This window comes from Dorea chungnamensis, from assembly GCF_039832125.1.
In the GTDB taxonomy this organism is placed as follows: Bacteria; Bacillota; Clostridia; order Lachnospirales; family Lachnospiraceae; genus JAFBIX01.
In genome coordinates, this window is sequence record NZ_JBDOHT010000011.1 from 1 (window position 1) to 56,895 (window position 56,895).

The 56,895-nt window shown below is 41.9% G+C and carries 59 protein-coding genes, 2 tRNA genes, 1 pseudogene and 1 riboswitch (1 of these 63 only partly in view); of the genes and pseudogenes, 50 read left to right on the plus strand and 12 right to left on the minus strand.

The window, feature by feature from the left end; genetic code table 11:
• Positions 1-106 precede the first annotated feature (106 nt).
• Entirely contained in the window at positions 107-307 is a 201-nt protein-coding gene (gene thiS, locus ABE613_RS10345) for a sulfur carrier protein ThiS (protein WP_347376317.1), read from the minus strand.
• A gap of 176 nt (positions 308-483) precedes the next feature.
• Positions 484-590, minus strand: a riboswitch (TPP riboswitch).
• Positions 591-731: 141 nt separating this feature from the next.
• Here thiS and ABE613_RS10350 point away from each other — a divergent pair.
• The 3 genes from ABE613_RS10350 to ABE613_RS10360 all read left to right on the plus strand — a co-directional run bounded on the left by ABE613_RS10350 (position 732) and on the right by ABE613_RS10360 (position 4,310).
• Positions 732-1,619: a substrate-binding domain-containing protein gene (locus ABE613_RS10350; RefSeq protein ID WP_235232709.1), complete on the plus strand. Its 888-nt coding sequence runs from the start codon at positions 732-734 to the stop codon at positions 1,617-1,619.
• A 67-nt stretch (positions 1,620-1,686) separates the two neighbouring features.
• Complete coding sequence (locus ABE613_RS10355) at positions 1,687-3,396, plus strand: Na/Pi cotransporter family protein (RefSeq protein WP_235232708.1); 1,710 nt, start codon at positions 1,687-1,689, stop codon at positions 3,394-3,396.
• Entirely contained in the window at positions 3,396-4,310 is a 915-nt protein-coding gene (locus ABE613_RS10360; RefSeq protein WP_347376318.1) for a magnesium transporter CorA family protein, read from the plus strand. The genes ABE613_RS10355 and ABE613_RS10360 overlap by 1 nt, the downstream gene beginning before the upstream one ends.
• A 577-nt stretch (positions 4,311-4,887) precedes the next feature.
• Here ABE613_RS10360 and carB read toward each other — a convergent pair.
• On the minus strand, positions 4,888-8,106 hold the full coding sequence (gene carB, locus ABE613_RS10365) for a carbamoyl-phosphate synthase large subunit (RefSeq protein ID WP_347376319.1): 3,219 nt from the start codon (positions 8,104-8,106) through the stop codon (positions 4,888-4,890).
• A gap of 155 nt (positions 8,107-8,261) precedes the next feature.
• Here carB and ABE613_RS10370 point away from each other — a divergent pair, with 155 nt between their 5' ends.
• A complete protein-coding gene (locus tag ABE613_RS10370) occupies positions 8,262-9,443 on the plus strand; it encodes an MFS transporter (protein WP_347376320.1) in 1,182 nt (393 codons plus the stop codon).
• A gap of 75 nt (positions 9,444-9,518) precedes the next feature.
• Positions 9,519-10,079 (plus strand): chorismate mutase, encoded by a 561-nt coding sequence (locus ABE613_RS10375; protein WP_235232704.1) that lies wholly within the window; start codon positions 9,519-9,521, stop codon positions 10,077-10,079.
• 271 nt (positions 10,080-10,350) lie between these two features.
• On the opposite strand, the gene ABE613_RS10380 is transcribed toward ABE613_RS10375, so the two are convergent.
• A complete protein-coding gene (locus tag ABE613_RS10380) occupies positions 10,351-11,010 on the minus strand; it encodes a YoaK family protein (protein ID WP_235232703.1) in 660 nt (219 codons plus the stop codon).
• 228 nt (positions 11,011-11,238) lie between these two features.
• Between ABE613_RS10380 and ABE613_RS10385 the strand changes: the two genes are divergently transcribed.
• Genes ABE613_RS10385 through ABE613_RS10395 form a run of 3 tightly spaced genes read left to right on the plus strand, consistent with a single transcriptional unit; the run spans position 11,239 to position 13,322 of the window.
• Entirely contained in the window at positions 11,239-12,342 is a 1,104-nt protein-coding gene (locus tag ABE613_RS10385) for a DUF362 domain-containing protein (RefSeq protein WP_347376321.1), read from the plus strand.
• Positions 12,343-12,369: 27 nt separating this feature from the next.
• On the plus strand, positions 12,370-13,008 hold the full coding sequence (locus tag ABE613_RS10390; RefSeq protein WP_235232701.1) for an endonuclease III domain-containing protein: 639 nt from the start codon (positions 12,370-12,372) through the stop codon (positions 13,006-13,008).
• Between the two features lie 29 nt (positions 13,009-13,037).
• Positions 13,038-13,322: a hypothetical protein gene (locus ABE613_RS10395; protein ID WP_235232700.1), complete on the plus strand. Its 285-nt coding sequence runs from the start codon at positions 13,038-13,040 to the stop codon at positions 13,320-13,322.
• 52 nt (positions 13,323-13,374) lie between these two features.
• Here the strand turns inward: ABE613_RS10395 and ABE613_RS10400 are convergent, their stop codons facing one another.
• Positions 13,375-13,620 (minus strand): hypothetical protein, encoded by a 246-nt coding sequence (locus tag ABE613_RS10400; protein ID WP_235232776.1) that lies wholly within the window; start codon positions 13,618-13,620, stop codon positions 13,375-13,377.
• 93 nt (positions 13,621-13,713) lie between these two features.
• Here ABE613_RS10400 and recQ point away from each other — a divergent pair, with 93 nt between their 5' ends.
• From recQ to ABE613_RS10420, 4 genes are all read left to right on the plus strand, one after another.
• Positions 13,714-15,573 (plus strand): DNA helicase RecQ, encoded by a 1,860-nt coding sequence (recQ, locus tag ABE613_RS10405; protein WP_347376322.1) that lies wholly within the window; start codon positions 13,714-13,716, stop codon positions 15,571-15,573.
• 74 nt (positions 15,574-15,647) lie between these two features.
• Entirely contained in the window at positions 15,648-16,394 is a 747-nt protein-coding gene (locus tag ABE613_RS10410) for an HD domain-containing protein (protein ID WP_347376375.1), read from the plus strand.
• A 69-nt stretch (positions 16,395-16,463) separates the two neighbouring features.
• Positions 16,464-18,896, plus strand: a complete 2,433-nt coding sequence (locus ABE613_RS10415) for a cation-translocating P-type ATPase (protein WP_347376323.1) — start codon at positions 16,464-16,466, stop codon at positions 18,894-18,896.
• 34 nt (positions 18,897-18,930) lie between these two features.
• Positions 18,931-19,443, plus strand: a complete 513-nt coding sequence (locus ABE613_RS10420) for an O-acetyl-ADP-ribose deacetylase (RefSeq protein WP_347376324.1) — start codon at positions 18,931-18,933, stop codon at positions 19,441-19,443.
• 15 nt (positions 19,444-19,458) lie between these two features.
• On the opposite strand, the gene yfcE is transcribed toward ABE613_RS10420, so the two are convergent.
• Positions 19,459-19,989, minus strand: a complete 531-nt coding sequence (yfcE, locus tag ABE613_RS10425) for a phosphodiesterase (protein ID WP_235232696.1) — start codon at positions 19,987-19,989, stop codon at positions 19,459-19,461.
• Between the two features lie 114 nt (positions 19,990-20,103).
• Between yfcE and ABE613_RS10430 the strand changes: the two genes are divergently transcribed.
• The 4 genes from ABE613_RS10430 (at position 20,104) to ABE613_RS10445 (ending at position 23,141) form a co-directional block, all read left to right on the plus strand.
• Positions 20,104-21,705: a potassium/proton antiporter gene (locus ABE613_RS10430; RefSeq protein WP_347376325.1), complete on the plus strand. Its 1,602-nt coding sequence runs from the start codon at positions 20,104-20,106 to the stop codon at positions 21,703-21,705.
• A 13-nt stretch (positions 21,706-21,718) separates the two neighbouring features.
• On the plus strand, positions 21,719-22,240 hold the full coding sequence (locus tag ABE613_RS10435; protein WP_235232694.1) for a GNAT family N-acetyltransferase: 522 nt from the start codon (positions 21,719-21,721) through the stop codon (positions 22,238-22,240).
• Between the two features lie 68 nt (positions 22,241-22,308).
• Positions 22,309-22,470 carry a hypothetical protein gene (locus ABE613_RS10440; protein ID WP_235232693.1) on the plus strand — a complete coding sequence of 54 codons (162 nt, stop codon included), beginning with the start codon at positions 22,309-22,311 and terminating at the stop codon, positions 22,468-22,470.
• Between the two features lie 14 nt (positions 22,471-22,484).
• Positions 22,485-23,141, plus strand: a complete 657-nt coding sequence (locus tag ABE613_RS10445) for an HAD family hydrolase (RefSeq protein WP_347376326.1) — start codon at positions 22,485-22,487, stop codon at positions 23,139-23,141.
• A gap of 114 nt (positions 23,142-23,255) precedes the next feature.
• On the opposite strand, the gene ABE613_RS10450 is transcribed toward ABE613_RS10445, so the two are convergent.
• On the minus strand, positions 23,256-24,116 hold the full coding sequence (locus tag ABE613_RS10450) for a class I SAM-dependent methyltransferase (RefSeq protein ID WP_347376327.1): 861 nt from the start codon (positions 24,114-24,116) through the stop codon (positions 23,256-23,258).
• 424 nt (positions 24,117-24,540) lie between these two features.
• On the opposite strand from ABE613_RS10450, the gene ABE613_RS10455 reads away from it, so the two are divergent.
• The 10 genes from ABE613_RS10455 to pepI all read left to right on the plus strand — a co-directional run bounded on the left by ABE613_RS10455 (position 24,541) and on the right by pepI (position 33,064).
• A complete protein-coding gene (locus ABE613_RS10455; protein ID WP_347376328.1) occupies positions 24,541-25,014 on the plus strand; it encodes an RNA polymerase sigma factor in 474 nt (157 codons plus the stop codon).
• A 7-nt stretch (positions 25,015-25,021) separates the two neighbouring features.
• Positions 25,022-25,705, plus strand: a complete 684-nt coding sequence (locus ABE613_RS10460) for a zf-HC2 domain-containing protein (protein WP_347376329.1) — start codon at positions 25,022-25,024, stop codon at positions 25,703-25,705.
• 186 nt (positions 25,706-25,891) lie between these two features.
• On the plus strand, positions 25,892-26,827 hold the full coding sequence (locus tag ABE613_RS10465) for a substrate-binding domain-containing protein (protein ID WP_235232686.1): 936 nt from the start codon (positions 25,892-25,894) through the stop codon (positions 26,825-26,827).
• 1 nt (position 26,828) lies between these two features.
• Positions 26,829-27,722 (plus strand): phosphate ABC transporter permease subunit PstC, encoded by an 894-nt coding sequence (pstC, locus tag ABE613_RS10470; protein ID WP_235232685.1) that lies wholly within the window; start codon positions 26,829-26,831, stop codon positions 27,720-27,722.
• Complete coding sequence (gene pstA / locus ABE613_RS10475) at positions 27,715-28,578, plus strand: phosphate ABC transporter permease PstA (RefSeq protein WP_347376330.1); 864 nt, start codon at positions 27,715-27,717, stop codon at positions 28,576-28,578. The genes pstC and pstA overlap by 8 nt, the downstream gene beginning before the upstream one ends.
• 12 nt (positions 28,579-28,590) lie before the next feature.
• On the plus strand, positions 28,591-29,340 hold the full coding sequence (gene pstB / locus ABE613_RS10480; protein WP_235232683.1) for a phosphate ABC transporter ATP-binding protein PstB: 750 nt from the start codon (positions 28,591-28,593) through the stop codon (positions 29,338-29,340).
• Positions 29,341-29,343: 3 nt separating this feature from the next.
• Positions 29,344-29,997, plus strand: a complete 654-nt coding sequence (gene phoU, locus ABE613_RS10485; protein WP_235232682.1) for a phosphate signaling complex protein PhoU — start codon at positions 29,344-29,346, stop codon at positions 29,995-29,997.
• A gap of 20 nt (positions 29,998-30,017) precedes the next feature.
• On the plus strand, positions 30,018-30,692 hold the full coding sequence (locus tag ABE613_RS10490) for a response regulator (RefSeq protein ID WP_235232681.1): 675 nt from the start codon (positions 30,018-30,020) through the stop codon (positions 30,690-30,692).
• Between the two features lie 59 nt (positions 30,693-30,751).
• A complete protein-coding gene (locus ABE613_RS10495) occupies positions 30,752-32,077 on the plus strand; it encodes a sensor histidine kinase (protein WP_347376331.1) in 1,326 nt (441 codons plus the stop codon).
• 102 nt (positions 32,078-32,179) lie between these two features.
• Positions 32,180-33,064: a proline iminopeptidase gene (pepI, locus tag ABE613_RS10500; protein ID WP_347376332.1), complete on the plus strand. Its 885-nt coding sequence runs from the start codon at positions 32,180-32,182 to the stop codon at positions 33,062-33,064.
• Positions 33,065-33,226: 162 nt separating this feature from the next.
• Here pepI and ABE613_RS10505 read toward each other — a convergent pair whose 3' ends face one another.
• Together ABE613_RS10505 and ABE613_RS10510 are read right to left on the minus strand one after the other, a co-directional pair.
• Positions 33,227-33,967, minus strand: a complete 741-nt coding sequence (locus ABE613_RS10505) for a response regulator (protein ID WP_347376333.1) — start codon at positions 33,965-33,967, stop codon at positions 33,227-33,229.
• Entirely contained in the window at positions 33,964-35,028 is a 1,065-nt protein-coding gene (locus ABE613_RS10510) for a sensor histidine kinase (RefSeq protein WP_347376334.1), read from the minus strand. Before ABE613_RS10510 ends, ABE613_RS10505 begins: the two co-directional genes overlap by 4 nt.
• 133 nt (positions 35,029-35,161) lie before the next feature.
• Between ABE613_RS10510 and ABE613_RS10515 the strand changes: the two genes are divergently transcribed.
• Positions 35,162-35,935 carry a polysaccharide deacetylase family protein gene (locus tag ABE613_RS10515; protein ID WP_347376335.1) on the plus strand — a complete coding sequence of 258 codons (774 nt, stop codon included), beginning with the start codon at positions 35,162-35,164 and terminating at the stop codon, positions 35,933-35,935.
• On the opposite strand, the gene pduL is transcribed toward ABE613_RS10515, so the two are convergent.
• Entirely contained in the window at positions 35,922-36,566 is a 645-nt protein-coding gene (gene pduL, locus ABE613_RS10520; RefSeq protein ID WP_347376336.1) for a phosphate propanoyltransferase, read from the minus strand. The two genes, ABE613_RS10515 and pduL, sit on opposite strands and share 14 nt — an antisense overlap.
• A gap of 171 nt (positions 36,567-36,737) precedes the next feature.
• Between pduL and ABE613_RS10525 the strand changes: the two genes are divergently transcribed.
• The 8 genes from ABE613_RS10525 (at position 36,738) to ABE613_RS10560 (ending at position 42,789) form a co-directional block, all read left to right on the plus strand.
• A complete protein-coding gene (locus ABE613_RS10525; protein ID WP_347376337.1) occupies positions 36,738-36,947 on the plus strand; it encodes a hypothetical protein in 210 nt (69 codons plus the stop codon).
• A 182-nt stretch (positions 36,948-37,129) separates the two neighbouring features.
• A complete protein-coding gene (locus tag ABE613_RS10530) occupies positions 37,130-38,461 on the plus strand; it encodes a glutamine synthetase family protein (protein WP_347376338.1) in 1,332 nt (443 codons plus the stop codon).
• Between the two features lie 61 nt (positions 38,462-38,522).
• Positions 38,523-39,071: an ANTAR domain-containing response regulator gene (locus ABE613_RS10535; RefSeq protein WP_235232673.1), complete on the plus strand. Its 549-nt coding sequence runs from the start codon at positions 38,523-38,525 to the stop codon at positions 39,069-39,071.
• Between the two features lie 16 nt (positions 39,072-39,087).
• Positions 39,088-39,933 (plus strand): diaminopimelate epimerase, encoded by an 846-nt coding sequence (dapF, locus tag ABE613_RS10540; protein ID WP_235232672.1) that lies wholly within the window; start codon positions 39,088-39,090, stop codon positions 39,931-39,933.
• A 43-nt stretch (positions 39,934-39,976) separates the two neighbouring features.
• Complete coding sequence (locus ABE613_RS10545; protein ID WP_347376339.1) at positions 39,977-41,191, plus strand: LL-diaminopimelate aminotransferase; 1,215 nt, start codon at positions 39,977-39,979, stop codon at positions 41,189-41,191.
• A 246-nt stretch (positions 41,192-41,437) separates the two neighbouring features.
• Positions 41,438-41,508, plus strand: a tRNA-Gln gene (locus ABE613_RS10550).
• Positions 41,509-41,560: 52 nt separating this feature from the next.
• Positions 41,561-41,634, plus strand: a tRNA-Pro gene (locus tag ABE613_RS10555).
• Between the two features lie 285 nt (positions 41,635-41,919).
• A complete protein-coding gene (locus ABE613_RS10560; protein ID WP_347376340.1) occupies positions 41,920-42,789 on the plus strand; it encodes a magnesium transporter CorA family protein in 870 nt (289 codons plus the stop codon).
• A 142-nt stretch (positions 42,790-42,931) separates the two neighbouring features.
• On the opposite strand, the gene ABE613_RS10565 is transcribed toward ABE613_RS10560, so the two are convergent.
• Entirely contained in the window at positions 42,932-43,465 is a 534-nt protein-coding gene (locus ABE613_RS10565; RefSeq protein WP_235232669.1) for an HdeD family acid-resistance protein, read from the minus strand.
• Between the two features lie 72 nt (positions 43,466-43,537).
• Complete coding sequence (locus ABE613_RS10570; protein WP_347376341.1) at positions 43,538-43,978, minus strand: Hsp20/alpha crystallin family protein; 441 nt, start codon at positions 43,976-43,978, stop codon at positions 43,538-43,540.
• A gap of 267 nt (positions 43,979-44,245) precedes the next feature.
• On the opposite strand from ABE613_RS10570, the gene ABE613_RS10575 reads away from it, so the two are divergent.
• The 7 genes and pseudogenes from ABE613_RS10575 to ABE613_RS15195 form a co-directional block, all read left to right on the plus strand.
• Positions 44,246-44,650, plus strand: a complete 405-nt coding sequence (locus ABE613_RS10575) for a DUF4118 domain-containing protein (protein ID WP_235232667.1) — start codon at positions 44,246-44,248, stop codon at positions 44,648-44,650.
• On the plus strand, positions 44,614-45,738 hold the full coding sequence (locus ABE613_RS10580; protein WP_347376342.1) for a sensor histidine kinase: 1,125 nt from the start codon (positions 44,614-44,616) through the stop codon (positions 45,736-45,738). Before ABE613_RS10575 ends, ABE613_RS10580 begins: the two co-directional genes overlap by 37 nt.
• A complete protein-coding gene (locus ABE613_RS10585) occupies positions 45,725-46,480 on the plus strand; it encodes a response regulator transcription factor (RefSeq protein WP_347376343.1) in 756 nt (251 codons plus the stop codon). Before ABE613_RS10580 ends, ABE613_RS10585 begins: the two co-directional genes overlap by 14 nt.
• Entirely contained in the window at positions 46,464-47,381 is a 918-nt protein-coding gene (locus tag ABE613_RS10590) for a DMT family transporter (RefSeq protein WP_347376344.1), read from the plus strand. The genes ABE613_RS10585 and ABE613_RS10590 overlap by 17 nt, the downstream gene beginning before the upstream one ends.
• Positions 47,382-47,753, plus strand: coding sequence for a sensor histidine kinase (locus ABE613_RS10595; RefSeq protein WP_331473093.1), 372 nt, complete (start codon positions 47,382-47,384; stop codon positions 47,751-47,753).
• Positions 47,746-48,447: a response regulator gene (locus tag ABE613_RS10600; protein WP_347376345.1), complete on the plus strand. Its 702-nt coding sequence runs from the start codon at positions 47,746-47,748 to the stop codon at positions 48,445-48,447. Before ABE613_RS10595 ends, ABE613_RS10600 begins: the two co-directional genes overlap by 8 nt.
• 129 nt (positions 48,448-48,576) lie before the next feature.
• Positions 48,577-48,645, plus strand: a pseudogene (locus tag ABE613_RS15195) (ATPase); the annotation flags it as partial.
• Between the two features lie 314 nt (positions 48,646-48,959).
• Here ABE613_RS15195 and ABE613_RS10605 read toward each other — a convergent pair.
• Positions 48,960-49,283, minus strand: a complete 324-nt coding sequence (locus ABE613_RS10605) for a hypothetical protein (protein WP_347376346.1) — start codon at positions 49,281-49,283, stop codon at positions 48,960-48,962.
• 180 nt (positions 49,284-49,463) lie between these two features.
• On the opposite strand from ABE613_RS10605, the gene ABE613_RS10610 reads away from it, so the two are divergent.
• The 8 genes from ABE613_RS10610 to ABE613_RS10645 form a co-directional block, all read left to right on the plus strand.
• On the plus strand, positions 49,464-49,961 hold the full coding sequence (locus ABE613_RS10610) for a ribonuclease domain-containing protein (protein WP_347376347.1): 498 nt from the start codon (positions 49,464-49,466) through the stop codon (positions 49,959-49,961).
• Positions 49,962-49,965: 4 nt separating this feature from the next.
• Entirely contained in the window at positions 49,966-50,214 is a 249-nt protein-coding gene (locus ABE613_RS10615; RefSeq protein ID WP_347376348.1) for a barstar family protein, read from the plus strand.
• Positions 50,215-50,358: 144 nt separating this feature from the next.
• Positions 50,359-50,919, plus strand: coding sequence for a hypothetical protein (locus tag ABE613_RS10620; RefSeq protein ID WP_347376349.1), 561 nt, complete (start codon positions 50,359-50,361; stop codon positions 50,917-50,919).
• Positions 50,920-50,931: 12 nt separating this feature from the next.
• Positions 50,932-51,453 (plus strand): DUF2764 family protein, encoded by a 522-nt coding sequence (locus ABE613_RS10625; protein WP_347376350.1) that lies wholly within the window; start codon positions 50,932-50,934, stop codon positions 51,451-51,453.
• A gap of 13 nt (positions 51,454-51,466) precedes the next feature.
• On the plus strand, positions 51,467-53,197 hold the full coding sequence (locus ABE613_RS10630; protein WP_347376351.1) for a V-type ATP synthase subunit A: 1,731 nt from the start codon (positions 51,467-51,469) through the stop codon (positions 53,195-53,197).
• An 11-nt stretch (positions 53,198-53,208) separates the two neighbouring features.
• Positions 53,209-54,504 (plus strand): V-type ATP synthase subunit B, encoded by a 1,296-nt coding sequence (locus ABE613_RS10635; RefSeq protein ID WP_235232656.1) that lies wholly within the window; start codon positions 53,209-53,211, stop codon positions 54,502-54,504.
• A gap of 12 nt (positions 54,505-54,516) precedes the next feature.
• Entirely contained in the window at positions 54,517-55,131 is a 615-nt protein-coding gene (locus ABE613_RS10640; RefSeq protein ID WP_235232655.1) for a V-type ATP synthase subunit D, read from the plus strand.
• Positions 55,128-56,895: the 5' portion of a V-type ATP synthase subunit I gene (locus ABE613_RS10645; RefSeq protein ID WP_347376352.1), read on the plus strand. It continues 74 nt past the right edge of the window; 1,768 of the gene's 1,842 nt are visible here — the first part of the coding sequence; the start codon lies at positions 55,128-55,130; the stop codon falls past the right edge of the window. The genes ABE613_RS10640 and ABE613_RS10645 overlap by 4 nt, the downstream gene beginning before the upstream one ends.

Here is a 56,895-nt window from a genome sequence, read left to right on the forward strand (position 1 = left end):
TTATTTTAGTGTGCCGTCAAGGGTGGCGTACACTGCCGAAAACTAACATATCTGCAATTTTCAAGGTTCCAATGGAGCCATTTTTTCAGCTCCAATTTTTCATAGGCTACTTTACACTACCTACAAAACTTACCACTTCCAGTTTGTCTCCATCTTTCAGTGTAACGGCAGCATAATTCTTCTTAGGAAGAATCTCGCCGTTCATCTCTACGGCAATCCGTTCGATCCGATACTGGTTCTGAGCCAGATATTCGGCAACGGTGATAGGCTTTTCCAGTGAAACAGCCTGTCCATTTACTGTGATCATGTGTGTCTCCTTTCCCGGCAGTCATAAGTGATCAGATATAAAAAAGAGTTCACAAAGTAATACACCCGTGGTGGTGCACCCCTTCATGAACTCTCGCTCACTCTCAACTTTACCGTATTCTGTTTTTAAGATAAGGCCTTCTGTATAAAAAAAGAGAGATACCAAAGCATCTCCCGCATTTTTATTCGATACGTTCCTACGTTGGCATTATCCAAATCAGGTATATGGGTCGAAGTTCTCAACTTCCTCTCAGCCTAGTACATAAGCTCCCCGTTTCTGTTTACAGGAATTAGTATAGGAAAATATGAAAAAAAAGTCAACCAATTTTGTAAAAATAATGATTTTACATAGATTTAACAATTCCCCGATTCTGTTTTTACAAAAGAAGAGTACGCTGAATAACGTAAAATAGGAGGAAACAAGCATGAGAGTAAAAAAATTCTTATTAGTTTTACTTGCAGCAAGTATTGTGATCGGCAGCACTGCCTGTCAGGACAGCAGTGAGTCTCAGGATACTGTAAAAGTAGAGGGGCTGGATGAACTGGGAGAGATACAGGTGATCTCCAGAGAAGAAGGTTCCGGTACAAGGAGTACATTTGCGCAGCTTGCAGATTTTCAGGCAGAATCAGAAGATCAGGCGGATCAGACGCGGACGGATGCACAGATTGCCGGTAATGCAGAAGAAGTGATAGATATGGTAAGCGATGATGATGCGGCAATTGGCTATGTATCAGAGGGCTCGATACAGGAAGCAGAAGGGATGAAGCAATTGAAAGTGGAAGGAATTGCGGCAGATGCCGGAGATAAAAAGTATCCTCTGAGCCGTTCCTTTTATCTGACATATGTAGGAGAGCTAAACGAGGTAGAAGAGGATTTCCTGACTTATATCCACGGTGCAGGGCAGGAGATTGTAGGGGAGAATTATGAAACGGTAGCGAAGAGCAGTACGTTTCTGTCGAATAAGGCCGGCGGAACGATTACCATAAATGGATCTACTTCTGTTGCACCACTTATGGAAGAACTGGCAGAAGCCTATATGTTGATTAATCCAAATGCAAAGATTGAGATTGAACAGTCTGATTCTACAGAAGGATTGAATCAGGCGATGTCCGGAAAGTGTGATTTTGGAATGGCCTCCAGAGACTTAAAAGATTATGAGGCAGAATTACTTGATTATGAAATCATTGCCAATGACAATATTGCAGTCATTGTAAATGAACAAAATCCACTGGAAGATATATCATTGGACACATTAAAGAAAATCTATACCGGTGATATCAATGAGTGGAAAGAGTTAAATGAAGCTGGATAGAGTATGAATAATTAGAAAACGTTCCTATAGATTCAAATACAAGTTCATAAGATAGAAGGAGATTAAGATGGATAGTAAAGTACAGATAGTCTTTGGCCTGTTAGGCGGACTGGCAATATTTATTTATGGGATGAATATGATGAGCGAATGCCTCCAGAAAGCGGCAGGAGAGAAGATGAAAAGCATTCTTGCAATGCTTACGAAGAACCCGGTGCTTGGAGTGTTAGCCGGAGCATTGACAACAGCGGTACTTCAGAGCAGTAGTGCGACAACAGTCATGGCAATTGGATTCGTCAGCGCAGGGCTTATGAATCTGCCACAGGCAATCTCAATTATTCTTGGTGCCAATATCGGAACCACAATGACAGCGCAGATCATTGCATTTAAGATCAGCGATTACATATATGTAATTATCTTTCTCGGATTTATTATTTCCTTTATTGCAAAATCAGAAAAAGCAAAAAGCATTGGCCAGACTCTTTTTGCATTTGGTCTGTTATTCCTCGGAATTGAGACCATGGGAGATGTCATGAAACCACTTGCATCCAGTCCGGTATTTACCGATATGATCGGAAAGGTTGCAGATATCCCGATTCTTGGCGTTGCAGTGGGTACTCTGATGACATTAGTCGTGCAGAGTAGCAGTGCCACGATTGCGGTACTTCAGAACTTCGCTTCACAGGCAGGACCAGATGGAGTGACCAGTATCCTTGGCCTTACCGGTGCCATTCCGATTCTTCTTGGCGATAATATTGGTACAACAATTACGGCATTACTTGCCAGTGTAGGCCAGCCAAAAGATGCCAAGAGAACAGCGGTTGCACATTGTATCTTCAATATATCAGGATGTCTTCTGTTCATCTGGTTTATCAATCCATTTGCCAAATTTGTGCAGATGATATCTCCAAAAGGACCAGAAGTGGAAGTAATCTCCCGGCAGATTGCCAATGCACATACGACGTTTAACTGTGTAATGACATTGATCTGGATTCCGCTGATCTGGCTGATGGTCAAGATTGTAATGCGCATTGTACCGGATGGAAAGAAAGAGCTTTATGATCCGGCAGAACCGTTGTATCTGGATGAGAGACTGGTCAGCCAGCCGACAGCAGCATTACAGCTTGTTGCAAAAGAAGTGGTTCACTGCGGCGAAGTGGTCAGAACGATGCTTCAGGATACATCGAAAGCAGTAAAGAAAGAGGAAATGCCGCTTTTGGAAGATGTATTTGAAAAAGCAGCGATTGTAAGCAATCTGAATGGAAGAATTACAGAATACCTGGCAGATTTGTTCTCTGCCGGTGTACTGACAGAAGAACAGGCAACCCAGACGGCAGGAATTATGTATGTCTTAAGCGATATTGACCGTATGGGATCCTTGTGTGAGGATGTAGCAGAAGGCATTAGAGATAAGATAGAAAAGAAATACAAATATTCTAAAGATGCCATGAAAGATCTGGAGAAGATTCTGAATATGATAGAAAGTATGTATTCAGAGGCAATGCAGGCGATGACCACAGGCGATCTGGAGAATGCCAAGAAGATTCTTAAGAAGAAAGAAAAAGTGATTGAACTTGATATCAATATGAGAAAAGGCCATATGACCAGAGTTGGAAAGGGCAAATGTGCGGCCAACCTTACGGCGCCATTTAACCAGATTCTGCACAGCATTGATCGTATGAGTAATAGTTGTATGAATATTGCAGATGCAGCCCTGGGACAGGTAGATCTGAATTATTTCATTAATGTAACAGCAAATGGAGAGGAAATGAAGGCCTGATGATGATATTGGCTCTGGGAGAGACTTTAGAAAGTATCGATGAAAACCAATTAATACAGGAAAACAAACAGGCAGTATTTATCACAGATTCCCGGCATGCGAAAGAAGCCATGTCGCTTGCCGGGATGATATACGAAGGTGATATCAATCTGTCAGAAGTATGTTTTTGTAAGATCGAGACCCAACAGGAATGTCTGGCAGGGTCTCTTTGTATACCCAAATTACTGGATGTTCTGGGCAGCAGATATCGAATCCTCTTCTTCATTAATCAACGCCATATTGTGATCATCGATGATGATGACTTTGCCAGACGGCTGATCGTGAGGATTCGAAGAAGCAAGTCTAAGCAAGGGAATACCAAAGAACGATTTATCTATAATTTCATCACGCAGTTCATGAGCAGAGACCTGGAACTTCTGGGACGCTATGAGCGTCTGATTATGACAATGGAAGAAAAAGTCCTGGAAGGAAAGACCGAAGGGTTCCAGAATGAGATCATACCAATTCGCAAGGAACTCCTGACTTTGCGGGGATATTATGATGAATTGATGGATATGGGAAAGGAATTGGAAGAGAATGAAAATGGATTCTTTGCCAAGAAGCAGCTGCGCTACTTTGGAACCATCGCCGACCGTGCAGACCGACTGATGGGAAGAACGGCGCATCTTCTGGAATATGCACAACAGGTAAGAGATGCCTATCAGTCTCAGGTAGATGCCGAACAGAATAAAAATATGCAGTTTTTAACCGTGGTATCGGCCATCTTCTTCCCACTGACACTGATCACTGGATGGTTTGGAATGAACTTCAAAGACATGCCAGGCCTGGAACATGGATATCCCGGCGTCTGTGTGCTTAGTCTCATCGTAGTCGTATTCTGCATCCTGTTCTTCAAAAGAAAGAAGATGCTGTGAAGAGGGGAAATCTTGGTGGTTGGGGGCCGAATTCGAGGGGATGGGCAGATTGCTTCGATGCTTCGCTCTCATTCAACTCTTGCACCGGGATGTAAACTCTCCAAAGATTCGCGCAAAGGCGCTCTTCTCTGGAGAGCCAACATCGCGGGCAAGGATTTTCATTACGCTCCGCTTAGCCTTCTCAATCTGCCCATCTCCTCGAATTCTCCGCCAACTACCGGCAGGGATTCCCAAGAAGCGTAAGGGGCGGAATCCCTCCCCGGATGAGATGTTCCTGCGATTGAGAATGTCAGGCGCGAGGGGTGGATGGAGGGTTTGTAATCCGTCTGGACAAGCGATAGAAGCCGTTACAGAAAAAAGAGTGATAATTTTGCATGAAGATTTGGTTTCAAACCAAATCTGAAAAGGCTGCTGAGCCTCGAAATCATCAAGATTTCGGGGTGAATCAGCCTGGTTGCAAAATTATCACTCTTTTTTCTGTTAAGGATTCTTAGCGAAGGGCATCGGATTACAAACCCTCCATCCACCCCTCGCGCCGTACACTCTCAATCAAAAAACAATCTCATCCAAGATTCCCCTAGTGGATCTCACTGTGCAGCTTCTGCAGGGATTGCACCTCTCCGTTGCCATGTTCTTTTACATAGCGGATACCTTTTGCGGTGGCTCTTGCGGCGGCAATTGTAGTCATATAAGGAATCTTTGCCTTGATTGCAGCTTTTCTCAGGTAGCTGTCATCATGGATACTGTCCTTGCCGACCGGAGAGTTTACGATCAGGTCAATCTTTCCGTTGGTGATCATATCCAGAATATTCGGACGGCCTTCGTATAATTTCTTTACTTTTTCTGCCTCGATTCCGGCAGCACGAATCAGTTCATAGGTATTGCCGGTGGCAATGATCTTGAAACCGTCATCTGCGAAGCTCTGAGCAATCTCAACAACTTCTGCTTTGTCCTTGCGGTTTACAGAGATCAGAACAGTGCCTTCCAGTGGAAGCTTGGATTGTGCAGCTTCCTGAGCCTTGTAGAATGCTTCCCCATAGTAAGAAGACAGTCCTAATACTTCGCCGGTAGATCTCATCTCTGGTCCTAATACAGGATCTACTTCCTGGAACATATTGAATGGGAAGACCGCCTCTTTCACTCCATAGTATGGAATGTTTTGTTCTTTTAAATTTGCCACAGGTGATGGACGTCCGGTAAGTTCAGATGTAATAATGTCGGTGGCAAGCGGCACCATGCGGATATTGCATACTTTAGATACCAGTGGTACAGTACGGGATGCACGTGGGTTTGCTTCCAGGACGTATACTTTTCCTTTTTCAATTGCATACTGCATGTTCATCAGACCTTTGACATGCATTTCTTCTGCAATCTTTCTGGTATACTCTTTAATAGTCTGTACATTTTCTTCGGAGATGTGTACAGATGGAATGATACATGCGGAATCACCGGAATGTACGCCGGCAAGTTCAATGTGTTCCATGACAGCAGGAACGAAGGCGTGGTTACCGTCACTGATAGCATCTGCTTCGCATTCCAGTGCGTGGTTCAGGAAACGGTCGATCAGGATCGGACGGTCAGGGGTTACGCCGACGGCAGCTTTCATGTAGCCTTCCATGCTTTCAGCGTCATATACGACTTCCATTCCACGTCCGCCGAGAACGTAAGAAGGACGAACCATGACAGGGTATCCGATCTCTTCTGCAATCGCTAGTGCTTCGTCTACGGTTGTTGCCATGCCAGATTCAGGCATCGGAATCTCCAGTTTATCCATCATCTCACGGAACAGGTCACGGTCTTCGGCAAGATCAATGACAGAAGGAGAAGTTCCAAGAATCTTTACACCGTTTTTTTCAAGCTCTGAAGCAAGGTTCAGAGGAGTCTGTCCGCCGAATTGTGCGATGACGCCGACTGGCTGCTCTTTTTTGTAGATGCTTAATACATCTTCTAAGGTTAATGGTTCAAAATACAGCTTATCGGAAGTATCGTAATCTGTAGACACTGTCTCAGGGTTACAGTTTACAATAATCGTCTCAAATCCTAATTTCTTAAGAGCCAGAGATGCATGTACGCAGCAGTAGTCGAATTCGATACCCTGACCGATACGGTTTGGTCCGCCGCCAAGAATCATAATCTTTGGCTTGTCTGTCTTGACAGGATTCTTATCTTCTGCATTGTAAGTAGAGTAGTAGTAAGCACTGTCAGGAGTTCCGCTGACATGGACACCTTCCCATGCCTCTTCTACGCCAAGTTCAATGCGTCGGTTACGTACGTCTTCTTCCGGAATATCCAGAATCTGGCTTAAATATTTGTCAGAGAAACCATTTTTCTTAGCAGAAATGAGCATCTCATCAGAAGGCAGGCTTCCTTTGTGTGCAGCGAGTGCTTCCTCTTCTTCAACGAGTTCTTTCATTTGTTCAATGAAATAAGTCTTTACCTTCGTAATATCGAAGATCTCTTCAACAGTGGCACCTTTACGCAGTGCTTCGTACATAATGAAATGACGGTCACTGGAAGGAGTGATCAGCATCTGTAAGAGTTCTTCCTTACTCTTCTGGTCATAATCTTTGGCATGCCCAAGACCATAACGTCCGGTTTCCAGGCTGCGGATGGCCTTTTGGAAAGCTTCTTTGTAGTTCTTTCCAATACTCATGACTTCACCGACAGCACGCATCTGAGTACCAAGCTTGTCTTCTACACCTTTGAATTTTTCGAATGCCCAGCGGGCGAATTTAATAACAACATAGTCACCGTCTGGTACGTATTTGTCCAGAGTACCGTATTTTCCACAAGGGATATCCTTCAGAGTCAATCCACAAGCCAGCATTGCGGATACCAGAGCAATCGGGAAACCAGTTGCCTTGGAAGCCAATGCAGAAGAACGAGAAGTTCTTGGATTGATCTCGATAACTACGATTCGGTCAGTTACTGGATCATGAGCAAATTGTACATTCGTTCCGCCAATGACCTGTACAGACTCTACGATCTTATACGCCTGTTCCTGCAGCTTTTTCTGACATTCTTCTGAGATGGTAAGCATTGGAGCAGAACAGAAAGAATCTCCGGTATGCACACCCAGTGGGTCAATATTTTCAATAAAGCATACGGTGATCATATTATTGTCAGCATCGCGAACCACTTCCAGTTCAAGTTCTTCCCAGCCAAGGATGGATTCTTCCACCAGAACCTGCCCTACCAGACTGGCTTGAAGACCTCTGGCACAGACTGTTTTTAATTCTTCTTTATTATATACAAGGCCACCGCCTGCACCACCCATGGTGTAAGCCGGACGAAGAACGACCGGATATCCAAGTTCATCAGCAATATCAAGGGCCTCTTCAACACTGTAAGCGACTTCACTTCTTGCCATCTCAATACCAAGAGCATTCATAGACTTCTTGAATTCAATGCGGTCTTCCCCTCGTTCGATGGCATCTACTTGAACACCAATAACTTTTACATTATATTTATCAAGAATTCCCTCTTTAGCAAGCTCGGCACACAGATTCAGTCCAGATTGGCCTCCAAGATTAGGAAGCAGCGCATCTGGCCGTTCTTTGGCGATAATCTGTTCCAAACGTTCCACATTCAACGGCTCGATGTAAGTAACATCTGCCATCTCAGGATCTGTCATGATGGTCGCAGGATTGGAATTCACCAATACGATCTCATAGCCCAGTTTACGTAATGCTTTGCAAGCCTGTGTCCCTGAGTAATCAAATTCGCAAGCCTGTCCAATGATGATCGGTCCGGAACCGATAATAAGTACTTTGTGAATATCTGTTCTCTTTGACATTTGTTTCCTCCTCAATATGACATACTGTTTTATCTTTTTCTATTATATAGGAGAATTGAAAAAAGGAAAATGAAAATTTATAGAAAAGATGTATTTCTTGCTTTTTTATAACAAAAGTCCTATATTATTAAGAGACAAAAAAAGGAGATTAGAAAATGACATCATTATTATTAGTTGTAATATATCTGGCTTTTATCAGTCTTGGATTACCAGATGCGCTTCTGGGATCAGCATGGCCAACAATGTACCAGGAATTGGGAGCATCGGTATCCTGGGCAGGAAGTGTATCTATGATCATATCGGCAGGAACGATTATTTCAAGTCTTGCAAGTGATCGCCTGACCAGAAGACTTGGGGCGGCAAAGGTTACGACAATCAGTGTATTTATTACAGCAGTTGCTTTATTTGGCTTTTCAGTAAGCCATGCTTTCTGGATGCTGTGTCTATGGGCGATTCCTTACGGACTGGGAGCAGGAAGTGTGGATGCTGCGTTAAATAACTTTGTAGCACTTCATTATCCTGCAAGACATATGAGCTGGCTGCACTGTATGTGGGGCGTTGGTGCCAGTATAGGGCCAATCATTATGGGATGGACCATTACCGGAGGGCTTCGCTGGAATGGAGGATATCGTATTATCTCGCTGCTGCAGATTATTCTGACTGCTATATTGATAATCAGTCTTCCATTATGGAAAAAGAAATCGACAATACATTCAGGAGAAAGTACAGAATCAGAAGGGCAGTCTCTTCAACATCTGACATTTTCACAACTGCTTAAGAGAAGCGGAGTGAAAGAAGTTATGGTATGTTTTTTCTGTTATTGTGCATTAGAGACTACAACAGGAATGTGGGCTGCGAGTTATTGCACGTTAAACCGAGGAATTTCAGCAGAACAGGCAGCAAGATATGCCAGCCTGTTTTATATTGGAATTACCGTGGGAAGATTCATATGTGGTTTTATTACTTTGAAGGTGAATGACCGGAACATGATTCGAATGGGGCAGATTCTGATCGTATTAGGAGTTTTATTGGTGATCCTGCCTCTGAGCCAAGAGCTTTTACTGGCAGGGTTGGTGGTCATAGGATGTGGATGTGCACCAATCTATCCATCCATTATTCATGAAACGCCGCAGAATTTTGGAGCGGATTTGAGCCAGTCTATTATTGGCGTGCAGATGGCTTCGGCGTATACGGGTACTTGCCTGGTTCCGCCAATCTTCGGCTTAATTGCACAGTACATTGATGTTGCTTTATACCCATACTTTTTGGCTGTGATATTGGTTCTTATGATTGTGATGTCAGAAAAGCTCCATATTGCAACGAGCCGTAAAGTATAGTTATTATGATCTTGCAAGATGTAGTCAGATAGACATAAGTTGGATAAAGTTGTTAGGATAATAAGGAGAAATATTATGACATTAGAGGAAGTTCGAAAAGAAATTGATGCGATAGATTCACAGATGAAACCGCTGTTTCTGAAGCGTATGGAGTGCTCCAGACATGTGGCAGAGGCAAAAGCTAAGACTGGGGGCGATGTGTTTTCTAAGGCCAGAGAAGATGAGATTATCAATAAGCGCGCAGCCGATGTGAATGCAGAAGTTCGGGAAGAGTATGTAGCATTCTTGCAGCATCTTATGAGTGTCAGCAGAAGATATCAGTACGGGATTCTGATGGGGATGCAGGATCATGTTCTGGAAGAAGTTCTGAGAACAGCAGGTCTGGATGCAAGAGAGGAACATCATCAGGTGGAAGTTGCTTTTCGCTGCAAGCGCACCGTGGGCAATGTCAATCTGTTCTTGAATATGGCAAACCTGAATAAAATAGACATCTGTCACATGAATTTTGAGACGATAGATGATGAACAGACTGTAACGATGACGCTTTGCGGCAATGTCAGAGAAAGCAATATGAAAAGATTAATCTGCCAGATGGGAAAAGAGGCAGAAGACTTCCGAATACTAAGATTAAAATAAGAGAGAATAACAGCGAAAACCCGTTAACCTTATCGGCTAACGGGTTTCGTTGTTGTTATAGTTATCTAAAAGGAATGAGAGTAAAGTGCGGCACCTGGTATTCAATCCAAGGTGCTTTTACTTTGTGAGGGGGGAGATAGTTGATGTGTTCTTCAACTATCTGTACTAAAGTATAAAGTATAAATGTGTCTAAAGTATGTTAAATCCCTTAAAGAAATCGAAAATTTCTTAAGAAGAAATTAAATTATTATTTCCTTTTTATTCTCAGAACTTATCTTCGCTCTCTGTCGATGAACATAAGAATGAATGCCAGAAACATCATCACAGAACAACATAGAATTGCCTTTTCGTGAAAAATCTTGATAAAAGCATTTCCTATTACAGCACCGATGACAAAGCAAAAGATGATGCCATAATAAAGCAGGCCTTTTTCCAGATGCCCTTTCTCTTTTGTGTAGAAATAACTGCACAGGTTCTGAGTGGCACTTCGCAGATTGCCGATACACATGGTAGTTGCTATACCGTTTCCATGTATCTTGCGGAAACTTTCCACCTGTATTCCGCATGCCAGAGAAGTCAGACTGTTCGCCAACAGGTTCATGTTATGAGGCATAAAACTTACTGTTGCCAGGATCAGAGCTTCAAACAGTACGGAAATCTGCCTCCAGTGTAATCGGATTATTCCTTTTATCCGAACAACATCGGCCAGGGCGATTCCAATGGCAAAAGCCAATACAGGGAATAGATACCGTACGACCAGATGAAAATTGCCTTCAGAAAGAGAGACACCTAAAAGAAGCATATTTCCAGTCTGGGCATTGGCAAATACCCTGCCGCGTTCCAGGTAGGAGTAGGCGTCCATGAAACCGCCGGAAAGTGCTAATATGATTCCTAATTCTATAGATTCAGAGACTTGAAGTGCACGTTTCATAATAAAGTTCCTTTCTGGCTTGCATTGATTTCGCACCAATTATAGGAGGATTCTTTTTCCATGTCAACAAGTCCAGAAGTAAATTAGCACTTTGTATAATAATTGTCAGTTTTACAAATTCTCTTTAGCAAAATTTTAAAGGGCCAAAGGATTTCCCTGAAACTATAGCTGAAAACAGGGAATTGTGGTATGATTAATGACAAGCTGAATATTATGGAGGAAAGCGATATGGAAAAATCAAAAGTTTATTTTACCAATATGAAAGCATCGTTCAATGAGAATCTGCCACAGAAGTTAAAACGCCTGATTCGTACTGCAGGTATTGAGGAGATTGATTTTAAAGATAAATATGCGGCAATTAAGATGCATTTTGGAGAACCGGGGAATCTTGCATTTTTACGTCCAAACTATGCAGCTGTCATTGTAGATATGGTAAAGGAACTGGGAGGAAAACCATTCCTTACAGATTGTAATACTTTATATGTCGGTGGTAGAAAGAATGCACTGGATCACTTGGATTCTGCGTATCAGAATGGATTTTCTCCATTTTCTACAGGCTGTCATGTGTTGATCGCTGATGGACTGAAGGGTACAGATGAGGTACTGGTACCTGTAGACGGAGAATATGTTAAAGAAGCGAAGATTGGACGTGCAGTCATGGATGCAGATGTATTCATTACGTTGAATCATTTCAAGGGACATGAGGCTACCGGTTTTGGCGGAGCACTTAAGAATATTGGCATGGGCTGTGGATCCAGAGCTGGAAAGATGGAGATGCACAGTGCAGGAAAGCCATATGTGGAACAGGAAGAATGTGTGGGCTGCGGTAATTGTATCCGTATCTGTGCACATGATGCACCTTCTATTACAGATGGCAAGGCATCTATTAATCATGATAAGTGCGTTGGCTGTGGCAGATGTATTGGTGTCTGTCCAAAGGATGCAGTCTGTCCGGCAGGGGATGAATCCAATGATATTTTAAATAAGAAGATAGCCGAATACAGTCTGGCAGTGGTGAAGGATCGTCCACATTTTCATGTGAGTCTGGTAATTGATGTATCTCCGAACTGTGACTGTCATGCAGAAAATGATATTCCAATCGTGCCGGATGTAGGAATGTTCGCATCCTTTGACCCAGTAGCGCTGGATCGTGCCTGTGCAGATGCAGTGAATCGGATGCCGGTGATTGCCGGAAGTCAGCTGGATCAGATGCCGCATGTGCATCATGATCATTTTATTGATTCTGCACCGACTACAAACTGGAAGGTGTGTCTGGAACATGCAGAGAAGATTGGACTTGGAACACAGGAATACGAACTGATAGAGATCTAAGAATGCATTTATAAATTAGGAGGAAATATGACAAAAGCAGAATTGGCACTGGAAGTTATCGAACGTTTGAAAAAAGAATATCCGGATGCGGGATGTACTCTGGATTATGATCAGGCATGGAAGCTTCTGGTCAGTGTCCGTCTTGCGGCTCAATGTACGGATGCCCGGGTCAATGTCGTGGTAGAAGGATTGTATGAGAAATATCCGGATATAGATGCACTGGCTGCGGCAGATGTTGAGGATATCGAGAAGATTGTAAGACCCTGTGGATTGGGAAAAAGTAAGGCGAGAGATATCAGTGCCTGTATGAAGATGCTGAAAGAAGAGTACGGCGGGAAAGTCCCGAAAGACTTTAACGCATTGCTTAAGCTGCCAGGTGTAGGAAGAAAGAGTGCGAACCTTATCATGGGAGATGTGTTTGGTGAGCCTGCAATTGTAACAGATACACATTGTATCCGTCTGGTAAATCGAATCGGTCTTGTAGATGGAATAAAAGAACCGAAAAAGGTAGAGATGGCACTCTGGAAGATCATTCCGCCGGAAGAAGGCAGTGACTTCTGTCATCGTCTGGTATACCATGGGCGTGATGTCTGTACGGCACGAACCAAGCCGTATTGTGAGAAATGCTGTCTGAAAGATATCTGTGCGAAAAATGGAGTAGAGTAAGTTCATAAGAAGTGTATAGGAGGATGGTTATGGCAGATATTGTAGGAATGCTGGATGAATTACAGAATCGTGCTCTGAAAGATGAGAAACTTAAAAAGCAATTGCTTGCAACGCGGACAGAATCAGATCCGGTAGCTGCATTTTGCAGGACATGCAGGGAATTGGGATATGAGATCTATGAGATGGAACTGATCAGCGCCGGGGAGGAATTTCATGCTTCTATGAAAAGAAGTACCAATGGAGGCGGAGAGAATTCACCGATGTTGGAAAGTGAAGATGACTTCTATGAATTGTTTTTTGCAAGTCTGGAATAAAAAGAGATGGCAGGTGAATCGTAATGATTACTTGCCATCTTTCTGTCAAAGCTTATGGTTGATTCAGATTCATGCTTTTCAAAGTTTCAACAAGCTCCATATCGTCTTGTTTTAACTTGATATTTGAGCAATAATTCTTTCCCTCTGGTGTTGTGACTGTGATCTCAATCACTGTTCCTTCCATCAGAGCTTCCCTGGATACTGCGTTTATAAATAAAGGAAATTTGGGATGGTTGGCGCGGAAACGGTCAATACAGCTTTTTATTTTTTGAATCATTGCAATCTGATTGAAGTTCATATTCATGATGATTTCGCCTCCTTTGAACATATACCTATGGGGCATTATACTGGAATTGGAGGAAATAGTCAAAAGGAGAATGAATAAAAGAAAATGGAACCGATAGATATATTAAAGCAATATTTTGGATATGACACGTTCCGTGAGGGGCAGCGCCCATTGATTGATTCTGTCCTGAAGGGACGGGATGTTTTAGGAATTATGCCTACGGGAGCTGGAAAGTCGATGTGCTTTCAGATCCCAGCACTTATGATGGAAGGCATTACCCTGGTCATCTCTCCTTTGATCTCACTGATGAAGGATCAGGTCGGAGCACTGAATCAGGCAGGAGTCCATGCGGCGTTTTTGAACAGTTCGCTGACAATGGGACAATACGTGAAAGCGCTTCGCCTGGCAAAAGAAGGTCGTTATAAGATTATCTATGTAGCACCGGAACGATTGGAGACGGAAGGATTTCTTGAGTTTGCGTTATCTGAAAATGTGCATATCTCCTTCCTGGCAGTGGATGAAGCACATTGTGTCTCTCAGTGGGGGCAAGACTTCCGCCCCAGTTATCTGAAGATTATGGAATTTCTAAAGAAACTGCCATATCGTCCTGTGGTTGGAGCTTATACGGCAACTGCAACAGAAGATGTACGTGATGACATTATGGATATTCTAGAGTTGCAGAATCCATACGTGATGACGACTGGATTTGACAGAGAGAATCTGTATTTTGCAGTAAAAAAGCCGGTAGATAAGTACAAAGAACTGGTACATTATCTGAAAGACAGGGAGAAAAAGTTCTCGGGAAGCAGTGGGATCATCTACTGCCTTACCAGAAAAAATGTGGAAGACATTTGCTATAGATTGAGAAAGGAAGGATTTTCCGTTACGAGATATCATGCCGGATTAAGTGATGAGGAACGAAAAGAGAATCAGGAAGATTTTATCTATGACAGACGTCAGATTATGGTGGCAACCAATGCATTTGGTATGGGGATTGATAAGTCGGATGTGCGCTTTGTGATTCATTATAATATGCCGAAGAATATGGAGAGCTATTATCAGGAGGCGGGACGAGCCGGCAGAGATGGAGAACCGGCGGAATGCATCCTCTATTATGAACCCATGGATGTGCGTACGAATCGTTTTTTTATAGAAAATGGAGAAGATAATGAAGAGTTAGACGAATTCACACGCCAGCTTGTAAAAGAACGGGATATTGAGCGTTTGAAGCAGATGACGTTCTATTGTTTTACCTCCGAGTGCCTGCGCCATTATATATTGAAGTATTTTGGAGAGAATAGTTCGGGGTATTGTGGAAACTGTCTGAATTGTATGACTCAGTTTGAAGAGGTTGATATTACCAATGAGGCAAGAGCCATTATTCATTGTATGGATGCAAATCGAATGAACTATGGTGTTTCTACAATTATTGATATTCTGCGTGGCGCGAAGAATCAGAAGATTCTTTCCAAAGGATTGAATCAGAATCCGGAGTATGGAACTTTGTCACAGATAACAGTGGCAAGACTCAGACAGATCATACAGGAATTAATGTATCAGGGGTATCTGGAATTGTCCGGTGACCAGTATCCGGTCATTCAGACGACGAGGAAGTCAGCCGAATTCCAGCAAAATAATCGTACACTTGTGATGAAACTTGCAAAAGAAAAAGAACAAGAAGAAGTGTCAGGAAGAAAGCAGAAGAGGGGAAGCAGGAAAAAAGCCGGAGCTGCTGCTATGCTTTCGGAAAAGGATCTGGAGCTCTTTGAAACTCTTCGTGTGCTCCGCCGGGAGTTTGCCGAGGAAGAAAAGGTGCCTCCATATATGATCTTCTCGGATAAAACACTTGCCTTAATGAGTGCTGCGCATCCTGCGAATCTTGAAGAAATGCTGCGAATCAGTGGAGTGGGAGAATTCAAACTACAAAAATACGGGGAACGTTTTTTGCAAGTTATTTGCAGGTAACCAAGAATCACTGTTGAGAATTATTAATTACTATGTTGTCATATTAATGATACAGAAGAGGGTAGAGAAACATGATGGATTTACAATATGCAAAAAAGCAGTTTGAATGTTATCTGAACCATTATGACAGGGACGATGACAAGATACGGTTGAAGATTGTGCACACATATGGCGTGGTAGAATGTAGTCGCCAGATTACCCAGAGAATGGGACTGCCAGAAGAAGATAGGCAGTTGGCACAACTGATAGGCTTGCTACACGATATCGGAAGATTCGAACAGTTGAAACGATACAACAGTTTTGAACCGAATACCATGGACCACGCCAGTTTTGGTGTGCAGATATTGTTCGAAGAAGGAATGATTCGTCAGTTTGTGCAGGATAATACGTGGGATTCTATTATAAGGACGGCTATTGCAAAACATAGTGATTATAAGCTGGAAGGAATCGAAGATTCCCGAGAACTTATGCATGCCCGTATTATCCGGGATGCAGATAAGCTTGATAATTGCCGTGTCAAACTGGAAGATCCAATTGAGACCATGCTGGGAGTCTCTGCTGAAGAAGTAGGAAAGACGAAGATCAGTCCAGAAGTCATGGAACAAGTTTATAGAAAAGAATCTATTCTTTCTCAGACCAGAAAAACAAAGATGGATTACTGGGTATCTTATCTGGCATATTTTTTTGATATCAATTACGAAGCGACATTTCAGATCATAAGAGAACAAAACTATGTAGACCGCCTGATCAATAGAATCCCATATTCCAATCCTGAGACGGTGGCGAAGATGGAAGAAGTGAGGAGCATAATACATTTTTAAGAATATGTTTATAGAATTCTCTATTTCCCTGGCGTATAATTATTAACATACATGTGAGGAGGCCGTTATATGAAGTGGAAGTCTAGACAGGAAGTACAGGAAAGGGAATATGATTATGAAGTAGAACGAACTCCGGTGACTCGTTACCAGCCGGTATATACAGAAGGCCTTACAAACAGGCAGGTACAGGAGCACAGAGATGGAGGCTGGTCGAATCTGTCCGTAGATCCTCCGGCGCAGACTACTAAGGAAATTATACATGAGAATGTATTTACATATTTTAACTTGATATTTCTGGTGCTGGCAATACTACTCTGCCTGGTGGGTTCTTTTCGGAATCTTACGTTTTTACCGGTGATCATCATTAATACTTTAATAGGTATTATTCAGGAGATCCGGTCGAAGAATGTATTGGCAAAGTTGAATATGCTGAATGCACCGCATGCCAGTGTGGTACGTGAGGGTAAAGAATCAGTTGTGGATTCGGAAGAATTAGTGTTGGACGATATTGTTCTATTTAAAAGTGGCAACCAGATCTGCGCAGATGCAGTCGTTGTGGAAGGAGAAGTGCGGGTTAATGAGGCTTTGCTTACCGGCGAATCGGACGAGATTATCAAGAGATGCGGAGAGCATCTGATGTCCGGGAGCTTTGTGGTAGCCGGACAATGCCATGCCCGGCTGGAAGCAGTAGGAGTGGATTCTTATATTTCAAAATTGACGTTGGAAGCGAAAGCGATGCAAAAGGGCGAACAGTCGGAGATGATTCGTTCATTGGATAAACTGGTCAAGTGTGTGGGGGTGGCACTGATTCCAATTGGAATTGTGTTGTTCGTTCAGGGATTCTTCTTTAATGGAGAGACATTCCGCAATAGCATAACTTCCATGGTAGCGGCAGTGATTGGCATGATTCCGGAAGGATTGTATCTTTTGGCCAGTGTTGCTCTGGCTGTAAGTGCTATGCGTCTGGCGAAGAAGAAGGTGCTGCTTCATGATATGAAAAGTATTGAGACACTGGCTCGTGTAAATGTCCTGTGTGTAGATAAGACAGGAACTATTACAGAGAATTCGATGAGTGTGAAGAAGTTGGTTCCGACCCAATTATATGATAAGGAGACAACACCAGAACTGGAAAAATTGGTCGGAGACTTTGTCAAGGCCATGGGCAGTGATAACAGTACGATGGAAGCGCTGAAAGAATATTTTAAAGATGGAACCGGAGCTGTTGCAGTTCGTACAATTCCATTCACATCTGCGACGAAATACAGTGGAGTCGTGTTTGAGGAAAAATCTTACGTACTGGGAGCGCCAGAGTTTGTGCTGCGTGAGGACTATGAGACTTATCGGCTGGAGATTCAGACTTATGCAAAGCGTGGCTATCGTGTGTTGGTTTTCGGAACATATGAAGGAACGCTGGAAGGAACGAAGTTGACAGAGAAGGTTCTACCGCTGGGGTATATTCTTCTTGCCAACCCGATTCGAAAGGAAGCACCAGAGACATTTGCCTACTTTGCAGAGCAGGGAGTGGAAGTAAAGGTCATCTCTGGAGATAATCCTATGACAGTATCTGAAGTTGCAAAAGAAGCAGGTATTGAGAATGCAGAGGAATATATAGATGCAACAACGCTTACAACAGATGAAGATGTGGAGCGTGCGGTCGCAAAATATACGGTATTCGGACGGGTAACTCCTGCACAGAAGCGGCAGTTTGTACAGGCTTTAAAGAAGCAGGGCAAGACAGTCGCAATGACTGGCGATGGAGTCAATGATGTACTTGCACTTAAGGATGCGGACTGTAGTGTGGCTATGGCGTCAGGAAGCGATGCGGCAGCACAGGCATCTCAGGTGGTATTGTTAGAGTCGGATTTTTCCTGTATGCCATCCGTTGTGTTGGAAGGAAGACGTGTGGTTAATAATATTCAGCGTTCAGCAACACTGTTCCTTGTGAAGAATATCTTCTCTTTCCTGCTGTCCTTGTTCTCCGTGGTATTTATGATTACTTATCCGCTGGAACCTTCGCAGGTATCTTTGATCAGTATGTTTACGATAGGAGTTCCTGCGTTCTTCCTGGCATTGCAGCCGAATAAGGATCTTATTAAGGGTCATTTTTTGCCAAATGTAATTCTAAAGGCATTGCCGGCGGCTCTTACGGATGTTCTGGCAGTAGGTTCTCTGGTAGTATTTGGGCAGATCTTTGCAGTAGGTGCAACCGACATCTCAACAGCAGCTACGATGCTGCTTGCAATTGTCGGATTTATGATTCTGTATAGAATCTGTCAACCGTTTAATGTATTTCGAATTGTGATATGGGTAGGCTGCGTCATCGGGTTGCTGGCCTGCAGCATATTCCTGCCAGATTTATTTGCAATTACAGGAATGTCTACGAAATGTATCATGCTGTTTGTGGTATTTTCAATTGCAACAGAACCGGTGCTTCGTTATCTGACGATGTTGGTTGGTGGAATGCAGGATTTACATAAGAAGATCTTTCATAAGAAGGCATAAGAAACCGGAAAACAATAGTAGGAGATGATAGAAAATGAAGTTGCAAGTAGTGTTAGGAGATATTACCAAGAGTACCTGTGATGCAATCGCAAATGCGGCGAATACGTCTCTGCTTGGCGGAGGCGGCGTAGATGGAGCAATTCACAGGGCGGCTGGCCCAGAGCTTTTAAAAGAATGCCGGACTCTGGGTGGATGTAAGACGGGAGAAGCCAAGATTACAAAGGGCTACCGGCTTCCGGCCAGATACGTGATTCATACGCCGGGGCCAGTCTGGCATGGTGGACAGCATAACGAAGAGAGATTGCTCCATAATTGTTATGAAAATTGTCTGAAACTGGCAGTCGATGCTGGATGTAAAAGTATTGCATTTCCGTCAATCAGTACAGGAATCTATGGTTTCCCGTTAGAAAAAGCGGCACCGATTGCGGTAAGTACCATCCGCAACTTTTGCACAGAGCATCCGGAAATCGAAGTAGTGCAGATGGTGTGCTTTGATCGCAATACTCTCTCTTATTACGAAAAAGCAGTAAAAGAACAAGACATTTAGTCGAATGTGAGGAACCTAGACAGGGATGATATTACCATCCAGATCTTTCCAGATAAAAGCTCCGTCATAGATCATGTATCCATGGGCGGAGTTTCCTTTTGGAATGGATACAGAGCCAGGATTCATATAGATATAATCGCCCATGTTCTGGTTAGCCGGAATATGAGTGTGACCATTCAGCAAGATATCCCCGTCTTTTAACATCGGCGGATTCTGTGGATTGAAATGGTGCCCGTGTGTGGCGAAGATTGTCTGTCCGTCTAATTCCAGAAAGCAATAGTCAGCCAGAATCGGAAATTCCAGAACCATCTGATCCACTTCGGTATCACAATTACCCCGAACGCACAATAATTCTTGCTTCAAAGGATTCAGCATAGCAATTACTTCTTTTGGATTATAATCCTTCGGCAGATCATTTCTGGGACCATGATATAGAATATCCCCCAACAGCAATAATTTGTCTGCCTGTTCTTTCTGGTAAGCTTCTATCATTTTTTTACAATAATATGCGGAACCATGAATATCTGATGCAATCATTAATTTCATGTAAAGTACCTCTCTTTCTCATCATGTACCTTATTCTAACATAAATCATCAGAGGAGTAAAATTGGATTTCTTTCTGATATTATATATGTTAAAATAAGGATGGAGGTGGCTGAATGCTTATATTACTTGCGCTTGTGTCCATTGTGATTGTGACATGTGTATTATGTAACAAATTATCGAATAGAATGGGGGTTCCCGTGCTTCTGGCGTTTATTTTGCTTGGAGTTGCTTTTGGCTCGGATGGAATCTTTAAGATACATTTTGATGATTTTGTTTTGGTAGAGCGGGTGTGTACGATCGCGTTGATTTTTATTATGTTCTATGGTGGATTTGGCACCAATTGGAAAGAGGCAAGGGTAGTTGCGCCAAAAGCTCTTATGTTGTCTTCTTTGGGTGTTGTTATAACAGCATTTCTTGTCGGAGTATTCTGTTATCATGTGCTTCATTTCGAATGGCTGGAGAGTCTTCTGATCGGAGCGGTCTTGAGTTCTACTGATGCAGCTTCAGTATTCTCGGTGCTGCGATCCAAACAATTGAATTTAAAATATGGAACAGCATCTCTTCTTGAGTTGGAAAGTGGAAGTAATGATCCGTGGGCTTATATGTTGACGGTGCTTATTCTATCTGTGATGCGTGGAGAGAGCGGTACGCCGGTAAGTATTATGACAACAGTGCTGCAGCAAGTCTTAGTGGGACTGATTGTAGGGATGTTGATTGCTTGGATTGGTATGTGGGCGATTCGACACATTGATTTTGAAACTTCTGGTTTTGACACGATATTTGTGGTTGCGATTGCATTGATGGCGTATACATTTCCGTCTTTACTCGGCGGAAATGGTTATCTAAGTACTTACATTGTGGGACTTGTGTTGGGAAATGTAACCCTTCCGGATAAAAAACGAATGGTACATTTCTTTGACGGTGCAACAGGATTGATGCAGATGCTGGTATTCTTTTTGATGGGGTTACTTGCATTTCCATCACAAATGCCATCAATTCTGCTCCCGGCAATTGCAATATTCCTATTTCTTACGTTTATTGCAAGACCATTGGCAGTATGCCCATTGTTATCGGTTTTTCGCTCTAATCTCTCTCAGCAGTCAGTCGTTTCCTGGGCAGGGCTTCGAGGTGCGGCCTCTATCGTATTTGCAATTATGGTAACGGTGGATGATGCATATACGAAGAATGATGTGTTTCATATTGTATTCTGTGTAGTACTTCTCTCAATTGGAGTACAGGGTTCATTACTTCCTTTGATATCCAGAAGATTGCATATGATCGACAACAGTCAGGATGTCATGAAGACATTCAATGATTATGCGGAAGAATCTTCACTGCAGTTTGTAGCCTTGACGCTTGAAAAAGGGCATGAATGGATCGGCCGGCAGATACAGAGTATAATATTGCCGCCACAGATGCGGATTGCATATATCCGAAGAGGAGAAGAGCAGGTCATTCCAAGGGGAAGTACAATTCTGGAGGAAGAAGATATATTAATTATGAGTGCCGTTGAATATCAGGGGTCCCGGCCAATTGCAATGAAAGAGGTCTATGTCGACAAGAAACATAAGTGGAACAACCGGCAGTTGAATGAACTGGAACTTCCACATTCAAGAATTGTTTTGATAAAACGTAAGGGACATTCTTTTGCACCCACAGGAGAGAGCCGGATTGTGGAGGGAGATATGCTGGTACTTATAGGAGATGAGATTTAGAGGAGAGAAGAGGATGGAGCAGACAATTCAAATCCGTTATGCAGAACAGGCGGATGTTCCAGAGATTATGAAGATTATGACAACGGCCAGTCGGCTGGTCGAGGATGCAAAGTGGTACAGCATGGATGATGAAGCTTATGTAAGAAGACATATAGACCAAGAAGGTTTTGTATTAAAAGCGCTGATAGACAAAAAGACAGCAGGATTTCTTTTGGTTCGTTATCCGAAAGACGCCAAAGATAATCTGGGAGAATACTTGAATCTGACAAAACAGGAAAGCTTGATGGTCGCACATATGGAATCGGCAGCGGTACTTCCAGAATATACAGGAAGAGGAATTCAGAGACAGCTGATGTCAGCAGGAGAAGATATCGTATTGCAGCAAGGATATCGTTATCTAATGGGAACTGCCCATCCGGAAAACAGATATAGTGTGAATAATTTTCTGAAATTAGGCTACAAGATTTTGCTTGAGACTGAAAAATACGGCGGTTTGCCACGATATGTATTTTGTAAGGAAATGAACGGGCAATAAGTAGAAAAGTATGGTATACTATAAATGTAAATGATGACAGATCACGTTGAGCAAAAGGGGGTATTCCTATGACAGAAGAACTGATTAAAGAAGTAAAGCATATTCAGCAATGTCTGGTGAATAAGGATATGGAAGGCGACGAGTGGGAAGAGAAGATGGAGATTATCCGTAAGCTGGAAGATGTATCAAGTTATCTGAAAGATGCCCTTGGACGTGGCATAGAGTTCTGATGGATGACGGATCTATGATAGAAGCAATTGTGTTTGATATGGATGGTCTTCTGTTTGATTCTGAGCGAATTGTACAGCGTTCCTGGGAAGAAGCCGGCAATCAGCTCGGACTGGAACATATGGGAGAGACGATATACCATACGTTAGGGATGAATCTGGCAGGAAGAAATCATTATTTTCGCAATACAATTGCGAAGGATTTCCCGTGCGAGGAGTTTGCAAAGCAGGCAAGAATCTGGTTCTATAAGATAGTAAATGAAGAAGGTCTTCCTATGAAGAACGGTGCAAGGGAATTGCTGGAATATGGGAAGGCGAATGGGTATCGAATGGCGATAGCAACTTCTTCTCGTCGAGAGTATGCCTTAAAAAATCTGAAGGCGGCTAAGATATATGATTTTTTTGATGCTGGGGTCTTTGGTGATATGGTGCAGCATGCAAAACCGGATCCCGAGATCTACCTGAAAGCTTGTGACAGCATTGGTGCAGCTCCTGCGAACTGTATTGCGCTGGAAGATGCACCGGCAGGTATCCGTGCCGCATATGTAGCTGGCATGAAGCCAATCATGATACCGGATCTTGTAGCTCCGACACCAGAAATCGAAGCTCTCCTATATGAAACATGTGATACACTTCTGGGTGTGATCGGAATCTTGGAAAAATTGAAAAAATAGAAAAAGAATGATTAATATAAAGTAGAATAAAAAGGCAGATGCCAATGTCTGATCGATGACCATGACAAAGGTAGCTGCCTTTTATATTTGTGGAATCCAATTCCTAAGCTTTGATTAGCGTGCTTCCCAGCGGCCGGAAGCTCCACAGGGAAGAACCAGACCTGAGTGAGTGACCGGAAGCCCAATTTCCTGAGAATCTACGGTTCCATGGAATTGTTTTAATTCTGTCCCTAACATATAAGTAAGAACCGCCGGTGCAAGTCCTGTCGTATAGGAATTGACCAGAAAGAACAGCGGCTGGTCTGACAGAATCTGTGTACATAATTTAATCAGCGGATGAATAGCATCCTCGATCTTCCAGATCTCGCCTTTTGGACCGCGGCCATAAGATGGAGGATCCATGATGATTGCATCATAATGATTGCCTCTTCGAATCTCACGCTCTACAAACTTTACACAGTCATCTACCAGCCAGCGAATCGGTTTGTCAGAAAGGCCAGAAGAAGCAGCATTTTCCTTTGCCCATGCAACCATTCCTTTTGAGGCATCTACATGTGTCACACTTGCACCTGCTGCCGCTGCCGCCAACGTAGCGCCTCCGGTGTAAGCGAATAGATTCAATACCTTGATCGGACGGCCTGCATTTCGAATCTTCTCAGAAAACCAGTCCCAGTTTGCGGCCTGTTCTGGGAATAATCCAGTATGTTTAAAGCTAAATGGCTTCAGGTTGAAAGTCAGATTACCATAGTGAATCTGCCACTGCTCCGGCAGATGAAAGAATTCCCATTCGCCGCCGCCCTTCTTACTGCGGTGATAATGTCCGTTCATATGCTTCCATCCGCGTTCGGTCTTCGGAGTATCCCAGATGACCTGCGGATCCGGACGAACCAGAATATACTGTCCCCAACGTTCAAGCTTCTCCCCTTTACTGCAATCTATTACTTCATAATCTTTCCAATGGTCTGCAATCCACATAATCTATAATCCTCTCTTAATAGCAATATTGATATACAAATACATTTTGCTGTATTAGAATTTCAATAGGATTATAGCATGGGAAAAAAGAAAAGAAAAGCCGGAATTACTGTGTAGGGACTGCGTCTGCGAGATTGCCGGAGATATAGACTTTTTTATTAGTTATTTCAGATAGCTATTATTGGAATAAGGAATCTATCCGTAGAAAAAAGTGAAATAATTTGATTTTTCAGATAGAGTTTCCTGAAAGGGATTATCTATCTGCAAATTCACTTTGCACTTTTGTTTCGGGGAAGCCCTAAAAAAGAGAAAAATGCTGTATCAGATAACAGGTGTGACTTCAGCTGTTATGACTGAAAAATATGTAATAAATATGTAACGAAAGTTATGTTTTTCGGATATATGGGTACAAGGAGGTGAGAGAATGTTAGATATGGATTCCATATATAAGGAGCATGCAGAGTTCGTATATAAATATCTGCTGTCTCTGTGTCATGAAGAAGATACCGCGGAGGAACTGACCCAAGAAACATTCTGTCAGGCGGTTCAGTCTTCCTACCGGTATGACGGCAGCTGCAAGGTCTCCACCTGGCTGTGCCAGATCGCGAAGCATCTCTGGTACAGAGAATTGGAGAGAAGAAAAAAGAAAGGAACGCTCCCAATCCCGGAGACCATGGCATCCGGAGAGTATGCGTTGGATGAGAAGCTGTGCCTCAGAGAAGAAAAGATGGAATTATTCCGGAAGGTGCACATTCTGGATGAAGTATCCAAGGAAATTGTATTTCTTCGGATTACAGGTGCATTCTCATTTAAAGAGATCGGAGAATTGTTTGGGAAAAATGAAAATTGGGCGCGTGTAACATTCTACCGCGCAAAACAGAAAATTATGAAAGGGTGAAGATTATATGAAATGTGAGATTATCAGAGATTTATTTCCGAGCTATATAGACGGACTGACAAGCAAAGAAAGTAACCAGGCAATCGAGGAGCATCTGGAGGGCTGCAGAGAATGTAGGCGATATCTGGAAGAGATGCAAAGAGAGATTGCCTCTGAAGAACTGACTCAGGAGGAAAGAAAAAAAAGGCAGAAGGAAATTCAGCCTTTGAGAAAAGTACGGAAAGTGAATCTGCGAAAGATTGGTATTGCAGTCCTGATTACATCGATTATCTGCTTTGTAATATCCGGGGTCTTTGCGTTTTATTCAGAATGGGGACAGACGGCAGATTATGATGATGTAAGAATCTCTTATGAAAAAACAGGTGAGGTGGTGACAATTGGATTCCATCCAAAGAGAGAAGATATCCGTATTGATGTAGACATGGATCTGGATCTGAGTATTCAGGAAGATCAAAAAGAAAGCATCCGAATCATAAAGGCACTTGTAAGTCCGTTCAGTCGACAAATTCGTGAAGGCGGTTACTGGGGAATTACCTTTGTCGATGAAGATACTATTCTAAGTCCGAACGGAGAAGGAACTATTGATCTGAGCGGAGATGAAAAACTGGAAATACAATTCAACGACGTTACAAAGACAGTGACGATTAAAGATCTCTATACAGAAAAAGGAATAACGGACTTAGAGAACTAAATGGGTACAGGGCATTTTTCATTTGGGTACACCACATTTTGCAATTGGGGACGTAGTATTTTTGCAAAATACTACGTCCCCAATTTAACATTTATTTTACATTCTTGAGATTTCAGATTTTACATTGCGCCTTTATGATAACAACTGTGAAGAAAACAAAAAGCAAAATCAAAGGAGAAATTGAATATGAAATTGAAAAAGTTTATTGCAGTATTAGCAACAGTTGGTATGATTGCAAGTCTTGCAGTTGGTTGTGGAAGTTCTGATGCAGATTCTTCTGCAGAGGGAGAGGATGCAGCTACAGAAGAGACAGCAGAAGGTGGAGATTGGGATCCTTCTATGGATATCACAATCGTATCAAGAGAAGATGGATCTGGTACAAGAGGAGCATTTATTGAATTGTTCGGAATTGAAGAGAAGGATGAATCTGGCGAGAAGATTGATATGACAACCGAGGAAGCTCAGATTACGAACAGTACATCTGTTATGCTGACAACCGTAGCTGGAGATGATTATGCGATTGGTTATGTATCACTTGGTTCTCTTGATGACAGTGTCAAGGCAGTAAAGATTGATGGAGCAGAAGCAACAGCAGAGAACGTTAAGAGCGGTGAATACAAAGTATCAAGACCATTTAACATTGCCACAAAAGAAGGAATGGACAACGAAGTTGCAAATGATTTCATTACATTTATCATGAGTAAAGAAGGACAGCAGGTTATTTCTGATAATGGTTACATTGCTTCTGATGACGCTGAGCCATATGCAGGAACAGCTCCTTCAGGAAAAGCTGTTGTTGGTGGATCTTCATCTGTATCTCCTGTAATGGAAAAATTAATCGAAGCTTACAAAGAAGTAAATGTAAATGCTGAGATTGAACTTCAGACAACAGATTCTACAACAGGTATGACATCTACTATTGATGGAAGCTATGACATCGGTATGGCATCTCGTGAACTGAAAGACGAAGAATTAAGTGCAGGTCTCGTACCACAGGTAATTGCAACAGATGGTATCGCAGTTATCGTAAATAAAAATAATACGACAGATGAGCTGACAAGTGATCAGGTAAAAGCAATCTACACAGGTGAAGCTCTTACATGGGATGAGGTATTAGAATAATATGAAATCGAAAGCATGGACTGAAAAATTCATGCAGGGAGTGTTCTTCATTGCCGCCTGCGCTTCGGTGTTGGCGGTAGCTCTCATTTGTGTGTTTTTATTTGCAAATGGTATCCCTGCAATGAAAGAGATCGGATTTGGCAAATTTCTGACTGGAGAGATATGGAAACCGAATAATGACATATATGGAATCCTTCCGATGATTGTCGGAAGCCTCTATGTAACGGCAGGTGCGATTGTATTTGGCGTGCCGATTGGTATTTTAACAGCGGTGTTTATGGCATTTTATTGTCCAAAGCAGATCTATAAACCGTTGAAAACGGCGACAGAATTGCTGGCTGGAATTCCGTCGGTTGTATATGGATTCTTTGGACTTGTAGTATTAGTTCCATTGATTCGCAATATAGGAAGGAGTTTAAAAGAGATGGGAATCTTAAGATCTGCTGGAAATGGAAGCAGTATTCTTACCGCATCTCTTCTGCTTGGAATGATGATTCTTCCTACCATCATAGGGTTGACAGAATCCTCTCTTCGGGCAGTGCCGTCACAGTATTATGAAGGCGCAGTCGCCCTGGGGGCAACACATGAGAGAGCAATCTTTAAAGTTGTTCTTCCTGCTGCAAAGTCTGGCGTGGTTGCAGCAATTGTGCTGGGAGTAGGCCGTGCGATCGGTGAGACGATGGCCGTGATCATGGTAGCAGGAAATCAGGCAAGAATGCCGGCGGGTATATTTAAAGGAGTCAGGACACTGACAGCGAACATTGTTATCGAGATGGGATATGCAGCCGGTCTTCACAGAGAAGCACTGATAGCAACAGGTGTGGTGTTGTTCGTATTTATACTGATCATTAATTTCTGTGTAGCACTATTAAACAGGAGGAACGATCATGAGTAGTAATGAAGTTACATTTAAGCAAAAAATGAAATCATACAAAAGGACACCAGGTTCCTTTGTTGTAATGCTTCTGGTAATGCTTTCTGCAATCCTGACATTTACGGTGTTGATTTTCTTGATTGCATATATTTTGATCCATGGAGTGCCATATATAAACCCCTCCTTGTTTTCAATGAATTATACTTCTGAAAACGCATCCTTAATGCCAGCGCTGATTAATACGATTATTATGACGTTTTTATCGCTGGTGATAGCAGTACCATTTGGAATTTTTTCTGCGATATTTTTGGTGGAATATGCAAAGAGAGGAAATAAATTTGTAGAAATAATCCGATTGACTACAGAGACTTTGCAGGGAATTCCTTCTATTGTCTATGGTCTGTTCGGAATGTTGTTCTTTGTTACGACATGTGGATGGGGATTCTCCATTCTGGCGGGTGCATTTACCCTGTCTATTATGGTACTTCCACTGATCATGAGAAGTACAGAAGAGGCCCTGAAGGCAGTGCCGGATTCTTATCGGGAAGGAAGTTTTGGACTTGGCGCCGGCAAACTTCGTACAGTGTTCCGGATTGTATTGCCTTCAGCAGTGCCGGGTATTCTGGCAGGTGTGATCCTGGCAATCGGAAGAATCGTAGGTGAGACGGCGGCACTGATTTATACTGCTGGAACGGTAGCTGATTTCCCAAAGAGTGTCATGAGTTCAGGAAGAACACTGGCAGTACATATGTATAATCTTGCCAGTGAAGGATTATACATGGATCAGGCTTATGCAACAGCCGTTATCCTGCTGGTGTTAGTGGTTGGAATCAATACATTGTCTAGCGTTGTGGCGAAGAAATTAACGAAAGTATAGAGAGGAATTGTCATGAGTAAAATTAGCATAAAAAATATGGAGCTGTATTACAGTGATTTTCATGCTTTGAAAGATGTTAATCTTGAGATTGAAGCAAATAAGATTACTGCATTTATCGGCCCTTCCGGATGCGGAAAATCCACTTTGCTGAAATCCATTAACCGAATGAATGATCTGGTAGAGGGATGTCGTATTGAAGGGGAGATTCTTCTGGATGGTCAGGATATTTTCAAAGATATAGATGTGAATCTGTTGAGAAAAAGGGTAGGAATGGTTTTTCAAAAACCAAATCCATTTCCAATGAGTATCTATGATAATATCGCTTATGGCCCAAGAACACACGGAATTCATTCAAAATCTAAACTGGATGAGATTGTAGAAAAATCTCTGCGCGATGCGGCAATCTGGGATGAATGCAAAGACCGTCTGAAGACCAGTGCGCTTGGAATGTCTGGCGGACAGCAGCAGAGACTTTGCATTGCAAGAGCGCTTGCAGTACAGCCAGAAGTGCTGCTGATGGATGAGCCGACATCCGCGCTTGACCCCATCTCAACTTCCAAGATTGAAGACCTTGCGATGGAACTGAAAAAAGATTATACTATTGTCATGGTCACACATAACATGCAGCAGGCAGTGCGTGTATCTGACAATACAGCCTTCTTTTTGTTAGGAGAAGTTATAGAATACAATGATACTGAAAAATTATTCTCCATACCGGCAGATAAGAGAACAGAGGATTATATTACAGGGAGGTTTGGTTAAGATATGCGTAATAAGTTTGATATGCAGCTGCAGCATCTGAATGAACAGTTGATCCACATGGGAGAGTTATGTGAAGTTGCCATTAACCGTGCAACCACGGCATTACAGAAAGGTGATATTGAGCAGGCAAGAGAAGTACGCGAGGCAGATGAAGAGATTGACCAGATGGAGAAGGATATTGAACGTCTGTGTCTGAAGCTGTTACTACAGCAGCAGCCGGTAGCCAGAGATCTTCGCCAGATTTCGGCAGCGCTAAAGATGATCACCGATATGGAACGAATCGGAGATCAGGCATCCGATATTGCGGAAATCATTATTTCTGAAGGAAGGGTTGAGCCGACGGAGATACCAAGAATCGGTCAGATGTCTGAAGCAGCAGCTAAGATGGTCAGAGACAGTGTGACTGCTTATGTAGAGAAGAATCTCGAGCTTTCAAGAAATGTCATGGAAGCAGATGATGAAGTTGATAAGATGTTCGAGGAAAATAAGCAGGAGCTGGTGGAATTCATTGCCGAGAATAAGGGTAACCAGGGAGTAAAGGTTATAGACCTTATCATGGTGGCCAAATATCTGGAACGAATCGCAGATCATGCCACGAACATTGCGGAGTGGGTAGAATTTTCTATTACCGGAATTCATAAAGAGAGTAAGGTATAGAAAGCGTAAGGAGACAGTTTATGATATTTTGTGTAGAGGATGACAGTAATATTCGAGAATTAGTCGTATACACATTAGAGACCACGGGCTTTAAAGCGCGTGGTTTTGAAGATGGAAAGGAATTTTTGGAAGCGTTGGCGCTGGAGACACCGGAACTTGTTCTGATGGATATTATGCTTCCCGGTGAAGATGGGATAGAGTTGCTGAAAAGATTAAAAGCATCGCCGAAAACACGGGATATCCCTGTAATCATGGTGACGGCGAAGGGAGCAGAATATGATAAAGTGAAAGGACTGGATCTGGGGGCAGATGACTATGTAACGAAACCGTTTGGTATGATGGAATTGATTTCCAGAATTAAAGCGGTGCTTCGAAGGAGTCAGAAAAGTTCTAATGAGCTGCAGGATATTATTAAGGTCGGAGATATTGAGATCGATACCAAGAAACACGAAGTAACGGCGTCGGGAGAGATTGTGAATCTGACTTTGAAGGAATACGAATTGCTAAAGCGACTGATGAAGAATTCTAATATTGTGATGACTCGTGATCTTCTCCTGGAAGAAATCTGGGGTTATGATTTTGATGGCGAGACCAGAACGGTGGATGTCCATGTCAGGACCCTGCGTCAGAAGCTTGGGAAAAGTGGAGAGAGAATAGAGACAGTCCGTGGTGTGGGTTATCGTATGCGCGAATAGATGTCACTGTCCCTGTCGATATAATGATTCAGAGTGAAAGTATGTTGGAGAAGGAGCGGATGACAACAGTGAGACTAAGGAACCGAATACAGAAGAGCATGATTCTAGTCATTGCAACAACGCTTCTGATTGCTTATGCAATGACAACATTTGTAATATACCATCAGACGGTAAACGTGATGGAAGATGAACTTCAGCAGGAAGCGGATTATATCCGGGCAGCAATAGAGATATCCGGGGCAGACTATCTGCAGGAAATGGATGCGGTACGTAAGAGTACAAGAGTAACTCTGATTGACGAGGATGGACAGATCTTATATGATTCTCAGCAGGGAAAGATGGAGTTAGAGAATCATAAGAATCGGCCGGAAGTTCAGGAAGCAATGAAGTCCGGAACCGGAAAAGATGTCAGAGAATCAGATACTATGAGGCAGGAAATGTTCTATTATGCAGAACAGCTTCCTGACCACACAATCTTACGTGTGGCAAAAAGTGTGGATACTGCATTTTACACGGCAATGAAGATATTGCCGGGAATCGGAATTATTGCAATCCTGATGCTGGTATTTGCATGGGGATTATCCAGACAACAGGTAGGCAGGCTGATACGGCCGATTAATGAATTGAATCTTGAGAATCCTTTGGATCATGAGATGTATGAGGAACTGACGCCGTTACTAGAACGAATTGATGAGCAGAACAAGACCAAAGATGCAGTTGCAAATATGCGAAAAGAATTTTCTGCAAACGTATCCCACGAGTTGAAGACCCCGCTTACTTCCATATCCGGGTATGCCGAGATCATGATGAATGGCATGGTACGGCCAGAAGATACGAATAAATTCTCAGAACGCATTTATAATGAAGCTAGACGATTGATCACATTGGTAGAAGATATTATCAAGTTGTCTAAACTGGATGAGGGCGGTGTAGAACTAGAAAAAGAAGATGTTGATCTTTATGCGCTTACGCGGGAAATCGTAAGTCGGCTTGCACCACAGTCGACGAAAAGAAATGTCCATGTTGAGCTGACCGGAGAATCCGTAATCTGCCGTGGCGTTCGTCAGGTCATTGATGAGATGATTTATAATATCTGTGAAAATGCGATTAAATACAATAAAAAGGGAGGTTCAGTCAGTATCTGGGTTGGCGGTACTTTAAAGGGTAAAAAAGTTATTGTCACAGATACGGGTATTGGAATTCCGACAGACCAACAGGAACGAATCTTTGAGCGCTTCTACCGTGTAGACAAGAGCCATTCCAAAGAAACCGGAGGTACCGGACTGGGACTGTCAATTGTAAAACACGGTGCAATCTTACATGGGGCACAGATTCGTGTAGAGAGCGAAGTGGGAAAAGGAACCAAGATGGAACTCACCTTTTAGGAAGGAGGGGATGGGGGAATTTGCAAATTCCCCATCCCCTCTATTGCTATTTGAAAATAAATTAATTATAATAGGGAAAGAAGAAAAAGGGGGTTTTCAACTATGGAGATTAAAGAAGGCTATATGCCATACCTGGAGTACAAAACTTATTATCGTATTGTAGGAAAGAAAACTGGAGATAAGAAGCCATTGGTATTATTACATGGCGGACCAGGATCTACCCACAATTATTTTGAAGTGTTAGACAGACTGGCAGAGGAAGATGGACGTCAGATTGTCATGTATGATCAGATTGGATGTGGAGAATCTTATGTAGAGAATCGTCCGGATCTGTGGAATGCAGAGACATGGATTAACGAGTTGATTGCTTTAAGAGAACATCTTGGACTGGATGAAATGCACCTTTTGGGACAGTCCTGGGGTGGAATGTTGCTTTTGGATTATGTATGTAATCATAAGCCAGAAGGACTTAAGAGCCTGATTCTTTCCAGCACACTTCCGGCTTCCTGGATGTGGGGAATTGAACAGCATCGTATGATTAAGGAACTTCCGCAGGAGATGCAGGATGCAATTGAGAAAGCAACCTCTACCAATGATTACAGTGATCCGGCATATCAGGCAGCAGAGACGGAATATATGCTTCGTCATGCAGCAGGAGCTGTTACAGAGGATTCACCAGAATGTCTGCGCCGTCCGGTGAGAAAAGGCGGAGAATCTTATGTAGTGGGATGGGGCCCGAATGAATATACTCCTATGGGAACATTGAAAGATTACGATGTTACAGAACAGTTAAAAGATATCAAAGAGCCAACACTTGTGATTAATGGCGGTAATGATTTGTGTACACCATATATCGCAAAATATATGTATGACAGAATCCCGAATTCCAGATGGGAATTGTTCCGTACCTGTCGTCATATGTGTTTCGTAGAGGATAATGACAGATATGTTGAGCTTATGAAGGAATGGCTGAACGCAAATGACTAAATATTAATGCAATGAAAAAGAGGATGCGCTTTATGAAAAAGAGCATCCTCTTTATCTTGAGAGAATAATGAATGAGGCTTTATTACGATATACCACCTTCAAGATTTATTTTAGCAGATACTTTGCGAATAGACAGTGCTTTTGGGAATCCTTAACACAAATTTAGCGTGAAGCAGGAGTTATCTTGGAGGGCAGTTCATTTTCATCTTCCTGCATACGATATCCAACACCGACTTCAGTGAAAAGGTATTCTGGCTGAGATGGATTCTTTTCAATCTTACGTCGGATATTTGCCATATTTACACGAAGAATCCGATTGTTGTTATCTGTATATGGTCCCCAGATATTGGACATGATCGCCGAATAAGTCATGACTTTTCCGGAGTTTTTGGCGAGAAAGGCGACAATCTTATATTCTACCGGAGTCAGATGTATGATCTCACCATCCAGAGTAACCATTCTTTTCTCAAAATCCAGGATCAGTTCTCCGCAACGGTAAGGACGGATGTACAGAGCAGAGTTGGAATCCATCCGGTTGCTGTGGCGCAGTGAAGCACGAATCCTTGCCAGTAATTCTGATGTCCCGAATGGCTTGGTTATATAGTCATCTGCCCCCAGATCCAGAGCGGTCACTTTATCGCGTTCCCCCATTCTGGCTGAGATTACGATAATTGGGCAGCTGGTCCACTTACGTACAGAGCTGATGATCGTGTTACCGTCAATATCAGGAAGACCAAGGTCCAACAGGATGATATCCGGGCACTGTGAATTGATAATGGCAAGCCCTGCTTTTCCAGTGGCGGCAGTCGTTACCCGATAACCGTTTGCTTTGAGTGTCTTAGACATAAACTCAAGAATATTTTTCTCATCTTCAATAATCAGTATAGAATAATTTGGCGTCATGATATGGTGTCCTCCTTAGGAAGCGAAAAAGAAAATTCCGCTCCGTGTTCGTGATTGCAGGCGGTAATGGTACCGTTATGCGCCTGTACAATAGTGGCACAGATAGAAAGCCCAATTCCCATTCCACGGTGTGTGTCGGAAGTCAGAGAATTCTTGTACTGTCCTTTGAAAATATCAGGTATTGTAGTTTCGTCAATACCCGTTCCATAGTCAATAATGTGAAATGTGACCGTGGTGGGTTCTTCGGTTATATTCAATTCAATTGGACGGGTGCTGTGAGAATGCACCAGAGCATTTTCCAGAAGATTAATAATAACTTGTTCGATTAGCAATGGATCCATCGGAATCATTAGAATATTCTCGGGAGCCTGGACTTGAATAGAAGCATCGGGAATTCTTTTCTTCAGGCGGGCAATTGCTTCTGCAACAACCTCTTCTACAACTTCAATTTCTTTAATGACTTTGCTTCCGTCATCCTGAATTCTTGTGACAGACAGGAGATTTTCCACCATGTTGAGAAGCCAATGGGCGTCTTCGTTAATCGTTGTGACCAGATTCGTCTTTTCATCCGGGGTCAGATCGGATTCATTTTCTATGTAAGAAGCAGAAGAACCGATAATGCTGGTCAATGGTGTCCGAAGGTCATGCGAGATGGCACGTAACAGATTGGCACGAATTCGCTCTTTCTCTGCCTCATTCAGTTCACGTTCCCTTTCTGCAATCATTGCATCCTGTTTCTTGAGGCGAGTTGTCATTGCACTGATGGTAATCGTGATGATCAACATACAGAAAAAGGTGATTGGATATCCACTTAAAGTAAAATTTACTTCAAAATATGGAATAGTAAAAAACCAGTTGATAAATATAACACAGAATAAAGAAGAAAAAATCCCATATAGATATCCTGTGGTATATCGTGCAATTAAAATCAACGCAAGAATATAAATCAACGCAATATTAGCAGAATTATTTTTTACAAAATGAAAAAAAGAGAATGCCAGGATGGTAGCGATAATTAATAATGCCAGGGTATATAAAATATCATGCTTTATTCTTTTCATTGTTCGACATCCTTATTGTTTTTTACAGATATTGTTATTATATCACTAAACAGGCAAAACGAAAAGATTTGAAGAGGTAGGACGAAATCTAGATACATATATTAATAGTAAATGTATGGCTGGAGTCTTATTTATGAAAGAAGAAAATAAGAGAAAATGGAAGAATTATGGAGTGTTTGCAATGGTACTGCTTATTGCTCTGTCAGGTTCCTACAAGTATATTTCCAGTTACACGACCGTTTCCAGTAATGTAAATGGAAGGGAGCTTCCTATCTATTCTGTGGAGACATCGGAGAAAAAAGTAGCGTTAAGCTTTGATGCGGCCTGGGGAGATGAAGATACGCAGAAGATTCTGGACATCTTAAAAAAACACAATGTCCATGTGACTTTCTTTATGACTGGCGGATGGGTGGAAAAATATCCGGAGGATGTCATAGCAATAAAGGAAGCCGGGCATGATCTTGGAAATCACAGTGAGAACCATAAGAATATGTCGCAATTATCGAAAGAAGAGCAGAAAGAAGAGATCATGAAAGTCCATGAGAGAGTAAAAGAACTGAGGGGAGTGGAGATGCAGCTCTTCCGTCCGCCTTATGGAGATTATGATGATGAGGTGGTTCGGACTGCACAGGAATGCGGATATTATCCGATTCAGTGGTCCGTGGATAGTTTGGATTGGAAAGACTATGGAGTACAAAGTATCATAGACACCGTATTAAACCATAAAGATCTAAAAAACGGTGCTATCATTCTCTGTCATAACGGTGCAAAATATACTGCACAGGCACTGGAACAATTGCTGACAGGTTTAGAAGAACAAGGCTATCAGATCGTTCCGGTGTCAGAATTGATTTATAAAGAAGATTATCATATGGATGTGACCGGGCGTCAGATTAAAAACGATTGATGCCGTTCTGAACTTCTTCTGCCCATTTCTGAAGATTGTAGGTTCGTCCGCCGAAGAGTTTTAACAATGCTCCGGTTGGATGGTTGTCATTGGCAAAAGCGTTGGCCTCGTCGGTGTCAACATGCATTGCCAGTGCAAAATTCGGATTCACACGGACAACAACATCAGCAAAAATTAATGAACGTTCGAAACTCTCCATAATTACGAAAACTTCGTCATTATCTTTGACATTTAACTGAATAGCCTGCACAGGAGTCATATGGATATGACGCTTGGCAACAATAACACCGTGGTCGAGTTCGATGCTCCCGTTCGAGCCTTCCAGGACACAGCCAGGAGTACCGACTGTGTCACCGGACTGACGGATAACACCGGGGATACCAAGCTTGCGGGAATCTGTCATGGAGATCTCTACTTGTGTCTCGTTACGGAAAGGACCGAGTACAGCAACTTTTTCAAAGGAACCCTTTGGACCTCTGACAGCAACACGTTCTTTGCAGACGTATTGTCCAGGCTGGCTTAACTCGGCTTTAAAAGTCAGGTCACGGTCTTCTCCAAATAATATGTTAAAATCCTCGCGACACAGATGAATGTGGCGCGCACTTGTCTCAATAGGTATTGCAAGTCCCATAATTCTTTCACCTCATTCGTAGAATATCTATATTCTATCAAATATAAAATGATATTTCAATTCGCAAATGTAATATTTGCTTTTGCCAGAGAGCAAAACCTGCTATAATGAACACAGGTATATGTAATTAGAAAATGAAGGGTATATATAATGATTGAAGGAGGTATTACTATGAAAGAAATGTGGCAAAGTATAAAGGATTTTCTGGCAAGAGACTGGACCCCTGCAGAGAAAGTACTGGTAATCCTATGTGCAGTGCTGGCAGGAATTGTGTATGGATTTTTGCTGGCTCCGATTAAGAGGGGAATCAGCTGTGGCAACAATAACGGGAACTCATATGTACAGACAGATGACGGCTATTGGTTAGATGACGAAGATTAGAGCAGGATTTGCAGAATCTTGGGCATTTTGTCACGTTGACAAAGTGCCTTTTTCTATCTATAATCTAAGAAGTAAAACAAAGGCGTTTTCATCATGGCATGAGAGCGCCCATTTTTATATAAATCAGGCAGATAAGAAAAGACATCTGGAATAAGTACTTATATAATTAGGAGGAAAAAATCATGAATAATTATACGAGAAAAGATATTTTGAGAATGGTGGAAGAAGAGGATGTGGGATTTATCCGCCTGCAGTTCACAGATATCTTTGGAACAATGAAGAATGTTGCAATTACAACCAGCCAGTTGGAGAAGGCATTGGATAATCAGATTATGTTTGATGGATCTTCCATAGAAGGATTCGCAAGGATTGAAGAATCAGATATGTATCTTTATCCAGACTTGAATACTTTTGAGATCTTTCCGTGGAGACCGCAGCAGGGTAAGGTGGCGAGGCTGATCTGTGATGTATATAAGACAGATGGGACTGCTTTTGAGAGTGATCCGAGATATATCTTGAAAAAAGTTATGACGGAAGCCAGAAGCATGGGTTATGAATTTAATGTAGGACCGGAATGTGAATTTTTCCTGTTCCATACCGATGATGATGGCCGTCCGACGACTTTGTCACACGAATGTGCAAGTTACTTTGATCTGGGACCTTTAGATCTGGGAGAAAATGCAAGACGAGACATGGTATTGACTTTGGAAGATATGGACTTTGAGATTGAAGCATCCCATCACGAAGTGGCACCGGCACAGCATGAGATTGATTTCCGTTATGATGAAGCATTGGCAACCGCAGATAATATTATGACATTTAAACTGGTCGTAAAGACAATTGCAAAGCGCCACGGTCTGCATGCTACATTTATGCCAAAACCAAAATACGGAATCAATGGTTCTGGTATGCATCTGAATATGTCGTTGAGTAGAGATGGAATCAATGCATTCCAGGATACAAAGGATCCAAATGGATTGAGTAAAGAGGCATATTACTTTATTGGCGGAATCATGAAGCATATGAAGGCAATCAGTTTTATTACGAATCCAATCGTAAATTCCTATAAACGTCTGATCCCAGGATATGAAGCTCCGGTTTATATTGCGTGGTCTGCAAAGAACAGAACACCATTGATTCGGATTCCGGGAAGTCGAGGAGAAGGAACAAGAGTGGAACTTAGAAGCCCGGATCCTTCAGCAAATCCATATCTGGCTCTTGCGGTATGTCTGGCAGCAGGACTGGATGGAATTAAGCATGAGATTATGCCTCCTCACAGTATTGACTGTAATATCTATGAGATGACAGAACAGGAGAGAATGGATGCAGGAATCGAGAATCTTCCGGGAAGTCTTCTGGAAGCAGCAAAAGAATTCGAAAAAGATGCCTTTATTCAGGATGTCTTGGGAGAAGATCTGTCAAAGAAATATATTAAAGCAAAGACAAAAGAATATGAAGATTATCGTGCACAGGTTACAGAATGGGAGCTTGGCAAGTACTTACACCGCCTGTAAATACTCCTGTTGAAACACGTAGACAATTCAAAGGAAGACGGAGATAACAGGGGGTGTAAGTTTGGTTGGTATTATTGTTGTATTTCCAAATCGGGATAATGCAACGAATATTCGCAACCTGTTAGTACGAGGAGGCATGGATGTGACCGGGGTATGCACTACAGGTGCCCAGGCAATGCATTATGCAGATACTGTAGATGAAGGAATAGTGATATGTGGCTATAAGCTGAAGGATATGATGTACACGGAACTTCGTGAATATCTGCCGGATAATTTTGAGATGTTATTAATCGCGTCTCAGGAAAAATGGAGCAATGGTCTGATCGAAGGGGTTGTAGGATTGTCAATGCCGATTAAAGTATATGATCTGATCAATACGATGGAGATGATGCTTCGTTCCATAGACAGAAGGCGGAAGAAGAGAAAGTTACAGCAGAAGAACCGGAATCCAGAACAGCAGGCTTTGATTAATAAAGCTAAGGAATTGTTGATGGCGCGTAATAATATGTCAGAGGAAGAAGCGCACAGATATCTACAGAAGAGTAGTATGGACAGCGGAACGAATATGGTCGAGACAGCAGAGATGGTATTAAGCATTATGGCCGAATAGGAATAAGGAGATTAATATGAAGTTTACAAAGATGCAGGGACTGGGAAATGATTATGTCTATGTAAATTGTTTCCGGGAAAAGATTGAGAATCCTCCGGAAGTTGCGAAGTATGTGAGTGACAGACATTTCGGAATCGGATCTGATGGATTGATTATGATAAACCCGTCAGAAGTGGCAGATTTTGAGATGGAGATGTATAACGCAGATGGTTCGAGGGGCGAGATGTGTGGTAACGGAATCCGCTGTGTTGCAAAATATGTATATGATTATGGACTTACAGATAAGACAAGTATCTCTGTAGAGACCCTTGGAGGTATTAAATATCTGGATCTCACAGTAAAAGATGGAAAAGTAGCGTTGGTCAAGGTCGATATGGGCAGACCGGAATTAAAACCGGAAAATATTCCAATTATTGCAGAGGGGAACCGTGTGGTCAACGAGCCAATCGTAGTAGATCAGATGGAATATCGGATGACAGGTGTATCCATGGGAAATCCGCATGCGGTGGTATATATGGACGATGTAAAAGGACTTGATATCGAAAAAATCGGACCAAAATTCGAGAATCATGAACGTTTTCCAAAGCGAATCAACACAGAATTTGCCAGAGTCATTGACAGACAGACGGTAGAAATGCGTGTGTGGGAGAGAGGTTCCGGAGAGACACTGGCATGTGGAACCGGAGCTTGTGCAGTGGCTGTATCCAGTATCTTAAATGGACTGACCGATCATAAAGTAACGATTCAGTTATTAGGTGGAGATCTGCAGATTGAATGGGATCAGGAAGCCGACAAGGTCTATATGACAGGACCTGCAGCAACCGTATTCGATGGAGAGATTGATATTTCTGGCATTCTATAGCTTAGAATCAATGTATATGAGAAAAAGAGAAGGAGAAAGAACAATGTTTAAAGTAAACGAAGATTATTTGAAATTACCAGGAAGTTATCTTTTTTCGACGATTGGTAAGAAAGTAGCAGCTTTTCAGGAGGCAAATCCAGATAAAAGTATTATACGTCTTGGAATCGGAGATGTAACTCAGCCTTTGGCACCTGCGATCATTGATGCTTTACACAGTGCGGTAGATGAGATGGCGCATGCTGAGACTTTCCATGGATATGCACCGGATCTTGGATACGAATTCTTAAGAAGCGCTATGGCAAAAAATGATTATCAGGATAGAGGCTGTGATATTAAGGCAGATGAGATCTTTATCTCCGATGGAGCAAAATGTGATTCTGGTAATATCCAGGAAATTTTTGCAAAAGACAACAAGATTGCTGTATGTGACCCAGTATATCCAGTATATGTAGATACAAATGTAATGGCTGGACGTACAGGTACTTATGATGCAAAGACAGAGACCTGGAGCAATGTCATCTACATGCCATGTACCAAAGAGACGAACTTTGCACCGGAACTTCCAAAAGAGACACCGGATATCATCTATCTGTGCTTCCCGAATAATCCAACAGGATCAACGATTACCAAAGATCAGTTGCAGGAATGGGTTGATTATGCCAATAAAGTTGGTGCAGTTATCATCTACGATGCAGCTTATGAAGCATATATTTCCGAAGAAAATGTTCCACACAGTATCTACGAGTGTGAAGGTGCAAGAACCTGTGCGATCGAGCTTAGAAGTTTCTCGAAGAATGCAGGATTTACAGGAGTAAGACTTGGCGCAACCGTTATTCCAAAAGACGTAAAGAGTGGAGATGTGATGTTGCATTCTCTGTGGGCAAGACGTCACGGCACAAAATATAATGGAGCTCCATACATCGTACAGAAAGCCGGAGAGGCAGTATACTCAGAAGCCGGAAAAGCCCAGTTAAAAGAGCAGGTCGCTTATTATATGAAGAATGCAAAGACAATCTATGAAGGATTAAAAGGAGCTGGTTATAACGTATCTGGTGGTGTCAATGCACCATATATCTGGCTGCAGACTCCAGATGGAATGACCTCCTGGGAATTCTTTGATTATCTGCTGGAAAAAGCAAATGTAGTAGGTACTCCTGGATCAGGATTCGGTCCAAGCGGAGAAGGATACTTCAGACTGACTGCATTTGGTTCTTATGAGAATACCGTAGCAGCAATTGAGAGAATTAAGAGGATCTAGGGCGAGAAAGTCTGCAGGCTGAGAAGTCACAGCGTTAGGATGGCTCAGGATGCTTGAATGTCCGGTGCTTATCCTAACACCTGACATTCTCAAACTGTAGGAAGTTCTCGTGTGGGGAGTGCGCGCAGTGGTTTTTAGGTCGAGGAAAAAAATCGAGAAAAATGAAAAAAAGTTGAAAAAAATAAAAAAAGGGGTTGCTTTTTTTGAAAAACTTGGTATAATATAACATGTTCGCTGGAAACACATTGCGGATTGGTGTAATGGCAGCACAGCAGACTCTGACTCTGTTAGTAGAGGTTCGAGTCCTCTATCCGTAGTTCCTTGGCAGGGGCGCCGGATGTCTTCTTGTAAGATGTCCGGTTCTTTTATCGGAGTGTGGCTCAGCTTGGTAGAGCGCTACGTTCGGGACGTAGAGGTCGCGTGTTCGAATCACGTCACTCCGACTGGGACTCATGAATACCACAAAGCTTGGATTATAGGCTTTGTGGTGTTTTTTTATTCTAAATTATTTCTTGGAAAAATCAAAAAAATCATTTCTTTTCTCTTGGTACTAAAAAAGTACTAAAAATTTTATAAGAATGTATTTGGGCATCTGAATGCGATATAAATATGTCTGATGTTGCTATTTGGTTATTGTGCTTGTGACAGTTCCTGCCAATTCGTATTTGCATTTCATAAAAATAAAGAGTATCCTGATTTACTAGAGAAGAATAAAGGAAGAAAGGAGTATGAGAGATTCTATGAAGAAGTTGCAGTTCCTTACGATCATAAAGGAAGATGAATTTCGAGAATTGAAGAAGGATTTTCCGCATGATAAAGAATTATTACACAGTATCAGATCAATCCGATACTGCAAAGCAGAAGTGTATCAGGATTGTATTCTGGGAACTTTGCGAGTACCGAAAAAAAATGAAAAACGTACATCTCAGATTTCCTGTGGATTTTACATGACAGATAAAGAACTTTTTTTAATTGAGTGCAATGGGGATCTGAAACACTGGATAGAGAAAAAAGAAGAACAGTTTCAGCAGTTGAAATCGCCGGATCAGTTTCTTCTTAAGATGATGGAAGTGATGATTGAAAATGATCTTTTGTATCTGTTACATTTAGAAAAAGAGATTGAAAAGATGGAAGACCAGCTCATAAAAAATGTTCCGGATGATTTCTTTACAGTACTTACAAGGTATCGTCAAAGACTTTCGGAGTTGGATGCCTATTATGAGCAACTTACTGTGATTGGTGATCTGCTCCAGTCTCAAGATGGAATTTCTATCATCTGTAATACAGAACAGTGGAATCGTTATGCACTTCGTACAGAACGGCTGCAAAACCATGTACAGTTGCTTCGGGAGAATATACTACAGTTACGGGAATTGTACCAATCTCAGCAAGATGCACAGCAGAATAAGATTATGTGTATTCTGACGGTTGTCACAACGTTATTCCTTCCTTTGACACTTTTGACTGGATGGTATGGTATGAATTTTGTAAATATGCCAGAGCTGCAGTGGAAATACGGATATGTTGCAGTGATTTCAATTGCAGTAATAACAATTATTCTGGAACTTATTTATTTTAAAAAGAAAAAATTGTTGTAGGATAAGATTATCCGTAGAGAGTAAGAGAATTGTTTTTGAAATTAGGTATTCGTTAAAAAAGGCTGCACACAATTTTGTATGCAGCCGAATCTATATGAAGAGGTGCCTTTTTCCTCCTTGGCAATGTTATTTTTGTTATATTTTACATCCAGAAGCGATTGGAAAAGCATCCACGCATAACAGATACAATACCCTGTAGGATCAAGAAAAATCCGATTACCCAGGCCATAGCTGCAATACTTGCAAATGGATGTGTGAATGACAGAAAACCAATCACAGTCAGCAGGATTCCAAGTACTGTAAACCAGCCCCAGCCCTTTACTCCCAGTTTTTGAAGGTCGAAAGAATTAACCAGTTTGGTGATACCTGAAAAAATCAGCCACATTCCTAAAATAAAGGAAATAGTCATTGCTGTAAACCATCCATTTCCCAAAATGAATAAAGACATCAGTATGGTCAGAATGCCGTCAGCAAGAAACCAGCCAGAGCCTGCCATATAATCATGACCGGCTGCAAATATCACAATATCTATAATGCCGGAAAACATCATGGCAACTCCAAAGATAATGGGAAGACCATAAAGAATTTCTCCAGGATTCCTCAAACATCCGATCCCGATTATAATCAGAAAAATTCCGGCTAAAATCCATAATACTCTTGATGTCGTTTTACTCATATCAAAAACCTCTTTCCTGCTTGTATTTAGCTTTTAAAACAGGCAGGGGTTTTATTCCCTGCCCGTTTGAGATTAACCTTCGATGGCAATATAATGTGAGTTGTTTTCTACTGCCTTCTGCTCTTTTGGAACAGTAAAGGAAAGAATACCATTTTCAAATTTCGGATGGATGTCTTCTCTCTGAACATTATTTCCTACATAAAAGCTTCTGCTTACATTTCCGGCATAACGCTCGCGGCGGATATATTTTCCTTCCTTATCTTTTTCGTCTTTATCCAGACCTTTTGCCGCACTTACGGTTATGTAACCATTTTCAAGCTGAATCTGAATCTCGTCTTTCTTAAATCCCGGAAGATCAATGGCCACTTCGTAAGTGTTGTCTTTTTCCTTCACATCGGTCTTCATGATATGGGGAGCATGTTTCCCATACAATTTTTTATCGATGTCCGGGAAAGCAAAATCATCCAAAAAATCATCAAATAAACTTTCTCCAAAAATACTAGGCATTAACATAAGTCATATCTCCTTTCATGACATAAACTAAAGTTTGCACTATCGGAGAAACCCGAAGTGTTGATTTATGAATATCAGGAAGAGAAATCAGTTCCTCTTCCTTTGTTCTACGTGTAATATAACACACGGATTAGCACTCGTCAATAGAGAGTGCTAATAATTCTGTGAAGATTTTGTGAACTTGAATGCCATGTTTCATGGGATTGAAAAACAGCCTGTGTGTGCTTTACTTAATGGGGAAAATACGATAATAAAGAGGCGATTGTAATGAGTAAAACAAAAGAAGTACTGTTGAGTCTGTTAAAACTGGCGGCAGTTGTCTTTGTAGCTACCATACTTGGAAAGATATTTACAGGACTGGGATTTCCAGAGACTAACATTGTAGTGATGTATCTTTTGGCTGTTCTTTTGGTTGCAAGATTTACATCAGGATATCAGTATGGGATTTTATCAGCGGTAGTTTCATTACTATGTTATAATTATTTTTTTACAGAACCCTATCATACGCTTGCTGTAAATGATCCGGAGTATCTGGTTACTTTTTCAATCATGCTGACAACTTCCATTCTTACGAGTGCCCTGACAACAAAAGAAAAACTTTTAATGAAAGAGGAAAAGAAAGCCAGATTTTATATATGCTCTCCAGTAAACTGTCGGATGCTTCAGATATAGAAGCAGTTCTGAAAATCGCTGCAGAAAGTATCAGCCATCTTCTTCAGATAAATGTTGGATGTATTTATATTGGAAGACAGTCTGCACCGATCTACATTCAGCAGTCAGGAAAAGAACAGATTCACAGAGGATTGCCGGATGCAGAAGAGATTCGGAAGAAATATACAGATCTTCGGACAGAATATCTGGAAGAAGAGGACACTTATGGATATCCGGTTAATGGGAGGGAACATTTGCTGGCAGTGATAAAAATTGATAAAACTGTGAATGCGGAACAGCTGCAGGAAAAGAAAAAGCTGTTGCATTCTATCATAGAAAATGTCTCCATGGCGATGGAACGTATTGAAGTAACGGTAGAAAGAGTGCGTGACAGAGAAAATATGGAACGGGAAAGAGAACGGGCGAATCTTCTGCGTGCGATTTCCCATGATCTTCGGACGCCGTTATCAGGCATTATGGGAACTTCGGAAATGCTGATGGATATGACAGACAAAGAAGACAGACGTCAGGAACTGCTTCAAGGTATTTATCAGGATGCCGACTGGCTGAAATCTTTAGTAGAAAATATCTTAAGTCTGACCAGACTGCAGGATGGTAAAATTGTGATACATAAGGAAATGGAAGCAATCGAAGAAGTGATTGGATGTGCGGTTGCTCATGTGGAACGAATTCTCCCGGATCGTGCGATACAGGTAGAGATACCGGAAGAGTTTCGGTTAGTGCCCATGGATGCAAAGCTGATTGAGCAGGTAATTACCAATCTGTTGGACAATGCAGTAAAACACACAAGACCGCAGGAAGCCATTACTGTTTCTGCCAGTTACACAGAAGATGAACTACTGGTTTCTGTCCGAGACGAAGGAGAGGGAATTGCAGAAGCAGATGTTTCTAATTTGTTTAAAATATTTTATACGTCTAAAACCCGTTCGGCTGATGTGAAAAGAGGAATCGGGCTGGGGCTTACAATCTGTGAAACGGTGATAAATGCCCATGGAGGAACAATTACCGGACGGAACCGGACGGATAGAAAGGGAGCAGAGTTTCTCTTTACATTACCGCTTACGGAAGGAGAAAGTGAAATTGTTTAAAGAAAAAATACTGATTATAGAAGATGATGTACAGATACAGAATTTTATGGTTTATACATTGGAAAATGCAGGTTTTTCTGTGGAAGGTGTAGTGAATGGGAAAGATGGCATCTCCTATATGGTAAGGAAAAATGCAGATCTGATCTTATTGGATCTGGGCCTTCCGGATATGGATGGAATGGAAGTACTCCATAAAATCCGGGAATGGTCAGAAGTTCCTATCATTATCGTTTCTGCAAGGGATCAGGATAAAGAAAAGGCTGCGGCTTTGGATGATGGCGCGGATGACTATCTGACGAAACCTTTTTCTGCAACAGAGCTGATGGCCAGAATCCGGGTGGCACTGCGGCATTACTATCGTATGAATCATTCGGAATCAGAGGAAAGACCTGATGATACCGTATATGTAAATGGAGATCTGAAACTGGATAATGGGGCGCATATTGCCTATAAGGATGACAAGGAGATTCATCTGACCCCTTTGGAATATCAGCTGTTGCTTTTATTTATGCAGAATCCGGGAAAGGTACTTACCTACCATACGATTTTACGGAAGATATGGGGAGAAGGATACGGGGAAGATACACAGGTACTTCGTTCTGTAATGGCTTCCACCCGAAGAAAAATCGGACGGAATCCGGCAAAACCGGAGTATATAGAGACGGAAATAGGAATCGGATACCGGATGCGAGAGCATGAAGCCGTAAAAAATGGAGATGAGGAAAATGGAACAAATATTTAGGAATAGTAAATATAAGTCCATATTGGCAATTTTTTGTGCTTTTGGATGGTCATTGGCTTATCCGCTTATAAAAATCGGGTATCAGGAATTTCAAATAGCTTCAGCTGATTTGGGAGGAAAAGTCTTATTTGCCGGAATAAGATTCTTTTTTGCAGGTATGCTGGTTTCGGCATTTTGCTGTTTGAGAAAAAAGAAACTGGAATTAGAAAATAAAAATGACTTATGGTGGCTGATTTTTCTTGCTATAGTAAATGTAACCCTTCATTATATGTTTGCATATATAGGGGTGGGATATAACCCGAGTGCAAGGTTTACCATTTTGGATTCTATGGGAGGTTTTTTCTTAATTATTCTCTCAACGATTATATTTTCTGATGACAAAGTATCATTTCCTAAAATGATTGGATGTGTATTAGGGATTGCGGGAATTGTAGCAATTAATATTCAACCGGGAGCGGATTTCTTTGAAAATATTACATCTAGAGGGGACGGAATGATTCTTCTAAATGCAGGTTGTGCAGCACTCGGTGGTGTCATAACACGAGTAGCTTCAAAGAAAATGAATATGATGCAGGCAACAGGACAAAGTATGATGATAGGAGGAGCATTGCTTCTGGCAATTGGCTTGATCATAGGGACAAATAGTCCCTGGTGTGTAAATGTGAAAGGAATGATTGTATTAATAGCGTTAATCATGATTTCAGCAGTTTGTTTTGCTATTTATAATGAGCTGCTTTCGTATCATCCGATTAGTAAGATAGCAATTTTTAATGCATTGATTCCTGTTTTAGGAGTAATATTCTCAGCATTACTACTTAAAGAAGAATTGAAATGGCAATATTTTATTGCTGTAATGATGGTTGCTTGTGGTATTTATCTTGTGAATAAAAAGAGACCATAGATGCAGCTCGTTAATGTGGACTCACGACTGATCCTTCAGGTAATTATCAATATTGTAGATAATGCAGTGAAGTATACTCCTCCAGGTGGAGAGATTGTGATATCTACAAAGAAAGAAAAAAGTTTTGTCCATGTGCAGATTGCAGATACTGGAAAGGGAATTTCGGATGAAGATAAACCGCATATTTTTGAAATGTTTTATACGGCAAATAATGAAATAACAGATTCGAAACGGAGTCTGGGTCTTGGGCTTGCTCTCTGTAAATCAATTATCAATGCACATGGAGGAAGAATAACGGTCTATGACAATAAACCGAAAGGTGCCGTTTTTGATTTTACGGTGCCTGCTGAGGAGGTAGAGATTCATGAATAATTCAAATATTCTGGTGGTAGAAGATGATTTTGCTATTCGCAGTCTGATTACCACCGCTCTTGAGACGGAAAATTATAAATATCATGTAGCAAAAAATGGGAAGCAAGCGATTATCGAGGTAACAACGCAGTCACCGGAACTGATTCTTTTGGATCTGGGACTTCCTGATATAGATGGGATTGATGTGATTAAGAAAATACGTTCTTGGTCTACTGTCCCAATTACTGTGATAAGTGCCAGAAGTGAAGATAAAGATAAAATTGATGCTCTGGATGTAGGGGCTGATGATTATATTACCAAGCCATTTTCAACAGCAGAACTTCTTGCCAGAATCAGAGGAAACTATCGAAGGATTCAGTACATACAAAATAATCAGCAGGGCGGAACTCCTGTCTTTCATAATGGTAGCTTAACAATTGATTATCAAATGCAGACAGTATATGTGAAAGAGGAAGAGATTCATGTGACTCCGATTGAATATAAAATTTTATGCCTGTTGGCGAAAAACCTTGGAAGAGTGCTGACCCATACCCATATCACGAAGGAAATATGGGGAAGTTCTCTGGAGGGAGACATTGCTTCACTCAGGGTTCATGTGGCAACTGTGAGGAAAAAAATAGAAAAGAAAGACATCTCTAATAAATGTATCCAGACACATATAGGGATTGGCTATTGTATGGTGAAGCAGGAGTAGTGTCTTTGGTTTTAAATAATAGGAAAGCATAGAGAGAGCGAAATGGTTGTATACGGTTATCACAGGACCAGCACAAAGGAGCAGATCCGAAAACTACAAGGAGTGGGATGATTATGAAAGACCTGCAGCAATCAGAGATACTATATTCAGGTTACTTATGATATGACCTCGGATGAAAAGCGGACTCAGGAGTTTAACCCTCATTGTCTTTTGAACATGGATAGCTTAGAATATTAACAATTATCCGTGGGATGGAAGGTGAGTATCGGGAAGGCCCGGTTTATGTTGGATTGATCGTAGAGGCGGTATATTATCCACCAGAAATGATTAATCAGGGACTATTGCCTGTTGCTATGAAACCGACAGGTAAATATCGGCAGTCCTTCAGGCAGTATGAAAAAAATGGAGATATATCTCTTATGGTATATGTGCTTTGTAAAAGTGAACTGGAATCCATTCAAAAAGTACAGCAGTTAATCCAAAAAAAGGATTGTTCTGTACGCCGATTTTCATTAAGAAAAGTTTATCAGTGCGTCCAGTACGCTGCTTTCTGCCTCAATCTGAGCCTTCAATTCAAAGATCAGGTGACATTGCTGACGAATGTCTGCGGAGCGTTCTTCGCATTGCTGCTTGATGTGGTTCAGACGATTACTATACAGCAATACGCTATGATCGGACCGGTCCTTGTCTTTTAACATAGCTTCTTCCAGAATGGCTTTCTGGTACATCTTTTCAACAGTCTCCAGCTGCTTCAGTAATTCTGGGATTTTTTTCAGATATTCATTATACACTTCTATGCGATGACATTCTTCCTGGCTGGTTAATAATAATTCCATAAGAACCTCCTGATTCATTTTTGATTTGATTATAGTATATCGAAAAGCATAATAGAAGACAAGACAGAGAACCCTGGCGATTATATGGAATGTCTGGTACAATAGTGAAACAGTAAGTTTTAAATTTCCATGGAAATGGATAATATATGCTGTAGAAATCTATAATATCAGGAGGCATTTATGAAGAAGAAAATTCAGTATATTGTAGGAATCATTTTCCTGATGCTTTGTCTTTTGACGGGGTGTGAAGGCCAGAGTGTTTCTACGGAAGATTCAACTTCCATACAGAGTCAACAAAGTGAGGAACCGTCAGAATTGCAGCTTTCTGTTGAGGAATCCGGTGAGTATACGTCGAAAGATGAAGTCGCTGCGTATCTATATGAATTTGGACATTTGCCGGATAATTTTATCACAAAAAAGGAAGCAAAAGCTCTTGGATGGGACAGTAAAGAAGGGAATCTGGATGAGGTTGCTCCGGGGAAAAGCATTGGCGGTGATTATTTTGGCAATTATGAGGAGGTGCTTCCAGAGGCAGATGGACGTACTTATCACGAATGTGATATTGACTATGAAGGCGGACATCGGAATGCAAAAAGGATTGTATATTCGGATGATGGACTAATCTATTATACAGAAGATCATTATGAAACTTTTGAACTGCTATATGGTGAGGAATAAAAAGATGAGAGTAATATTAGATGCCGAAAGAATGGAGGGCAGGGATGAGACATTTCTTTATCTGAGAGAACAGTTTCAGTTTCCTGAGTACTTTGGCAATAGTCTGGATGCACTGTATGACTGTCTGACAGAACTTCGAGACACAACGGTTGTAATTGAGAATGAAGCACGGGCAGGAGCGTGGTATAAAAAGGTCAGGCGAGTGATATCAGATGCCTGTCGGGAAAACATCTACTTAAAAGTAGAAAAATGATTGTAATTTTTGTCTAAAATTTATAAAAAAATTAATAAATTTTGCAAATTTGTCATCAAATACTTGCGAAAGACAGGCGGATTGTTATATTATAGTTAGAATAAATTCTTTTTATTAAGTATTAAAAAGAAAGGAAGTGAACTTATGGAATTACAGATTCAAGACTTAGTTTCGTCAATTCGAAAAGAAGGAATTGATGTGGCTAATGCAGAAGCAGAAGAAATTATTTTGGAAGCTAAGAAAAAAGCAGAAACAATTGTAGCAGATGCCAAGGCTGAAGCGAAGAGTGTTAAAGAGACTTCAGAGAAAGAAATCAGTATTCTTAAAGAAAGTGCTGCAATCAGTGCAGAGCAGGCAAAAAGAGATGCTATGCTTGCATTTAAAACTGAGGTGAAAGCTGAATTTGAAAAGATCCTTTCTGCAAAGATTAAGGATAATCTTTCAGGAGCTGCACTTGGTAAATTGATCCACGCTGTCGTAGTTGGGGAAGATGTACAGAATTATTCAGCTGAAGTTTCAGAAGTGAGTGACTCACTGAAATCAGAGCTTGCAGAAGAAATTAAGAATGGTCTTGAGATCAAACCAACAAAAGGCGTTCAGGCAGGATTCCGTCTGGCGGCAAAAGATGGTTCAGGTTACTTTGACTGTTCGGATGAAGAAATCATGCAGATGCTGATGCCATACTTCAGAAATCTTGATTTCTAGCAGGAGGTGTCTATGGCTTCATATTATTACTTGATATCGAGCCTGCCGGATCTGAGAACAGATGGAGATATGCCGCTGACTTATGATGAGTTTCTCGGCATGTGTCAGTCAAATGTAAGCGAATCAAAATATAATTTCCTAAAGAATCTTACTCTTTCATCGGAAGAGGGACCGCTCGTAAAAGAATGGGCAGTTTTTTATAAGAATCTTATGAGGGAACTTAATTATCAGAGGAGTATGAATCTGGGGAGACCTTATCTGACATCTTACGATAAGGATTCTGTCATTGCACAGGTAGCAGGAGCTGCGCTGGCTGCAAAGAATCCGCTGGAGGCAGAGAAGATCTTGCTGGATTATGAATTTGAAATTCTTGATTCATTGGTAGGCTTGCATACTTTTGATGATGCTTATTTATTCGGGTATGCTATTAAACTAAAATTGCTTGAGCGCCAGAGCTGTTTCGTTCAGAAAAAAGGACAACAGGAATTCAAACGTCTTTTTGATCAGGTACAGCAGCGCGTATATAGCTTATAACGGGAGAGAATTGATGGAAACAGTAACAGGATATGTAACTGGTATTAATGGAAACCTGGCAAATGTCAGTTTTGATGGTTCAGTTCATAAAAATGAAGTTGGTTATATTCTTGTTGACGGAAAACGTCTCAAAGGAGAAGTTATCCGAATCAACAATGGTGTTGCCAGCATGCAGATCTACGAGATGTCCAACGGCATTAAAGTCGGAGACGCTGTAGAGTTTACTGGCGAATTAATGAGTGTAGAACTTGGTCCAGGTCTTTTAACCCAGGTATTTGATGGTCTTCAGAATCCATTACCGGATCTTGCCGAGCAGTGTGGCTTCTTCCTTGAGAGAGGTGTATATCTTGATCCTATTCCGGACAGAGAATGGGAATTTACACCATCTGTAAAGGTGGGAGATTCTGTTGAAGCAGGAGATCCTATTGGTAGTGTTCCTGAAGGATTATTTACACATGAAATTATGGTTCCATTCACGCTGAAAGGTCGTGACTGGACAGTTAAATCAATCAAAGAAAAAGGCTCTTATCATGTAAGAGCAACCATTTGCGTGATCGCAAATAGCAAAGGCGAAGAAAAAGAACTCAGCATGGTCATCACACAGCCGATCAAACAGGCAGTGAAATGCTATGAAGAGAGACTTCGTCCGGATGAACCTTTGGTAACAAAGATTCGTTGTATTGATGCATTCCTTCCTGTAGCAAAGGGCGGAACATTCTGTGTTCCGGGACCTTTCGGGGCAGGTAAAACAGTCCTTCAGCATATGGAGGCTAAAAATGGTGAAGCAGATATTGTTATCGTAGCAGCATGTGGAGAGCGTGCAGGTGAGGTTGTAGAGATCTTAAAAGAGTTCCCTGAACTGGAAGATCCAAAGACAGGTCGGTCTCTTATGGAAAGAACAATCATTATCTGTAACACATCTTCCATGCCGGTAGCAGCCAGAGAGGCATCTTGTTATACTGCAGTTACACTTGCTGAGTATTACAGACAGATGGGACTGGATGTCCTTCTTCTTGCAGACTCCACAAGCCGTTGGGCGCAGGCGATGCGTGAGATGTCAGGTCGTCTGGAAGAGATCCCTGGTGAAGAAGCATTCCCTGCTTATCTCGAGTCTACGATCGCTTCTTTCTATGAGAGAGCTGGTAAAGTACGGCTTAAGAATGGTAAGATTGCATCTGTAACAATTGGTGGTACAGTATCACCTGCAGGAGGTAACTTTGAGGAGCCGGTAACGCAGGCAACACTTAAGGTAGTTGGAGCATTCCATGGACTTTCAAGAGAACGTTCTGATGCACGTAAATACCCTGCAATTCATCCGATGGATTCATGGTCAAAGTACTCTGGTGTTGTAGATATGGGACGCATCGAAGAGGCGCGTTCTATTCTCAGAAGAGGAAATGAAATCAATCAGATGATGAAGGTAGTAGGTGAGGAAGGAACATCTGCAGAAGATTACATTATCTATCAGAAGGGTGAACTTCTCGACTCTGTATACCTTCAGCAGAACTCATTCGATCCGATCGATGCAGCTTGTCCTCCAGAGAGACAGAGAGAAGAGTTCGATAAGCTTTATGATGCATTAATGAAGTCCTATGACTTGGAAGACAAGAAAGAAATCAGAGGTTTCTTCAACCAGTTAAGGCAAGAGTTCCTTGACTGGCACGGTACTCAGTTCCAGACACCGGAGTACTATGAACAAGGGAAGAAAATTTCAGAATTCTACATGTCGAAAGCAGTTGAGTAGGAGGTCCTAAAGTGCAGAAAGTATATACAAAAATAGAATCAATCGTCGGTAACGTAGTTACTGTCAGAGCCAAGGATGTCAGACTTGGCGACCTCGCTCTCGTAGGTGACAGTTACGCGACAGTTATTAAACTTGATAAAGATGTGGTATCTCTTCAGGTATTTGCAGGTGCACAGGGTGTAGGAACCAATGATCCAATCCGCTTCCTTGGAAGACCGATGATGGTTTCCTTCTCAGAGCATTTGCTTGGACGTGTGTTTGACGGAGCCGGAGTTCCAAGAGATAATGGCCCGGCACTTACTGAAAATATGATTCCGATAGGCGGACCTTCGTTTAACCCTGCAAAACGTATTTTGCCAAAGAACATGATCCGTACAGGTATTCCTATGATCGATGTGTTCAATACACTTGTAGAGAGCCAGAAGCTTCCGATTTTCTCTATTTCAGGTGAGCCATACAACGCTTTGCTTTCCCGTATCGCACTTCAGGCAGAAGTAGACGTTATCGTTCTTGGTGGTATGGGACTGAAATATGATGATTATCTTACGTTCCGCGACACTCTTGAAAAAGGTGGCGCGATGAGCCATACAGTTATGTTTATTCATACTGCAGCCGATCCAACCGTAGAGTGTACACTCGTACCGGATATGGCCCTTGCTGTTGCAGAGCAGTTTGCCCTTGCGGGAAAGAAAGTACTTGTTCTTCTTACCGATATGACAAACTTTGCAGATGCACAGAAGGAAATGGCTATTACTATGGAACAGGTACCTTCTAACCGAGGTTATCCGGGAGACTTATACAGCTGCCTTGCATCTCGTTATGAGAAGGCTGTTGATATCGAAGGCGCCGGATCAATCACGATCCTTGGTGTTACAACAATGCCGGGTGATGACGTAACACATCCGGTACCAGATAATACAGGTTATATTACAGAAGGTCAGTATTATTTAAAGAATGGACATATTGAGCCATTCGGATCACTTTCACGTCTGAAACAGAATGTAAATGGTAAGACAAGAAATGACCACCGTGCTCTCATGGACGGTATGATCCGTCTTTACTCTCAGTACAAGGAAGCCCTTGAGAAGAAATCCATGGGATTCCTTATGACTGAATGGGATGAGAAGCTTCTGAAATACGGTGAACTTTTTGAAACAAAATTAATGGACCTTGGTGTTAATATCCCACTTGAAGATGCACTTGATCTTGGCTGGCAGATTCTTGCAGAGTGCTTTGAGCCAAATGAAACTGGTTTGAAGACGAGTCTTCTGAAAGAAAGATGGCCGAAGAAGGATGCATTAAACTAAAAGGAGTAGTTGATGGCTATCAAACTTACAAAAAATGAGCAGAAGGTGCAGAAAGATCGCCTGAAACAGTATCAGCGTTATCTTCCGACGCTGCAGCTTAAAAAACAGCAGCTGCAGTCGGTGATCATGAAGACAAAAGCTGAGCTGGAACAGAAGGAAGTCGAACGTGCTCAGATGATCGGAGATCTGGATGACTGGGTTGCTGTATTTGCGGAGAATGAGATCTTTGATGAAAGCAAAAAGCTTGATCATCTGGTACAGCCAGACACAGTCATCTGTAAGAATGAGAACATCGCGGGTGTCACAGTTCCTACATTTCAGGAACTGACATTCAAAGACATTAACTATGATGTTGACGACTATCCTTTGTGGGTGGATACTGCAATCATAAAACTCCGTGAGATTGCCCGGCTGGATGCGCTGGTATCAGTACTTCGCAAACAGGAAGCACTTCTTGAGAAGGAATTACGTTCTACATCTCAGAGAGTTAATCTGTTTGAGAAAGTTAAGATTCCAGAGGCAAAGGAAAATATCCGGATCATCGGAGTATTCCTTGGCGACCAGCAGACAGCGGCAGTTGTTCGCGGAAAAATTTCAAAGAAAAAACTTGTGGAGGCGGCACAATGATAGAAAAGATGAAAATGGTCTACATCGTGTCATCGGTCTCCAAAAAAGACGAGATGCTCGATGGACTTCGAAATCTCGGAATTCTGCATCTGTCAGAGAAAAAGAGTCCTCAGCGTGCAGTGTCAGAAAGATTTACCAGTCTTTCAAAAACTGCATCCGCATTGATGGATTATGCGCCGGATAAGAAATCCAAGAACAAAGAGGAGGTTCCGATTCTTACGGATACTCAGTTTGAGGAGATGTATCAGGGTGTTTTGACAGCAATGGATAAAAAATCAGCTCTTATTCAGGAGATAAGTGCTGCCAATGCAGAAATCGAACGTATCAAAGCCTGGGGTGATTTTGAGCCAGGTGAATTAAAGCAATTAAAAGAAGCAGGGTATGATCTTCATTTTTACCGTCTTGGAAAGAATGAATATGCGATGGCGGTGCAGGATCCAGATATCAGGATTATCCGCCTGGCATCTATAGATAAGATGGATACCGTTGCTGTAATAGGAACCTTGCCGGCAACCATTCCGGCAGCAGAATTCTCCATCCCTGAGAAAGGGATCAGTGAACTGACAAAAGAGATTGAAATTGCTCAGCAGGAAATTGCTGAGTGTGAGGATGTCTTTAAGAAAGCTGCTGTGTATGATTCCAGTTTCCAGGTTCAGATGCTCAAAGCTCAGAATGCGGAGAATTATTCTTCGGCAAGCGAGACTGCAGAAAATGATGATGATTTCGTATGGATCTCAGGATATCTTCCTGAGGCAGAATTAGATAAATTTAAAGCTGTAGCCAGAGAAAATAAATGGGCATGGGCACAGGAAGATGTGGCTGAAGATGATCTGCAGATTCCTACAAAAGTAAAATACGGAAAGGTGTCAGGACTTATTAAGCCAGTGTTTGATATCCTGGGAATCCTTCCCGGATACAGAGAATCAGATATTTCTCTTTGGTTCTTCCTGTTTTTTACACTGTTCTTTGCAATGATCATCGGTGACGCTGGTTATGGTGTCCTGATCCTGATCGGAACGATTGCATATGCAGCGAAATCAAAGAAATTTAATAATGCAGTTTATTTGTTATCGGTACTTTCAGTTGCGACAATTATATGGGGAGCGATTACCGGTACATGGTTCGGTATGGAAAAGGCCATGGAAGTTCCAATCTTAAAGGCGATGGTAATCCCTGGTTTTGCAAACTATCCGGAGTATTTTGGAGTCACAGCTCTTCAGCAGCAGAATACCATCATGAAGTTCTCGTTCTCTATCGGAGCAGTTCAGATGGCACTTGGAAGTTTAATCTCTATTAAGAAGAAGATTGCTGAAAAGAACTTGAGCTGGGTGGCAGACTTGGGATGGCTTGTGGCAGTTGTTGCAATGTATTTGTTATCACTTTACTTGGTAATCGGAGAGAAGATTAATATTAAACCGGTATTTGCACTCATTGGTGTTGCATTTGTTCTGGTAGTACTTTTTGGTGGAATGGCACCAGATCGTACAATTGCACAGGGAATCAAAGCAGGCTGTGCGGATGCGTTCACCGTATTCTTAAATACGATCAGTTGTTTCGGTAACGTAATGAGTTATATCCGTTTGTTTGCAGTAGGTATGGCAGGTCTTGCCATTTCCCAGAGCTTTAACGGAATTGCGGCAGGTTTCCATGGCCCGTTAATGATTCTTGGTGTAGTGGTAGTATTAATCGGACACGGACTGAATATTATCATGTGTTTCCTTTCTGTCGTAGTACATGGCGTCAGACTGAACGTTCTGGAGTTCT

Bases quoted from the DNA above. Each gene is read 5' to 3' on its own strand.
- thiS (WP_347376317.1), bottom strand. From the start codon at position 307: ATGATCACAGTAAATGGACAGGCTGTTTCACTGGAAAAGCCTATCACC.
- ABE613_RS10350 (WP_235232709.1), top strand. From the start codon at position 732: ATGAGAGTAAAAAAATTCTTATTAGTTTTACTTGCAGCAAGTATTGTG.
- ABE613_RS10355 (WP_235232708.1), top strand. From the start codon at position 1,687: ATGGATAGTAAAGTACAGATAGTCTTTGGCCTGTTAGGCGGACTGGCA.
- ABE613_RS10360 (WP_347376318.1), top strand. From the start codon at position 3,396: ATGATGATATTGGCTCTGGGAGAGACTTTAGAAAGTATCGATGAAAAC.
- carB (WP_347376319.1), bottom strand. From the start codon at position 8,106: ATGTCAAAGAGAACAGATATTCACAAAGTACTTATTATCGGTTCCGGA.
- ABE613_RS10370 (WP_347376320.1), top strand. From the start codon at position 8,262: ATGACATCATTATTATTAGTTGTAATATATCTGGCTTTTATCAGTCTT.
- ABE613_RS10375 (WP_235232704.1), top strand. From the start codon at position 9,519: ATGACATTAGAGGAAGTTCGAAAAGAAATTGATGCGATAGATTCACAG.
- ABE613_RS10380 (WP_235232703.1), bottom strand. From the start codon at position 11,010: ATGAAACGTGCACTTCAAGTCTCTGAATCTATAGAATTAGGAATCATA.
- ABE613_RS10385 (WP_347376321.1), top strand. From the start codon at position 11,239: ATGGAAAAATCAAAAGTTTATTTTACCAATATGAAAGCATCGTTCAAT.
- ABE613_RS10390 (WP_235232701.1), top strand. From the start codon at position 12,370: ATGACAAAAGCAGAATTGGCACTGGAAGTTATCGAACGTTTGAAAAAA.
- ABE613_RS10395 (WP_235232700.1), top strand. From the start codon at position 13,038: ATGGCAGATATTGTAGGAATGCTGGATGAATTACAGAATCGTGCTCTG.
- ABE613_RS10400 (WP_235232776.1), bottom strand. From the start codon at position 13,620: ATGAACTTCAATCAGATTGCAATGATTCAAAAAATAAAAAGCTGTATT.
- recQ (WP_347376322.1), top strand. From the start codon at position 13,714: ATGGAACCGATAGATATATTAAAGCAATATTTTGGATATGACACGTTC.
- ABE613_RS10410 (WP_347376375.1), top strand. From the start codon at position 15,648: ATGGATTTACAATATGCAAAAAAGCAGTTTGAATGTTATCTGAACCAT.
- ABE613_RS10415 (WP_347376323.1), top strand. From the start codon at position 16,464: ATGAAGTGGAAGTCTAGACAGGAAGTACAGGAAAGGGAATATGATTAT.
- ABE613_RS10420 (WP_347376324.1), top strand. From the start codon at position 18,931: ATGAAGTTGCAAGTAGTGTTAGGAGATATTACCAAGAGTACCTGTGAT.
- yfcE (WP_235232696.1), bottom strand. From the start codon at position 19,989: ATGAAATTAATGATTGCATCAGATATTCATGGTTCCGCATATTATTGT.
- ABE613_RS10430 (WP_347376325.1), top strand. From the start codon at position 20,104: ATGCTTATATTACTTGCGCTTGTGTCCATTGTGATTGTGACATGTGTA.
- ABE613_RS10435 (WP_235232694.1), top strand. From the start codon at position 21,719: ATGGAGCAGACAATTCAAATCCGTTATGCAGAACAGGCGGATGTTCCA.
- ABE613_RS10440 (WP_235232693.1), top strand. From the start codon at position 22,309: ATGACAGAAGAACTGATTAAAGAAGTAAAGCATATTCAGCAATGTCTG.
- ABE613_RS10445 (WP_347376326.1), top strand. From the start codon at position 22,485: ATGATAGAAGCAATTGTGTTTGATATGGATGGTCTTCTGTTTGATTCT.
- ABE613_RS10450 (WP_347376327.1), bottom strand. From the start codon at position 24,116: ATGTGGATTGCAGACCATTGGAAAGATTATGAAGTAATAGATTGCAGT.
- ABE613_RS10455 (WP_347376328.1), top strand. From the start codon at position 24,541: ATGTTAGATATGGATTCCATATATAAGGAGCATGCAGAGTTCGTATAT.
- ABE613_RS10460 (WP_347376329.1), top strand. From the start codon at position 25,022: ATGAAATGTGAGATTATCAGAGATTTATTTCCGAGCTATATAGACGGA.
- ABE613_RS10465 (WP_235232686.1), top strand. From the start codon at position 25,892: ATGAAATTGAAAAAGTTTATTGCAGTATTAGCAACAGTTGGTATGATT.
- pstC (WP_235232685.1), top strand. From the start codon at position 26,829: ATGAAATCGAAAGCATGGACTGAAAAATTCATGCAGGGAGTGTTCTTC.
- pstA (WP_347376330.1), top strand. From the start codon at position 27,715: ATGAGTAGTAATGAAGTTACATTTAAGCAAAAAATGAAATCATACAAA.
- pstB (WP_235232683.1), top strand. From the start codon at position 28,591: ATGAGTAAAATTAGCATAAAAAATATGGAGCTGTATTACAGTGATTTT.
- phoU (WP_235232682.1), top strand. From the start codon at position 29,344: ATGCGTAATAAGTTTGATATGCAGCTGCAGCATCTGAATGAACAGTTG.
- ABE613_RS10490 (WP_235232681.1), top strand. From the start codon at position 30,018: ATGATATTTTGTGTAGAGGATGACAGTAATATTCGAGAATTAGTCGTA.
- ABE613_RS10495 (WP_347376331.1), top strand. From the start codon at position 30,752: ATGACAACAGTGAGACTAAGGAACCGAATACAGAAGAGCATGATTCTA.
- pepI (WP_347376332.1), top strand. From the start codon at position 32,180: ATGGAGATTAAAGAAGGCTATATGCCATACCTGGAGTACAAAACTTAT.
- ABE613_RS10505 (WP_347376333.1), bottom strand. From the start codon at position 33,967: ATGACGCCAAATTATTCTATACTGATTATTGAAGATGAGAAAAATATT.
- ABE613_RS10510 (WP_347376334.1), bottom strand. From the start codon at position 35,028: ATGAAAAGAATAAAGCATGATATTTTATATACCCTGGCATTATTAATT.
- ABE613_RS10515 (WP_347376335.1), top strand. From the start codon at position 35,162: ATGAAAGAAGAAAATAAGAGAAAATGGAAGAATTATGGAGTGTTTGCA.
- pduL (WP_347376336.1), bottom strand. From the start codon at position 36,566: ATGGGACTTGCAATACCTATTGAGACAAGTGCGCGCCACATTCATCTG.
- ABE613_RS10525 (WP_347376337.1), top strand. From the start codon at position 36,738: ATGAAAGAAATGTGGCAAAGTATAAAGGATTTTCTGGCAAGAGACTGG.
- ABE613_RS10530 (WP_347376338.1), top strand. From the start codon at position 37,130: ATGAATAATTATACGAGAAAAGATATTTTGAGAATGGTGGAAGAAGAG.
- dapF (WP_235232672.1), top strand. From the start codon at position 39,088: ATGAAGTTTACAAAGATGCAGGGACTGGGAAATGATTATGTCTATGTA.
- ABE613_RS10545 (WP_347376339.1), top strand. From the start codon at position 39,977: ATGTTTAAAGTAAACGAAGATTATTTGAAATTACCAGGAAGTTATCTT.
- ABE613_RS10560 (WP_347376340.1), top strand. From the start codon at position 41,920: ATGAGAGATTCTATGAAGAAGTTGCAGTTCCTTACGATCATAAAGGAA.
- ABE613_RS10565 (WP_235232669.1), bottom strand. From the start codon at position 43,465: ATGAGTAAAACGACATCAAGAGTATTATGGATTTTAGCCGGAATTTTT.
- ABE613_RS10570 (WP_347376341.1), bottom strand. From the start codon at position 43,978: ATGTTAATGCCTAGTATTTTTGGAGAAAGTTTATTTGATGATTTTTTG.
- ABE613_RS10575 (WP_235232667.1), top strand. From the start codon at position 44,246: ATGAGTAAAACAAAAGAAGTACTGTTGAGTCTGTTAAAACTGGCGGCA.
- ABE613_RS10580 (WP_347376342.1), top strand. From the start codon at position 44,614: ATGCTCTCCAGTAAACTGTCGGATGCTTCAGATATAGAAGCAGTTCTG.
- ABE613_RS10590 (WP_347376344.1), top strand. From the start codon at position 46,464: ATGGAACAAATATTTAGGAATAGTAAATATAAGTCCATATTGGCAATT.
- ABE613_RS10595 (WP_331473093.1), top strand. From the start codon at position 47,382: ATGCAGCTCGTTAATGTGGACTCACGACTGATCCTTCAGGTAATTATC.
- ABE613_RS10600 (WP_347376345.1), top strand. From the start codon at position 47,746: ATGAATAATTCAAATATTCTGGTGGTAGAAGATGATTTTGCTATTCGC.
- ABE613_RS10605 (WP_347376346.1), bottom strand. From the start codon at position 49,283: ATGGAATTATTATTAACCAGCCAGGAAGAATGTCATCGCATAGAAGTG.
- ABE613_RS10610 (WP_347376347.1), top strand. From the start codon at position 49,464: ATGAAGAAGAAAATTCAGTATATTGTAGGAATCATTTTCCTGATGCTT.
- ABE613_RS10615 (WP_347376348.1), top strand. From the start codon at position 49,966: ATGAGAGTAATATTAGATGCCGAAAGAATGGAGGGCAGGGATGAGACA.
- ABE613_RS10620 (WP_347376349.1), top strand. From the start codon at position 50,359: ATGGAATTACAGATTCAAGACTTAGTTTCGTCAATTCGAAAAGAAGGA.
- ABE613_RS10625 (WP_347376350.1), top strand. From the start codon at position 50,932: ATGGCTTCATATTATTACTTGATATCGAGCCTGCCGGATCTGAGAACA.
- ABE613_RS10630 (WP_347376351.1), top strand. From the start codon at position 51,467: ATGGAAACAGTAACAGGATATGTAACTGGTATTAATGGAAACCTGGCA.
- ABE613_RS10640 (WP_235232655.1), top strand. From the start codon at position 54,517: ATGGCTATCAAACTTACAAAAAATGAGCAGAAGGTGCAGAAAGATCGC.